General features: G+C 50.1%; 50 protein-coding genes (2 of these 50 running past the window's edge). 32 read left to right on the plus strand and 18 right to left on the minus strand.

Translation table 11 applies throughout. The features are described 5' to 3' along the window. A protein-coding gene (locus ETHHA_RS04260) for an AGE family epimerase/isomerase (RefSeq protein WP_041686643.1) crosses the window boundary here: on the plus strand, positions 1-644 show its 3' portion. Its footprint begins 565 nt before the window's first position; 644 of the gene's 1209 nt are visible here — the last part of the coding sequence; its start codon lies beyond the left edge, outside the window; the stop codon is at positions 642-644. A 278-nt stretch (positions 645-922) separates the two neighbouring features. Here ETHHA_RS04260 and ETHHA_RS14975 read toward each other — a convergent pair whose 3' ends face one another. The 8 genes from ETHHA_RS14975 to ETHHA_RS04305 all read right to left on the minus strand — a co-directional run bounded on the left by ETHHA_RS14975 (position 923) and on the right by ETHHA_RS04305 (position 9829). Then, positions 923-2821, minus strand: a complete 1899-nt coding sequence (locus ETHHA_RS14975; RefSeq protein ID WP_013484775.1) for a type I phosphomannose isomerase catalytic subunit — start codon at positions 2819-2821, stop codon at positions 923-925. Between the two features lie 188 nt (positions 2822-3009). Further along, positions 3010-3831: a Cof-type HAD-IIB family hydrolase gene (locus ETHHA_RS04275; protein ID WP_013484776.1), complete on the minus strand. Its 822-nt coding sequence runs from the start codon at positions 3829-3831 to the stop codon at positions 3010-3012. 108 nt (positions 3832-3939) lie between these two features. Next, positions 3940-5343: a glycoside hydrolase family 1 protein gene (locus ETHHA_RS04280; RefSeq protein ID WP_013484777.1), complete on the minus strand. Its 1404-nt coding sequence runs from the start codon at positions 5341-5343 to the stop codon at positions 3940-3942. A 72-nt stretch (positions 5344-5415) separates the two neighbouring features. Then, positions 5416-6171, minus strand: a complete 756-nt coding sequence (locus ETHHA_RS04285; protein WP_013484778.1) for a GntR family transcriptional regulator — start codon at positions 6169-6171, stop codon at positions 5416-5418. A gap of 22 nt (positions 6172-6193) precedes the next feature. Then, positions 6194-7570, minus strand: coding sequence for a glycoside hydrolase family 1 protein (locus tag ETHHA_RS04290; protein ID WP_013484779.1), 1377 nt, complete (start codon positions 7568-7570; stop codon positions 6194-6196). Between the two features lie 134 nt (positions 7571-7704). Continuing rightward, on the minus strand, positions 7705-8040 hold the full coding sequence (locus ETHHA_RS04295; RefSeq protein WP_013484780.1) for a PTS sugar transporter subunit IIA: 336 nt from the start codon (positions 8038-8040) through the stop codon (positions 7705-7707). Positions 8041-8046: 6 nt separating this feature from the next. Further along, a complete protein-coding gene (locus tag ETHHA_RS04300) occupies positions 8047-8352 on the minus strand; it encodes a PTS sugar transporter subunit IIB (RefSeq protein WP_013484781.1) in 306 nt (101 codons plus the stop codon). A 16-nt stretch (positions 8353-8368) separates the two neighbouring features. Continuing rightward, positions 8369-9829: a PTS sugar transporter subunit IIC gene (locus tag ETHHA_RS04305; RefSeq protein ID WP_242822094.1), complete on the minus strand. Its 1461-nt coding sequence runs from the start codon at positions 9827-9829 to the stop codon at positions 8369-8371. Between the two features lie 662 nt (positions 9830-10491). Between ETHHA_RS04305 and crcB the strand changes: the two genes are divergently transcribed. Together crcB and ETHHA_RS04315 are read left to right on the plus strand one after the other, a co-directional pair. Next, positions 10492-10872 carry a fluoride efflux transporter CrcB gene (gene crcB, locus ETHHA_RS04310; protein ID WP_013484783.1) on the plus strand — a complete coding sequence of 127 codons (381 nt, stop codon included), beginning with the start codon at positions 10492-10494 and terminating at the stop codon, positions 10870-10872. Positions 10873-10897: 25 nt separating this feature from the next. Next, a complete protein-coding gene (locus ETHHA_RS04315) occupies positions 10898-11530 on the plus strand; it encodes a DUF190 domain-containing protein (protein WP_013484784.1) in 633 nt (210 codons plus the stop codon). Between the two features lie 310 nt (positions 11531-11840). On the opposite strand, the gene ETHHA_RS04320 is transcribed toward ETHHA_RS04315, so the two are convergent. The 4 genes from ETHHA_RS04320 to ETHHA_RS04335 form a co-directional block, all read right to left on the minus strand. Further along, positions 11841-12965: an ABC transporter substrate-binding protein gene (locus tag ETHHA_RS04320; protein WP_013484785.1), complete on the minus strand. Its 1125-nt coding sequence runs from the start codon at positions 12963-12965 to the stop codon at positions 11841-11843. Positions 12966-13069: 104 nt separating this feature from the next. After that, positions 13070-13852 (minus strand): ABC transporter ATP-binding protein, encoded by a 783-nt coding sequence (locus ETHHA_RS04325; protein ID WP_013484786.1) that lies wholly within the window; start codon positions 13850-13852, stop codon positions 13070-13072. Then, a complete protein-coding gene (locus ETHHA_RS04330; RefSeq protein ID WP_242822107.1) occupies positions 13849-14829 on the minus strand; it encodes a FecCD family ABC transporter permease in 981 nt (326 codons plus the stop codon). Before ETHHA_RS04330 ends, ETHHA_RS04325 begins: the two co-directional genes overlap by 4 nt. A 44-nt stretch (positions 14830-14873) precedes the next feature. Next, entirely contained in the window at positions 14874-15491 is a 618-nt protein-coding gene (locus tag ETHHA_RS04335) for a class I SAM-dependent methyltransferase (protein ID WP_013484788.1), read from the minus strand. Between the two features lie 406 nt (positions 15492-15897). Here ETHHA_RS04335 and moaA point away from each other — a divergent pair, with 406 nt between their 5' ends. Genes moaA through ETHHA_RS04350 form a run of 3 tightly spaced genes read left to right on the plus strand, consistent with a single transcriptional unit; the run spans position 15898 to position 18659 of the window. After that, positions 15898-16872: a GTP 3',8-cyclase MoaA gene (gene moaA / locus ETHHA_RS04340; protein ID WP_013484789.1), complete on the plus strand. Its 975-nt coding sequence runs from the start codon at positions 15898-15900 to the stop codon at positions 16870-16872. Between the two features lie 33 nt (positions 16873-16905). Next, positions 16906-17397 carry a MogA/MoaB family molybdenum cofactor biosynthesis protein gene (locus ETHHA_RS04345; RefSeq protein WP_013484790.1) on the plus strand — a complete coding sequence of 164 codons (492 nt, stop codon included), beginning with the start codon at positions 16906-16908 and terminating at the stop codon, positions 17395-17397. Positions 17398-17453: 56 nt separating this feature from the next. Further along, positions 17454-18659, plus strand: coding sequence for a molybdopterin molybdotransferase MoeA (locus ETHHA_RS04350; protein ID WP_013484791.1), 1206 nt, complete (start codon positions 17454-17456; stop codon positions 18657-18659). Positions 18660-18853: 194 nt separating this feature from the next. Here the strand turns inward: ETHHA_RS04350 and ETHHA_RS04355 are convergent, their stop codons facing one another. After that, positions 18854-20860, minus strand: a complete 2007-nt coding sequence (locus ETHHA_RS04355) for a glycosyltransferase family 2 protein (RefSeq protein WP_013484792.1) — start codon at positions 20858-20860, stop codon at positions 18854-18856. Positions 20861-21148: 288 nt separating this feature from the next. Here ETHHA_RS04355 and ETHHA_RS16225 point away from each other — a divergent pair, with 288 nt between their 5' ends. Both ETHHA_RS16225 and ETHHA_RS04365 read left to right on the plus strand, forming a co-directional pair. Then, the gene (locus tag ETHHA_RS16225) at positions 21149-21286 is read left to right on the plus strand and encodes a TfoX/Sxy family DNA transformation protein (RefSeq protein ID WP_341349193.1); all 138 of its coding nucleotides are present in this window, start codon (positions 21149-21151) and stop codon (positions 21284-21286) included. 288 nt (positions 21287-21574) lie between these two features. Next, a complete protein-coding gene (locus tag ETHHA_RS04365) occupies positions 21575-21931 on the plus strand; it encodes an arsenate reductase family protein (protein ID WP_013484793.1) in 357 nt (118 codons plus the stop codon). A 246-nt stretch (positions 21932-22177) separates the two neighbouring features. Here the strand turns inward: ETHHA_RS04365 and ETHHA_RS04370 are convergent, their stop codons facing one another. Further along, positions 22178-23092 (minus strand): glycine betaine ABC transporter substrate-binding protein, encoded by a 915-nt coding sequence (locus tag ETHHA_RS04370; RefSeq protein WP_013484794.1) that lies wholly within the window; start codon positions 23090-23092, stop codon positions 22178-22180. Positions 23093-23728: 636 nt separating this feature from the next. On the opposite strand from ETHHA_RS04370, the gene ETHHA_RS04380 reads away from it, so the two are divergent. Continuing rightward, entirely contained in the window at positions 23729-24784 is a 1056-nt protein-coding gene (locus ETHHA_RS04380; RefSeq protein WP_013484795.1) for a BMP family ABC transporter substrate-binding protein, read from the plus strand. A gap of 76 nt (positions 24785-24860) precedes the next feature. After that, complete coding sequence (locus ETHHA_RS04385; protein ID WP_013484796.1) at positions 24861-27458, plus strand: EAL domain-containing protein; 2598 nt, start codon at positions 24861-24863, stop codon at positions 27456-27458. Positions 27459-27581: 123 nt separating this feature from the next. Here the strand turns inward: ETHHA_RS04385 and ETHHA_RS04390 are convergent, their stop codons facing one another. After that, positions 27582-28028: an IS110 family transposase gene (locus tag ETHHA_RS04390; protein WP_159033354.1), complete on the minus strand. Its 447-nt coding sequence runs from the start codon at positions 28026-28028 to the stop codon at positions 27582-27584. A gap of 189 nt (positions 28029-28217) precedes the next feature. Here ETHHA_RS04390 and ETHHA_RS04395 point away from each other — a divergent pair, with 189 nt between their 5' ends. The 12 genes from ETHHA_RS04395 to ETHHA_RS04450 all read left to right on the plus strand — a co-directional run bounded on the left by ETHHA_RS04395 (position 28218) and on the right by ETHHA_RS04450 (position 47017). Next, the gene (locus ETHHA_RS04395; protein ID WP_013484797.1) at positions 28218-29894 is read left to right on the plus strand and encodes a histidine kinase N-terminal 7TM domain-containing protein; all 1677 of its coding nucleotides are present in this window, start codon (positions 28218-28220) and stop codon (positions 29892-29894) included. A 308-nt stretch (positions 29895-30202) separates the two neighbouring features. Continuing rightward, complete coding sequence (locus ETHHA_RS04400; RefSeq protein WP_013484798.1) at positions 30203-34267, plus strand: beta strand repeat-containing protein; 4065 nt, start codon at positions 30203-30205, stop codon at positions 34265-34267. A gap of 258 nt (positions 34268-34525) precedes the next feature. Then, positions 34526-37768, plus strand: a complete 3243-nt coding sequence (locus tag ETHHA_RS14410) for an InlB B-repeat-containing protein (protein WP_013484799.1) — start codon at positions 34526-34528, stop codon at positions 37766-37768. Positions 37769-38335: 567 nt separating this feature from the next. Then, the gene (locus tag ETHHA_RS04415) at positions 38336-39061 is read left to right on the plus strand and encodes a hypothetical protein (protein ID WP_013484802.1); all 726 of its coding nucleotides are present in this window, start codon (positions 38336-38338) and stop codon (positions 39059-39061) included. Next, positions 39058-39321, plus strand: a complete 264-nt coding sequence (locus ETHHA_RS04420; protein ID WP_013484803.1) for a PqqD family protein — start codon at positions 39058-39060, stop codon at positions 39319-39321. Before ETHHA_RS04415 ends, ETHHA_RS04420 begins: the two co-directional genes overlap by 4 nt. A 5-nt stretch (positions 39322-39326) precedes the next feature. Beyond that, positions 39327-39773 carry a S24/S26 family peptidase gene (locus tag ETHHA_RS14980; protein WP_013484804.1) on the plus strand — a complete coding sequence of 149 codons (447 nt, stop codon included), beginning with the start codon at positions 39327-39329 and terminating at the stop codon, positions 39771-39773. Between the two features lie 8 nt (positions 39774-39781). Beyond that, complete coding sequence (locus tag ETHHA_RS04425; RefSeq protein WP_013484805.1) at positions 39782-41536, plus strand: ABC transporter ATP-binding protein; 1755 nt, start codon at positions 39782-39784, stop codon at positions 41534-41536. After that, positions 41454-42653 carry a nucleotidyltransferase domain-containing protein gene (locus ETHHA_RS04430; protein WP_159033355.1) on the plus strand — a complete coding sequence of 400 codons (1200 nt, stop codon included), beginning with the start codon at positions 41454-41456 and terminating at the stop codon, positions 42651-42653. Before ETHHA_RS04425 ends, ETHHA_RS04430 begins: the two co-directional genes overlap by 83 nt. A 386-nt stretch (positions 42654-43039) precedes the next feature. Further along, on the plus strand, positions 43040-44146 hold the full coding sequence (locus tag ETHHA_RS04435; protein WP_013484807.1) for a response regulator: 1107 nt from the start codon (positions 43040-43042) through the stop codon (positions 44144-44146). A 257-nt stretch (positions 44147-44403) separates the two neighbouring features. Further along, the gene (locus ETHHA_RS16300; protein ID WP_083803614.1) at positions 44404-44502 is read left to right on the plus strand and encodes a transposase; all 99 of its coding nucleotides are present in this window, start codon (positions 44404-44406) and stop codon (positions 44500-44502) included. Between the two features lie 91 nt (positions 44503-44593). After that, positions 44594-44854 (plus strand): transposase, encoded by a 261-nt coding sequence (locus tag ETHHA_RS16305; RefSeq protein ID WP_106919269.1) that lies wholly within the window; start codon positions 44594-44596, stop codon positions 44852-44854. Positions 44855-45715: 861 nt separating this feature from the next. Beyond that, positions 45716-47017: a leucine-rich repeat domain-containing protein gene (locus ETHHA_RS04450; protein ID WP_106919194.1), complete on the plus strand. Its 1302-nt coding sequence runs from the start codon at positions 45716-45718 to the stop codon at positions 47015-47017. Positions 47018-47055: 38 nt separating this feature from the next. Here ETHHA_RS04450 and istB read toward each other — a convergent pair whose 3' ends face one another. From istB to istA, 3 genes are read right to left on the minus strand one after another with little or no spacing between them, the layout of a single operon-like run. Then, positions 47056-47853 (minus strand): IS21-like element helper ATPase IstB, encoded by a 798-nt coding sequence (istB, locus tag ETHHA_RS04455; protein WP_013484810.1) that lies wholly within the window; start codon positions 47851-47853, stop codon positions 47056-47058. Further along, positions 47850-48335, minus strand: coding sequence for a Mu transposase domain-containing protein (locus tag ETHHA_RS16025; protein ID WP_242822084.1), 486 nt, complete (start codon positions 48333-48335; stop codon positions 47850-47852). The genes istB and ETHHA_RS16025 overlap by 4 nt, the downstream gene beginning before the upstream one ends. Before the next feature lie 37 nt (positions 48336-48372). Beyond that, on the minus strand, positions 48373-49071 hold the full coding sequence (gene istA / locus ETHHA_RS16030) for an IS21 family transposase (protein ID WP_106919181.1): 699 nt from the start codon (positions 49069-49071) through the stop codon (positions 48373-48375). Between the two features lie 41 nt (positions 49072-49112). Between istA and ETHHA_RS04465 the strand changes: the two genes are divergently transcribed. The 10 genes from ETHHA_RS04465 to ETHHA_RS14415 all read left to right on the plus strand — a co-directional run. Then, entirely contained in the window at positions 49113-50117 is a 1005-nt protein-coding gene (locus ETHHA_RS04465) for an RHS repeat-associated core domain-containing protein (protein ID WP_041686655.1), read from the plus strand. Positions 50118-50294: 177 nt separating this feature from the next. Next, positions 50295-50618, plus strand: a complete 324-nt coding sequence (locus ETHHA_RS04470; protein WP_013484812.1) for a hypothetical protein — start codon at positions 50295-50297, stop codon at positions 50616-50618. A gap of 233 nt (positions 50619-50851) precedes the next feature. Further along, the gene (tnpA, locus tag ETHHA_RS04475; protein WP_013484562.1) at positions 50852-51211 is read left to right on the plus strand and encodes an IS66 family insertion sequence element accessory protein TnpA; all 360 of its coding nucleotides are present in this window, start codon (positions 50852-50854) and stop codon (positions 51209-51211) included. Continuing rightward, entirely contained in the window at positions 51211-51561 is a 351-nt protein-coding gene (gene tnpB / locus ETHHA_RS04480) for an IS66 family insertion sequence element accessory protein TnpB (RefSeq protein WP_013484563.1), read from the plus strand. Before tnpA ends, tnpB begins: the two co-directional genes overlap by 1 nt. A gap of 65 nt (positions 51562-51626) precedes the next feature. Beyond that, entirely contained in the window at positions 51627-53159 is a 1533-nt protein-coding gene (tnpC, locus tag ETHHA_RS04485; RefSeq protein ID WP_013484564.1) for an IS66 family transposase, read from the plus strand. Positions 53160-53175: 16 nt separating this feature from the next. After that, entirely contained in the window at positions 53176-53763 is a 588-nt protein-coding gene (locus tag ETHHA_RS04490; RefSeq protein ID WP_041686657.1) for an RHS repeat-associated core domain-containing protein, read from the plus strand. 97 nt (positions 53764-53860) lie between these two features. Next, positions 53861-54472 (plus strand): hypothetical protein, encoded by a 612-nt coding sequence (locus ETHHA_RS04495; protein ID WP_013484813.1) that lies wholly within the window; start codon positions 53861-53863, stop codon positions 54470-54472. Positions 54473-54878: 406 nt separating this feature from the next. Continuing rightward, complete coding sequence (locus ETHHA_RS15445) at positions 54879-55292, plus strand: hypothetical protein (RefSeq protein WP_120405676.1); 414 nt, start codon at positions 54879-54881, stop codon at positions 55290-55292. Then, positions 55289-56821, plus strand: coding sequence for a glycosyltransferase family 2 protein (locus ETHHA_RS04500; RefSeq protein ID WP_083803616.1), 1533 nt, complete (start codon positions 55289-55291; stop codon positions 56819-56821). Before ETHHA_RS15445 ends, ETHHA_RS04500 begins: the two co-directional genes overlap by 4 nt. 94 nt (positions 56822-56915) lie before the next feature. Then, positions 56916-57671, plus strand: partial view of a family 8 glycosyl hydrolase gene (locus tag ETHHA_RS14415; protein WP_013484814.1) — the 5' portion only. It continues 234 nt past the right edge of the window; the window shows 756 of its 990 coding nt (coding positions 1-756); it begins with the start codon at positions 56916-56918; its stop codon lies off the right edge, out of view.

The raw sequence follows: 57671 nt of genomic DNA on the forward strand, positions 1-57671 counted from the left end.
CCATGATTGCCGCCTATGAAGCGACTGGTGAATCGAAATATCTTGCTCGCGCCCACACCCTTGCGCAGAATGTGACGGTTGGGCTTGCGTCGCAGTCGGACGGTTGGATCTGGGAAAATTTCTACCCGGACTGGAGCATTGACTGGACTTATATTGAGCGGGATCCATTCCTTGTGCAGTTCCGCCCAACAGGGTTCGTGCCGGGTCATCAGATTGAATGGAGCAAGCTTCTGCTGATCCTAGATCGCTATGCGCACGAAAGCTGGATGCGGGAGCGTTCCGATTTTCTTTACCGTGCCGGGTTCAGTCGTGGAGCGGATGAGGAGTACGGCGGCATCTTTTACCTGCTTTCCCCTCAGTGGGATGTGATCGATCCCCGCAAAATGCACTGGGTGCAGGCCGAGGCGATTGGGGCGTCCGCACTGCGGGCCGTCCGTCCGGGCAGCGAGTGCTCTTGGGAAACCTACACGGTGATGTTTTCTTATTGCTGGTCTCATCTGATCGACACGGTATACGGCGGGTGGTACAATATTTTGAGCCGCGAAGGAGTCCGGTTAAGCGATGTGAAAAGCCCATTGACCAAGACCGACTACCACCCCATTTCCAATTGCTACGAAACGTTGCGTGCTCTGGGGGTCGCGTAGTCTTACCGATCCGCGGGCACGGCTTTTGAATGCCAAAGGTACATACGTAAGAAAAAGCGCAGATGCTAAGCACCGGATCGGTGCTCTGGCATCTGCGCTTTTTATAGTATCAGCATCTGCCTGGAACCATCCCGGCAGGAATATGGTCTCCGTGTCGTTTCCTTTGCTGTGCGGCGGGGGGAGCTTCGGTTTTTTTCAAAAGCCGTACGCCGACGCCAATGCGCATGGGACGTGTGCAAGCGGCAATAAGCCGGATGCGGGCGCAGGAATCGCCTGCATTATCTGGTGGTAACAAGCAGTTCCGCATGTCCGGCAATCTTGTATCCGCCCATGTTTGCGGGGAGAAACAGGCTGTCGCCCTTTTCAAACGCGGTGGCTTTGCCGTCATACAGCAACGCACCCTGCCCATTCAGGCAAAGCAGAGAGACAAAACTGTCCGCTGTGACGGTGCCCTCGATGCAGCCCGATACGCGTAAGCGTTTTACCGAAAAATACGGACATGCGGCAAGGGTGGTTTCCTCGCCGTCCGGCAGGGCGACGGGCGGCTCTGTAGGGCCCACGGGATGAGTGGGCGGCGCCAGATGCGCCACATCCAGCGCTTTCTGCACATGAAGGGTACGCGGTTTCCCGTCCGCCCCCAGTCGATTATAGTCAAACATACGGTAGGTCGTGTTGGAGCTCTGCTGGATTTCGGCGGTCAGGATGCCCGCGCCGATGGCGTGCACCGTCCCGCTCTCAATGAAGAAGACGTCGCCCTTGTGTACGGGAGCCGCATTGAGCAGTTCGGTCAGCGTACCGTCGGCGATGCGTCGTTCCACTTCATCCCGGGTAACTTCATGCTTGAAGCCGTAATACAAGAACGCATCCGGTGCGGCGTCCACAATGTACCACATTTCCGTTTTGCCGGGCTCGCCCTCTACCCGTTGTGCATATTCGTCGTTGGGATGCACCTGGATGGAGAGCGCACGTGCTGCGTCGATCAGCTTGATGAGTATGGGGAACGTTCCGCCCGCAGCCTTGCTGCCTGCCGCCGTGGGTTCCGCCTTGAGATATTCGGGCAGTGTTTTACCGGCAAAGGCGCCGTTTTGGATTATAGAGGGGCCGTCCGGATGGGCGCTCAGTTCCCAGCTTTCCGCGAGCGGCGAAAGGCTGGTTTTTTTGTGAAAATCCGTTTTCAGCCGGTTGCCGCCCCAGAGGTAATCCTTGAAAGCAGGGGAGAGCTTCAGCGGTTCCCGGGAACTGCCGTGCAGACGCAGGGCCGCTGCGCCCACAATACCTGCCCGGTTGCCCAGCGCGGCTATTTTTACCGGCGTGACGAAGCTATGGTCACCGCCGAAACAATGCTGACGCACATAATCGCTCAAACGGTCGGCTAACGGCGCGCCTTCTCCGGAGACACCGCCGCCGATGAGAAGCGTTTCCGGCCGGAAGATGTTGACCATATTCACGATGGTCTCGCCCAGATACCGCTCATAGTTTGCCACCACCTCGACGGCGACGGGGTCGCCCGCACGCATGGCGTCATAGACTGTCAGGGCAGAGATCTCTCCCTTTGCCAGCAGGCTTTCCGGGTGGGTCGCCGCTGCTTCCGTTGCCTGGCGGATAAGTGCGGTGGCCGAAGCGTAAGCTTCGGCGCAACCCTCGCGCCCGCAGGTGCAATGCGCGCCACCCATTTCCAATGTGGTATGTCCCAGTTCGGCGCCGGCACTTTGAGTGCCCTCGTAGATATTGCCGTCGATGATGATACCGCCGCCCACGCCGGTTCCCAACGTAATCAGGATAACGTTCCGGCATCCTTTTGCTGCACCGGCCACCACTTCGCCCAATGCGGCGCAGTTGGCGTCATTGCTGATGCTGCACGGCAGTCCGGTGAGCCGGGTCATCTCCGGGGCAAGCGGTATATGCTCCCAGCGAATGTTGTTGGAGTATACAACCTCGCCGGTGTCGCTGTCGCAGGTGCCCGGGCTGCCGATACCCACACCCACACAGTCTGTCGCCGCAAGGCCTGCCTGCTGGATCACCGCGTTGACCAGGTCGGCCATATCGGCCACAATCTCCTGCCATGGCCGCTCGGCGCCGGTGGGAACGCTCTTTTTCTCAAGGATTTCATAGTTTTCGTTGACGATACCTGCGGCGATGTTCGTTCCGCCCAGGTCGATGCCAACCGCGTAAAGCATAGCTTATTCCCTCTTTTCCAATAATCGACTGTATACTTCCAATTTGTTTTGTTTGGCCGCCGCTGCGGCCGCAACAATGCTATTGAGTATTACAGAAAGAAACATCGACGATAAATTGACCGTATCCATACGCGCTGTCTGGATAGAGTTCCACACTTGCCGGAGCCAAGGCCAACCGTGGGCATAACTCAGGAGAGAGCGAACCGCTCGATGGCGTATGCAACCCCGTCCTGATTGTTGCGGAATGTGACAAAATCGGCCGCATCTTTGACCATGGGATCGCCATTCTCAACGGAAACGCCGAGACCGGCCCAATCCAGCATTTCCAGATCGTTGCAGTTGTCGCCCATTGCCATCACCTCTTCCCGTTTGATGGCGAGATGAGTGCAGAGCTGTTCCAGAGCGGCTCCCTTGCTGGTTCCGCTGTTGGTGATCTCAAGGGTGTTCATGCCGGACGTCGTAACCGAAAGTGCATAAGGTTCCAGTTTTTTTTCGAGTTGCCGCTTCAAACTGCTGTTTTCCATCAGCAGTTCAATTTTTTCAATGCTTGCGCCGGTGCCGCACACAAAACGGATCAGGTCATCCACTTTTTCGCGACGCAGAAACAGCGAAAGCAGAGGAAAATACAGTTTGTCTCGAAGAACCGGGGGAGCAGTGCCGCGCTGTGTATAGGCTTTTCCATCACGGTAAACTTCGGTGAATGTGTTGAATTGGCGCGTAACCGCAAGAATTTCCGTTGCCGTTTCCAAAGGAATCAGGTTGGTGTGGATGGGTTTCCCTCCATACAGGTCGGTAACACAGGCGCCGTTTGAGGTGATGGCATAGCGTACTCCCGAGATCGTCCGGATGGAGCGGGGAATACCCTGTAAATAGCGACCGGTAGCCGGCACAACCCAAATCCCTTGTGCAATCGCCCTCTGAATGGCCCGGCGATTTTTGCGTGAAATGGTGAAGTGGTCGTCTTTCAAAGTTGTTCCGTCCATGTCCAGGGCGATTAGCTTGATTGGCATCGTATCTCCCGAATCCTTCCTGCCGGCGTTTGCCCGTTTGGGTGGATCATTTGCCGAGTGGGTTTATTTAAGAAGGTTTACGCAAAAGACGAGTGTGGAAAGGCACGTTTAGTCATGGTCGGAAAAACCGTTGGCATCCGCAAGCTGCTTGAACCAACGACCGCTTTTTTTGATCGTCCGTTTTCCGTCCTGATCCAGATCGACCGATATGAATCCATAGCGGTTTTTGTAAGCGTTCGTCCAGGACCAGTTATCCATGCAGGTCCACATATGATACCCCTGAACGGCGCTGCCTTCTTGAATCGCCTGATGCACATAGCGCAAATGATCTTTTACGAACGCAATGCGATAATCGTCCTCGATTACGCCGTCGGCATTTTTGAATCGCTCTTCGCCTTCGACGCCCATCCCGTTTTCGGAAATGAAGCAACGGATGTTGTCATAGTTATCGCGAAGATTGATCAAGATATCGTAAATCCCTTTTTCATAGATTTCCCAGCCGCGATAAGGGTTCATCTTGCGCCCGGGAAGAATATAATAATCGAAATAGTCGTCCGGCATAGGATGGACAGAACCCTCTTCGGATTCTTTTGCTTTCACACGCCGCGGTTGATAATAGTTGACTCCTAGCAAATCGACCGTGTTTTCAGCGATAATGGCTACGTTCTCTTCGGTAGCGGATTCGGGAACCAAATCAAGCTCCTTGAGGATTTCCACGAGTTCTATAGGAAACGTTCCCTTGACTGCCGGGTCAAGAAAAGAACGGTTAAAAAAGGCGTCGGCCAGGACGGAGGCCTTTTTGTCGTCCGGGTTGCTGGCATCACGCGGATAGCTTGGCGTCAGATTCAGAATAATTCCGATCTCCCCGTCATAGTTCCCGGCGTGATATTTCTGGATGGCCCGCGCGCTGGCCAGAATCTCATGGTAGCCCACAGTTACCGCATGAGCCATGTTTACTTCATTGGGATAATGGAATTGGTACAGGTAACCGCCCTCAACGCAGACGATCGGCTCATTGAATGTAAACCATTTTTTGACGCGGTCGCCAAACAATTCAAAGCATGTCGCCGCATACGCAACATAGGCGTCGACTGTCGCGGGATCAAGCCATCCGCCTTTCTCCTGAAGGGGATAGGGCATATCAAAATGGTAAAGATTGATAAACGGCTCAATGCCGTTTGCAATCAACGTGTCGATTACCTCGTTATAGAAGCGCACGGCATCCGGGTTGACGGCTCCGGTGCCGTTTGGGATCAAGCGGCTCCATTGAATACTCGTTCGGAATGTGTTATGGCCGATTTCCTTCATCAGCCGGACATCGTCCTTGAACATTTTATAAAACTGCGACGTCTTATCGGGACCGACACGATTGAAGAAATGTTCCGGCTCTTTTTGATACCAGTAATCCCAGATGTTCTCGCCTTTTCCGTCTCCATCGAATCGCCCTTCGGTCTGCGGTCCGCTTGCTGCTGATCCCCACCAAAAATGATCTGGAAATGTGTATGTCTGCATGGTATGATTTCCTCCTGACGTGAAATAGATTTCAAATGAAGAAAAAACGTCGGTGTTGTTGATTTTTCGTTATCAAAAATCCTTCTTTTTCCAAGTAAAGGTTTTATCCATTTGTGTGACCTGGTTGTTGACCGAAACCCCGCCCTTATCATAGCGATGACGGGATCGGGAATATTCAAAGGGCATGCCGTTGTCTAAATAGACAACCTGTTCAATTTCCAATACCGGGTCATTGTCGGAACATTCCAGGTATTTTCTGTCATATGCATCGGGGATATTGGCCCGGATAACTCGATAGCTGCTCCCGATTCTCAAACCAAGATCATTCTGAATATACGAATAAATCGAATGTGTTAAGACCTCGGCGTTCAACCCGGGGATGATACCGATCGGCATATGAGTATATTCGAGCGTGTAGGGTTCTCCATCCAAGCAGCGAAGACGTATGATTCGGTAGACGGGATCCGTTTCGTTCAACAGCAGCCTTTTTTGCTGTAAATTATCCGGGAAAACATGCTCAAATGCAATGACTTTACTCGACAGATTTCTTCCTTTTCCCTGCATGGTTGCAGAAAGGCCCAGATAAGACTTACCGCTGAAATCGAGTTCATTTGCAATCGGGTTTGACATCACATATGTACCGGAACCACGAATGCTTACCAGAAGGCCCAAATAGATGAGTGAATCAATCGCCTTTTTTACCGTCATCCGACTTGTGCCGAATTCATCAGCCAATTGCTGCTGGGTTGGAATTTTCATAAAGGGAGGGTATATATGGTTCTTAATTCTTTCCTCTATCACTTTTGCAATTTTTGAATATTGAATCATATATGCTCCCTCCAATTTGACTTTAGCCTAAATTTTGTCCGTTGGTTTGCGCAACCTGCGCAAACCAATAATAGCTCTTTTTGGGGATTCGCTTTAGATCTTTTATGTCTGTTTCATCACGATTCACATAAACGAATCCATACCGCTTTTTCATTTGACCGGCAGAGCTTAAAATGTCAATGGCCGCCCAGGTCAGATACCCCATGCAATCCACACCGTCTTCCGTAACGGCCTTTTGCAATTGTTCAAGATGCTGGCGGTGATATGCGATACGATAATCATCCAGGATCATCTCATCGTCTATTGCTGTTTCGTCAACGCCGATCCCGTTTTCAATGGGGAAAACCGGAAGTCCATAGCGAATGGACATTCTGTCGAGAATCAAGCGGAAACCGACCGGATCGATCTGCCAATTCCATTCTGTCGTACCGGTAAATGGATTATCGACAAGACCAAACTCTTTATAGCGGTAAACCGGCATATTGACGGGTATTTTATTTGCACTGATCGTGGTGCTGCTATAGTAACTGAAAGCGAGAAAGTCCACTTTCCCCATTAGCAAGTCGTCCACATCCGTCGCTTCGAACTTTGGAAGGCAACCATGCTTTTTCAGATATTCTAACATATATTCCGGATATTTTCCATGACTGTATACATTCAGATAAAACTGGTTCAGGCGCTCATCGATCTCCTGGGCGATCAGTTGATCGTTTGGCGAAGCGGATGCCGGATAGACCAGTTGATAAGCGATCATGCCGCCGATCACCGCATTTTTTGCATGTTCATGCAAATAGCGGACAACCCTCGCGTGGGCAACCAGTGCGTTATGGTTTGTCTGGTACAAATTCCGCTCATTGACAGGCAAATAGCTGCCGCCTATGGACGGGTCCGTTCCGAACAAGTTCTGTTCGTTGAATGTCAGCCAATATTTCACTTTGTCCTTATAGCGGTCGATGATCGTTTGGCCATATTTGACAAAGGCGTTTACAACATATCGGGAGGAAAAGCCGTTGTATTCCCTTGCCAGGTGGGCAGGCATGTCAAAATGATAGAGGCAAATCATCGGTTCAATATGGTGCTCAAGAAGCCGGTCAATCAGGCTGTCATAAAAGGCCAGACCCTCCGGGTTGACTTCTCCGTCTCCTTCCGGAAAAACACGGGACCAGGAAATGGAAAAACGGTAGCAATTCATGTGCATGCCGGCCATAAGGGCAATGTCTTCATCATAACGGTGATAGTCGTCGATTGCCACGACCCAATCGGAAGATTTCCCGCGAACGCATAATTCCGGATCATCGTATATGGAAGGACCTTTTCCCCCTTCATGAACAGCGCCTTCCGTTTGCATAGAAGAGACGGAATTTCCCCACAAAAAATCCGGCTTAAAAGCATTTCCCATTGCGATTTGCCTTCCTTTCTTCCATTTGAGTAGAACGGTATGTCGTTTCAGTACGCAAACATAGCAAAAGCATGCAAGAAGAACCACGTTTCAAAGAACGAAACCAGTACAACCCGCATGCTTTATTTGCTATATTATTTGTTTTGAGTTGCAGATTGCCTGAGCGTATTCAGTTCGCTGTATACTGCCATGAACTCTTTCACCATTGTTTTAATTGTTTCTGCACTCATAAATTGATCTTCCGCGTGCACAAGGATCAGAGAAACATCCTGCGCATTACCGGATGCCTCCTCTTGAACCAGGCCGCTGTGAATCTTGTGTCCGTCGACCAGACACTGATCCCCCTCTTTCATCAATTTTTCGGCTTGCTCAACATTGTTCTTTTTATATTCATCGAGTGCCTTCATGTACATGCTCTTGGCTGTGCCGGTTGCACTGATGATTGTAAAAATTTGTTCTTCAGTTGCCATGTTTTTTTATTCCCCCAACAGTTTCAGTGCCTGATCCAGGACCGCTTTGCCATCCATACGCCCGTAATGCAGCATATTGATCACACCTACGGGTATTTGACCTTTGGTGATATTTTTCACTTCTTTTTCCAGGAAGGAAACCTGCGGCCCAAGCAGGATAACGTCGGCTTTGTGCCATTCTTCGTTGAGGCTGACTTCGGGCACGGCCCAGACCTCGGCCTCAATACTCCGGGCATTTGCCTCTTGCTGAATTTTTTTCACCATAATGCTTGTGGACATACCGGCGTTGCAAGTCAATAAAATTTTTATCATGTTTATCGCCCTTTCTTTACGCGTTTTCGGCAGAATGCGCTTCAGCAGTTTTTTCCTTTTCTATCATTTCCATTTCATTTCGCTGAATACGCTCGCTGATTTTCAGGAATGGCAGATAGAGCATTACCTGCAGTGCAATGACAATGACTTGAAGAACAACGGCACGCCAATCGCCTGCGGTGGCCAGGAACGGAGCAATCAGCGGAGGCGTCGTCCATGGCAGGAAAATAACGCAGGGACTGATCAGATGCAACGCTGTTGCAAAATAGGCAATGGTTGTACCCATGACCGGAGCCAGAATGAACGGGATAATCATCGGGATATTAAAGACGATCGGCAAGCCGAAGATAACAGGTTCGTTGATATTGAACAAACCAGGTGCGATGGCCAGTTTGCCAACATCCTTATTGACCTGAGACCGTCCGAATACAAAGACGGCGATGAGCAGGGAAAGCGTGCATCCGGAACCGCCGATCAAACCAAACGTATTATGGAACGACGTGTTAATGATTGTGGGAATGGTGTGGTGCGCCGCATAGGCGGCGGTATTCAGATTCATATTGATGAGCAGAAGAGGATCGAGCAGACTGCCGGACAGAACCGCCTGATGAATCCCGAAGGTGAACAGCAGGTTCGCGCAGGACAAAATCAGCAGATAGCCGGGCAGACTCGTGTTTACGCGCCGCAGGGGTTCCTGGATGATCATGGCGACCAAAGAAACGAAGTCCGTATGAAGAAATGCCTGAATAAGGAATGAGCCGAAAGCAAAAATGGAGATCAACAGCATCGTCGGGATCATCATGTTGAATGATTTTGAAACAGCCGGCGGAATGTTGTCTCCCAAATTGATCCGCAGTTTCTTGGAGCGGGAGAGGGCCATAAACAATTCCGTGCCGACAAGGCCGACGATAATGCCGGTGAACATAGCCTGCGTACCGATTTGCGCATACGCAATCGCACCAGACACCGCAATGGCTTTCGTGGCGCCCAACGGCGTTACATGTGCCGTCAGCGGGAGCATCGCCATCGTGCAGGCGAAGACGCCGATTACTGCCGCGATTGGGTTGTCAAAACGCTTATTCATTGACAAGTGATATGCGATGGCCACTGCGATCAGAGGCGATGAGAGACTCAACGTTGCATTGGTGACGGTGTTGCCCCATCCCTGCCAGGTCGTTAAAACTTCCGGGCTGATGATATGCGACAGGAATCCGGTTGGTAAAAGTACAACGTTGTTGATTAAAACGGCGATACCGGCGAGAATGAAAATTGGAATTGCCGTTGCGAACGCATCGCGCAACGAACGTAGATGAACCTGTGCCCCCAACTTTTGAGCAAAGATCGTGAATTTGTCAATGAATGACATTTTTTCTGCTTTTGCACCAGCATTACCCATACTGATATCTTCCCCTTCCATAAACTCCGTAAAATGGTTCTTGAGCAATTTGTCTGAATAAGGCCCTTTATCCAGTGACATTATTGTACACCTTTTCGAATGTAATGTAAATACTTTTTAGAAAAAATGTATATACTTTTTTCACATAAAGATGACGGTCTGTGCACATCGCGCTATTTGGCTGTACCGCTTTCAAACTCACCGGTATTGGCCGCTGGAGTGCGCCGGGCGTTTGTCCATATCCGGCGCGCGCTCATTGCGCTTCCACCTTACAAGTATGTGGTTCTGCGTTTAGAATATACCCTAAGCGCGCTCGCAGGCCAAGAAAGGCGGCCATGCCGTCCTCTTGTTCGACGATGCAGGCGCGGGATGCTTGCGTCGCGCCCGGAGATCCGCCATAAGTCGGTTGTGGTGCCCGCTCGATCCGGTTTTCCGATCTGCGCGGGATATGGCACAGGTGCCGTCGCCTCGCCTTCCGCCCGCTTGAGCGCATGCCGGTTGCACGTTGCGGACGGATAGGCGGCCGGCTGCTGTTCAAAACGAGAAATACGCGTCTATATTTCAGATGCAGTCAGCCAAAAATATGTTTACAAAATCACCAAGATGGCTTATGATGTAACATATAGGCGAAGGAATTCGCCGCAATGTACGCGGATGTTGATGGCTCCTACTTTATTGTTTAAAGTAGGAGTTGTTTTTTAAGGTTGTGTTGTTGGACTTTAAAGGTGGGGGACAACTGAGATATGGAGATTCAAAGATTGTTGTTTGTGGGAGTGGGAAGCTTTCTTGGCGGCGCTCTGCGGTATGCAATCAGTACATGGACAGCACGCACGTTGGGCGTGTTTCCGGTTGGAACGCTGATCGTCAATGTTGCCGGGGGACTGCTCATTGGCTTTATCATGCAGGCAAGTATGACGTTTTGGCCCATTTCGACGGAAACCAGGCTTTTTCTGACCACCGGCGTTATGGGCGGGTTGACCACCTTTTCCACCTTCAGTTATGAATCGGTGCAATTCTTCGTTGAAGGGAAATTCGGGTGGATGGCTGTGAATGTGTGCCTGAATCTGTTTTTGGCGTTGTTTTTCTGCTGGCTGGGCGGAACAATCGCAAAAGCCGTATCGTGAAGATAGGAAAGGGTGGTTTGATACGATGAGATGCCTGCTTCGAATCGTCGTCGGCGAACAGGATCTTCCTCATTCCCAAGGAGTTTACGACTGGGTGAAAACCTTTTTGTGGAAGGAAGGGCTGCCGGGCTTGACGATCCGCCGCGGTGAAATGAGCCTGGATTATCGGGGCATGGTTCACGCGCCTGTTTTGGCGGATACGGAATGCAACGATCTGCCCGTCATTTTGGAAAGCATCACGGATATGGACACGGTTGATCGAATCAAACCGGAGCTGATGCGGCAGTTGCCTCATGGACAGATCAGTGTGGTACACGGAGTGGAGGAAGCCGGCATGGAAACATCCGATTATTTTGTGGTGAAGATCTATACAAAGCAGCAGAATTCCTGGTTTAAGGAATCCGAGTATGATAAGGTCCTGCGGTTTCTGCAAAACAAAGGGGTCATTTGGGCCACGATAACCAAAGGCGTCGCTGGGTATGGGAAAGATCACGTGATTCATAAGCAATCCTTCTTTTCTCTCAGTGAGCAGCTGCCCGTCGTCGTGGAATGTATCGTGCCTGCCCAATCCATTCAGGGACTGTTGGACCATTTGAAAAAAGTGGTCACGGAAGGCGCCGTTTTTACGAAAACAGTCGATCTGATTCAAAACGCTTGAAAAACGCGCCTGGCTTACAGAGTGGCATCTACATGCCCAAACGCTTTGCGTGGAGAAGCATAAACCGAATCGGGGGCGGTTCTCCCCGCGGATATCCAGTGCAAAAAGGCTGACCGCTTCTGTGTAAAACAGGACGGTCAGCCTTTTGAGGTTGCATGTTGAAGAGCGGTGGAGGAGTGGTCCGGTCAAAGCGTCATCCGCATGAGCGCCATTGCCATTGTCCGCTTGAAACGTTGAAAGGGTCTTGGCGCGTTCATCGCCCTTCCGGCTCCGCGGGAACCGGAAGGGCGATGAACAGGCAGGCTGTACTTTATTGTGGGACGGAATCTTTCAGGAGTGCCTTGACATCCGCCGTGGAGAGATCCACATGATAGAACAGGTGATAGAATTTCTGCGTCACCTGCACAATGTCCACTTTGTAAACATCCGGATAAAGCAGGTTGGCCACCCACTGGATGCCAAGAAAACGGTTGATGGACGGCGGACGGTCCAGCCAGCTGAACGGCGTGTTGGGCATGGCATAGACCTTGCTGTTTTTCACCGCGCTGATGCCGGCCCAGTCCTTGTTCTGGCGGATGCTGCTGAACGCACCGCCGCTGGAGTCGCTCCAGGAGATGATGACCTGCGGGTCCCAGGAGATGACCTGCTCGAGCGAAACAGGGCTGAACCCGCTTCCCGCCTTGGCGTCCACCGCCGCCACGTTGAGGGCGCCGGCATATTTGAGGGCGGCCGCATGGCTGGAGCTGGTAGGCTCGGTGGAAAGGCCGTTGGCCTGTTCGGCATAATAGACCTTCACGCGTTTGCTGTCGAGGATCTTGTTCACCTTGTCCACCACGTTGGTGAACACGCTTTTGCAGTAATCGGAGAGCTCTTTAGCTTTCTGCTGCTCGCCAAAGATCTTGCCCAGCAACGTGTAGCTGTTGGCGATTTTGGTCATATCGCTGTTGAGGACCAGGACGGGGATGTTCAACTGCTGCTGCAATGTGTCCGCATCGCTTGCGGTGGTGTTGGTAATGTTCTCGTTCGCGGAGATGATGAGCTGGGTCCCGGAGGAAACAAGGGCTTCCAGGTTGAGCTTGCCGCCGCCGTCCATGGCGCCCATATACGGCAGGCTTTTGGTGGCGTCCGGCAGGTATTTCAACTGCGCGTCGGAGAATTTCATGGCGGTGCCGGCCATTTTGCTCGGGTCCAGGCTGTAAACGAACAGCATGCCCAGTGGGCTGGTGTAATATACCTTTTTGAGTTTGGACGGCGCCGGGATGGTCACCTTTCTGCCCACGTCGTCCGTGATCTGGACGGTGTCCGCCTGCTGCGATGAGCTGCCGCTCTGCGACTGGGCGGTGGTTTTGGGGGCGCATCCCGTCAAAACCTGCGCCGCTGTCAGCACGCTCAGCGCGAGAAGCAGGCATTTGACTGCCGTGTTGCTTTTTTTCATCTCTCCATCTTCCTTTCAGATTTCCGCTTTTCTTGCAGCTTGCAAGGCAGGGCTGCACGAGCGGTTTTCTGTATCTTTCTATATAATAAAGCTGTGCCGTCCGGTTAACGGTCCGGCACAGGAATACAGACGGAGTAGGTTTTGCCGTCATCCAGCGTGACCCGTGCCACACTGACCCGCTTGCTGTAGATTTGGCCCATCGTGCATTCGGAAACCACTTCTTCCGGCGTGCCGGTCTGGAGCACTTTGCCGGATTTCAGCGCAACCACCCTGTCCGCGCAATAAAACGCGTGGTCGGGGTCGTGGGTGACCATGAGCACGCCCATCCCTTTTTGGGTCAGGCGGGCCACCTGTTCGAGAACGAGGTACTGGTTGCCGAAATCCAGGCTGGAAGTGGGTTCGTCCATCAGCAGGATGGACGGTTGCTGCGCCAGCGCCCGTGCGATGATGACCATCTGGCGCTGTCCGCCGCTCAGTTGGGTATAGCGCAGGTTTTCCATCCAGCCGATGCCCAGATACTCCATGATTTCCCGCGCCAGCTCCACATCCGCCCTGCCTGGTATCTGCATGCCGTTCAGATGCGGCGTGCGTCCCATGAGCACGACGTCCAGCACGGTGTACGGGAACGGGGGCACATGTGTCTGCGGGATATACGCCATTTTTCTGGCAAGTTCCTTTTCGCTCATCCGGTGGACATCCTCGCCGTCCAGCAGCACCTCTCCGGCGGAAGGGCGGATCATGCCGAGCAGGGTTTTGAGCAACGTGGTTTTCCCGCATCCATTGGCGCCCAGCACGCACACAAATTCGCCCTCTTTGATTTGAAAGGAGACGTTTTGGAGCACCTGCTTGTCGCCGTAGCCGGAGGAAAGGTTTTTCACATCGATCATGTTTTCCATCCCCGTGTGTTGTGCCGGAAGATGACCCAGAAAACGGGCACCCCGAGCACAGAGGTCAAAATGCCGATGGGCGGCTCCACCGACCAGGCGCAACGCGCCACATTGTCCACCACCAGCAGGTAGCTGGCGCCCAGCAGCGCACTGGCCGGAATAAGCCGGTTGAAGTTGGGGCCCACCAGCGCCCGCGCCAGATGCGGGATGACCAGTCCCACCCAGCCCACCATCCCGCAGACGGAAACGGCGGATGCGGTGATGAGTGTGGCGCCCACGATGATCCATCTGCGCGCGGCCGCCGTTTTCACGCCCATGGTGCGTGCTTCTTCTTCACCGAACGAGAGCACATTCAGTTTCCAGCGCAGAATAAACAGCAGCGCATATCCCGCTCCCATCGGCAGCAGAATGCTGAGAAGGTTGGCGCGGGTGATGCCCGAAAAACTGCCCATCAGCCAGAACGTGATGGCGGGCAGCTTGTTGCTGGAGTCGGCCAGGATCTTGATGCCGGAGGTGATGGAGTTGAGCAGCGTGCTCACCATGATGCCGCCCAGCACCAGGCCCAGCAGCGGGTCGTAGGAGAGTTTGCGGTTGACTGTCATGGTGAGAAATACCGCCGCCAGGCTTCCGAAAAAAGCAAACAGCTGCACCATTCCGATGGACATCGAAAGCAGAAAAGCCAGCGAGGCGCCCATCCCCGCGCCGGCTGAAGCGCCGAGGATGTCGGGGGAAACCATGGGGTTTTTGAACATGCCCTGATAGGCCGCCCCCGCGATGGAAAGCCCTCCGCCGACGATCAGGGCCGTCAGCACACGCGGCAGGCGGATGTTGAACAGCACGGTCTGTAGATTGGGGTCGTGAATCTGGCTGGGATCTATGTAATAGTAGATCAGCGTGTGCAGAAGCTCGGAAACGGAGATGGGGTATTTGCCGACGGAAAAGGAAACGACGGCCAGGACCAACGGCAAAACGATCATCCCAAGCCAAAGGGCGCGGCGCCACAAACTGCCGGGTGCCTTTTCTATGTGGACGTCTTGCGCAGAATGAACCATCTTCCACTGTCCTCGTTTTCTATGATCTCATAGGCTGCGTGCAGGTTTTCAAAGATTTCGCGGTAGGCCGGGGTGCTCAAAGTCTGCATCTTGCGCTTCATGGAAGCCGGCCATTCCGGGTCCAGCACGTTGAGTTTCTCCCGTATCACCGCCTGTGTCTGCCGGTTGCCGAGGCCGCCGCCCACATAGGCCGTGCCACCGGGCGCCAGAATCCTCCAAATCTCGGAAAAGGCGATCTCGGGGGTTTTCCAGAACCCGAAAGACCCTCTGCTTACCACCAGGTCTGCAAACCCGTCCGGAAACTGCATGTTGTGCACATCCTGCACCATGGTTTTGGCGCGGTCGCTCAAGTTCCACTGTGTCGCCCGTTTGCCGGCAATTTCCACTGCATGTTCGTCCACATCCACCAGATACCCGCGCATGGAGGTCTTTTGGAGCAAGGTGAGGCCTAAATGCCCGCCGCCGCAGCCGATGTCCACCAAAACGCCCTCTGAAATGCCCGCTTTTTGCACAATGTGTTCGGCGATCACGTCATAGATCGGTGAAAAGACCGTGTCCGCCATGCGGTCGTATTCCAAAATATTCATGATGATACCACTTGCCTTTTCACTGCGTTTTGCCATGCTGCTGGCAGATGACTGTATAACGAAACGTGTTAAAATGAAATATATTATGAATCATTATACATATTTAAGGCTCGTTCTGTCAATATATCCACTTTAAAAAGCGACGATGTGATCGTTTTTTTACATGGATTCAACCGAAATATGTCTTTTTCTGTACAAATCAATTCACAAAGATGAGAAAAGCGGTATGATTGCCATTTATAAATGCGTCTTGCGCCTTTTGACAATATATCGTATAATATTTCATATTTAACACGCCGGCCGCCTGCCATTTGCCGCCGCGCGGAAAGCTTCCGCTTTGCGAACCGTGGCCGCAGGTTTGCGCGCCTGTGAGCGGCCTGTATTCTGAAGGAGAAAATGGGAACACATGGAGAACATGGAAAAGCGCGTGGTGGACTATCTGCGTGTGTCCATTACCGATCGGTGCAACCTGCGCTGCCGTTACTGCATGCCCGACAAAGGTATTTCCCTGGTGCCGCACAGCGAAACGCTTCGTTATGAGGAACTGCTCCGGGTGGTGGCATGCGCGGCTCGCGCAGGGATTCAAAAAATCAAGGTTACGGGCGGAGAACCGCTGGTCCGCCGCGGCGTGCTGGGCTTTTTGGAAAAACTGCGTGGGATAAAAGGCATCCGGCAGGTCACGATGACGACCAACGGCATCTTGTTGCCGCAATTTCTGCCGCAGCTTGCGCAGATCGGGGTGGAAGCGGTCAATGTCAGTCTGGATACGCTCAACCCGGAAACATTCCGTGCCATCACCCGCCGCGATGGCCTGGCGGATGTGCTGCGAGGGATAGACGCCGCGCTCACTTTGGGTCTGCGTATCAAGATCAATGCCGTGCCGATTGCCGGGCTCAACGAGGATGAACTGCCCGCATTAGCGGAGCTGGCCAAAGACAAGCCGTTGGATGTGCGGTTTATTGAGCTGATGCCGATCGGCTGCGGCGCGGCATTCACTCCGGTGAAAACCGACGAGGTGCGTCACCGTCTGGAGCAAGCCTTTGGGCCGCTCATGCCCTGGGAGGGTCGGAGAGGGAATGGTCCCGCGCGCTATGTGTCGGTGGAGGGGTTTGCCGGGAAGATTGGGTTTATTAGCCCGCTCAGCCATTCGTTTTGTCGGACGTGCAATCGCCTGCGGTTGACGGCCACCGGTTTGTTGAAACCGTGTCTTGCCAGCGGAAACGCAGTCCCGCTGTGGCCGTTGTTGCGCACGGGTGCAGGCGATGCGCAGTTGACCGCCCTTTTGGAGAAAACGATCACGCAAAAGCCGCTGGCGCAGGATTTTGCGCAGATGAACGCGTCTTGCCCGGAGCAAAAGAAGATGGCGCAAATCGGCGGATGAACGATACCGGGACGAAAGGGAGGAGCATGTGGAATGGGTTATACAGTTGCCATACTCACCGCGAGTGACAAAGGCGCGGCAGGTGAGCGCGAAGACCTCAGCGGCCCGGCCATTGCCGAACTGGTGCGGCAGGCCGGCTATACGGTGGTGGATTATGCGCTGGTTTCGGATGACTACGACGGGCTGGCGGCACAGCTTTGCCGGATGTGCGACCGGAAAAAGGCCGATCTGGTGTTGACTACCGGTGGGACAGGCTTTTCCAAGCGGGACAATATGCCCGAAGCCACCCTGTCTGTTGTAGAAAAGCAGGTTCCGGGCATTCCGGAAGCCATCCGTGCCTACAGCATGCAGTTCACGCCGCGTGCCATGCTCAGTCGGGCGGCGGCAGGCATTCGGGGCGGCACCCTCATCATCAATCTGCCGGGCAGCCCCAAAGCTGTGCGTGAAAGCTTGTCTTTTATCCTGCCGCAGCTTCCGCACGCACTGGGCATCCTCACCGGCTCGGACACGGACTGTGCCCGCTGATGTGTCGATTCATCTTTGTTTCTATCTGAAAATAAAAATGACAAGGGGAGACCGCTATGTATCGTCCGTATCAATCGCATGATTTCACTCCCACCCGTGAGCAGATGATCCGGATCATCCGCGAGAACATCTCCCCAATATCTAAAACGGAGATCGTCTCGTTGGCGGACAGTCTCGGGCGCATCTGCGCGCAGGAAGTGCACTCCCAAAACCGGTTGCCAAACCGTCCGGCCAGCCAGTTGGACGGCATCGGCGTGCGCTTTGCGGATTTTCAGAACGGCATGCCGGACACCGCGCGCTGGAAAGAGGGCGAGGAATATTATTTCAGTAACACCGGCGTAGCCATACGGGACGGATACGACACCGTAGTGGTCATTGAGAAGGTATCGTTCGATGCGGAAGGCCGGCTGCGGATCGCGCAAGTGCCGTCCGCTCCGGGCGAGCATGTGAGCCCTGCCGGTCATTTTCTGGAGATCGGCGAGCTGCTGGCAACACCCGGTATGCGCATGGCCCCCGCCCACCTGGGCTGCTTCGCTTCCGGCGGAATCACCGAGGTGGAAGTGTATAAAAAACCCGTCGTGGCGATCATCCCGACCGGTAACGAGCTGGTCCCGGCCGGGGGGCCGGTGCCTGCCGGTAAAAATGTGGAGTCCAACAGCGTGATGATGGCGGCGTTCCTGCGTGAATGGGGGGCTGAGCCGCTGGTTTTGTCCATCATTCCCGATGAGCCGCAGTTAATCCGCGCAGCGCTGGAAAGCGCGCTGGCCCGGTCGGATATGGTCATCCTTAATGCAGGCTCTTCTAAAGGCAGTATGGATTACAATATTGACGTGCTGGAGCAGATGGGCCGCGTGCTGGTTTATGAATTGGGGCACGGTCCGGGCAAACATGCCAGTTTTTCTATGGTGGGCAGCCAACCGGTCATGGGCATCGCGGGTCCGCCGGTCGGCGCGGAGATCACCACGGATTTTTACGTGCATGCGGCGGTTGACTTCTTTTTGGGGCAGCCGGATGTTGTGCCCCCTCTGCTGGAAGCGGCGCTGCAGGAAGATTTCGGCGGGATGCGGATCGATTTTTGTGCCAGGCTCCATATCTATCTGGAAGACGGGGTCTACAAGGCGGTCACGGTGCCGCGCTCCATGTCGAGAGGTCGGTCGGTTTTGCACGCCAATGCGCGGCTTTACCTGCATGCGGGTGATACATATACTAAAGGCGACCTTGTACGGGCGGAACTGCTGGTTCCCAAAGAATATATCCGTTGACGGGCCGGTGCAGGCCGTGATTCAGCCGGCCCGCACCGGCGCCCGTTCATAAATGGAGATGATCCAGCAAAAGAAACGGAGCCGCCGATTTTTCCAAAATCGACAACTCCGTTCTTTTTGTGCGGCACGGGATGGAAACGTTCCTTCGGACCCCGGCCGCAGCAGCGGCGGGCGGAATGCCTGTGCAATCGGTCTTATTCCGCGTTCCGCTGCAGGGTATAAGAGGGGACTCGGGACGTTTCCAGGTCGCTTGGGGCCTCCGGATGAAAATATCCGTTTGACCATTGGGTGAGGCACCGGATAATGCCCGCATATTGCTTTTCAGACAGCTCGGTGAACCGCAGTGCCATTTCGTCAGACCGGTTTTCCCATACCTTGCGGCGCACCACGGTTGCGCGTACACCGGTCGCATAGGGAAAATCAATCTGTACCCGGTCGCTTTTTTGCAGGTTCACCGTATCACATTCCAGACGCACGCCGGTTTCGGAAAGATCCAAAAGGCTGCAGGAGATCGGCTCTGTCCGTCCGGCTGCTCGGAGCAGTACGGCCGCCCGACCGGGAATCCGTTCGGTGGCACGAAGGTGCGGCTGCTCAAGGCACAGCAGGATGCCCGCCACGATTGCAATCATGTTATAAACAGACCATACCGCATTGATCACGATGGCCTGCAGGACCGTCCCGCTGCAACCGCCGGACTGGATTCTCCAGAAGGTGATGGCCCAGCCGAGCACCGTGAGAGCAGACAGGACAATATGCGGCAGCGCCATGTGCCAGGAAAATGCCGCGCGCTTTGCAGTTCGTTCCTTCGGTGTCACATGAAATGGGACCGGCTTGCCGATCAGCCATTCTGTCAGGAACGCCGCCGCCAGGTAAGGCGCCATCGCCGCTTCGTAAATATGGCTCCACATAATCTTGCGATTTTGATGCCGGAACGACCGGAAAGACAGAACAAGCCCGGCAAACGTAGGGAGCCACAGCATCAGCAGGCTGCAGGGCGTGGCGTTCAGGATGGTGAGCCCGCAGATGAGATACAGAAGAGGGCACAGGATGTAGATCATTTTCTGCACGCCGAAAAGCCAGTAGATCAGTTCATTGAAATAGATCAGCCGCTGCCGAAAGCGGAGGCCGGGCATCTTGAGCACGTTCCATTTTTTTGAAACCTGAATATGCCCTCTGCACCAGCGCTCCCGCTGCTGGATCAGGTCGCTGAATCGGTCCACAGCCAGCCCCACGGCGAGAATTTTATTGACAAAAACGCTTGTGTACCCTTTCGCCTGGATCAACAGACCGGTGGCGATATCTTCCGTGATGGTGCCGGTGGGGATGCCCCCGATTGCATCCACGGCTTTTCGCCTGAAAACCGCATTGGTGCCCACATGAAGCACAGCGTTGTAGCGTGCGCGGCTCTCCTGTATCTCACGCATGAAAAAATCCTGCTCGTTGGGGATGCGGTCGTAGAACTTCAGATTAAACTGGAACGGGTCCGGGCTGTAAAACACCTGCGGCGTCTGCACGAATCCTACGTTTGGGTCTGAAAAATATCCGATTGTTTCTTTGAGAAAATTCGGTTTCGGGATCATGTCCGCGTCAAAAAGCGCAAAAAAGGCGCCGGTGTTCTGCGCGAGCGCGTGGTTAAGATTGCCGGCTTTGGCAAACGAACGTTCTTTTCGTGCAATGTAACACACACCCAGTTCATCGCACAATGCCCAGGCTTCCGGGCGCGCGCCGTCGTCGCACAGGCAGATATGCAGCAGCTTTTCGGGATAGTCCATGTTTTTGCAGGCCACCAGCGTTTTGCGCAGGAGATTAATCGGTTCATTATAGGTCAGCACCAGAATGTCCACCCGGGGTAACGGGACATCCCGGGGCCAGATCACACGGGGCGGCTGATATTTTTTTAATGAAAAAAGGCTTAAGACAGTTGACTGCCATGCGCCCAACAATTCGGCAGATATAAGCGCGAGACCGCAGACCATGCTGAGAAGCCCGGCATGCAGGGGCAGCGTAAAGAAAATCCGCCATACAATATAAACCGCCTGATACGCCATTACCGTAACAAGCAGAATTATTCGGAATCTGGTATGCAGTTTGGTTGCCCCAAATGCCGCCGCCAGCCAAAGCAGCAGCAGACACGAGACGGACAATTCATATCTATGTCGAAAGATTGCTTGCAGCGAAAACGCGGCAGTTCCATATAGCATGGCACTTCTCACCAACCCGCACCGTTACGCATATCATATGACAACTATAAAGCGTGCGTCGAAATATGTCAATCCATTATAGATATTGTCGAAAATCGTGATCCGGCCGTTATGAAATTTTGTGCGCGGGGCGCGGCGACTGGACATAAAAAACGCGGCTGTGTTAATATAGAAGCGACTTCCCGTTATGTAGCCGCGAGTGCATGCAGAGTGCAGGACATGGAATGAAAACCGGTGCGGGGCTTAGGGCCGCCGGGATGAAACGGAAACGGCATGGAGGGCGATCACATGGGAGAGCTTGCAAAACTGGTAAATATCGGCCCCGATTTAGAGCAGCAGCTTGCGCAGGTGGGTGTTACCACTCTGGAAGAACTGAAAACGCTGGGCAGCCGGGAGGCATGGCGGCGCATCCGTGCCATCGTGTGATGCGCCTTTCGGCGCTGGGAGGCGCGATTCAAGGCATCCGATGGCACGATCTCGATGCGGATGTCAAAGAGAAACTGCGCCGCTTTTATTACGCGAACAAATAGAGAAACCATACGGAGCCGCCGTGTCCGCGCGGTGCGGCACCTTTTTGCGGGGCGTGAAGATCCAATGGCGGCAAGATCCGCATGGATGCTCTACGCACGGCGGCAGGCTGATCGTCCGCAATGGGAACGCCATCGAAAAATGGTGCGGCTGATGCGGAAGCGCGGCAGAAAGGACTGTAAAACCATGCTGTTTATCTGTTATCCCAAGTGCGCGACCTGCCGGAAAGCGCGCGGTTGGCTGGATACACACGGTATTGCCTATACGTTCCGCGACATCAAGGCCGAACATCCCACCGAGAATGAACTGCGCAACTGGCAAAAAGCGAGCGCTCTGCCCCTCAGGCGATTTTTTAACACGAGCGGTCTGCAGTACAGGACACTTGGGCTTAAAGAAAAACTTCCTGTTATGCGGGAGGATGAGCAGTTTGCTCTGCTGGGTACCGACGGCATGCTGGTCAAGCGCCCGATCGTTGTCGGGGACCATTTCGTGCTGGTGGGATTCAAAGAAGCGGAATGGGCGGAAAGACTGCTGGGAAAATAAAAGCGCGCACTCATGATCGAGATGCAAAAGCGGATGTCCCGGATCTTCGGGACATCCGCTTTTGTTGAGCGGCTATGTGATTTGTTTGTGTCAGAATCGCTCCGCCGAAAGGTTTTTGCCGGGCCGCGTGGCGGATCGCTGGAAGCTGTGTTTCCGCTCCCGTGTGTTTTTTCCGGTCGATTTGCCGAGCGGAGAAAAGCGCCGTCCTGTTTGTCGTTCCTTCCGGCAGCGGGGCGGGAACGGGGATCAGGCATGCACCTTCGACTTGATGGAGTCGTAAAACGTTTTGGCTACGTCTTCATAGTTCTGTTTGTTCACATCCACTTTCGCGTTGAGCTGCGTCATGGTTTTGGTGTTGATCAAAGCGGAAACCTTGTTGAGTACGGTCGCAATCTTCGCGTTTTTGTCCAGCACCTGCTTGCGCACCACGGGGGCAAGGTTGTATGGTGGCCAGACATGCTTATCATCTTCCAGAACGAGAAATTTTGAGGTGTCCGACAACTGGCCTTCGGTCGCGTAGGCGACGGTTACGTCGGCTTTGTCGTTGGCAAGGATCTGATATTTCAGGCCGTTGTCATAGGTCTGCTCGGATTTGAAATGAAACGGGCCGTACGCCACGGTTAGAGCCGGCATGCCGTCGCTGCGCTGGTCGAATGGGTCCTGCGAAGCGAACCGGATCTGGCTGGCGCCCTTCTGGAGGTCGGAAATGGTCCGGATGTTGTATTTGGCGGAAGCTGCTTGGGTTATGACCAGGCACTGGGAATCGTTCGCGGGGGAATAGTTGAGCCAGACGAGGTTGAATTGCTTGAGGTAATCGACTTTTACCGTATTATACACATTTTGGGGATCGGTGATCAGAGGCAGCTTGAGAACAGCCAGCAGTCCGGTGCTCGTATATTCTGGATAGAGATCAATCTGCCCGCTGGTGAGAGCGCTGTGTATGAGCGTACTGTTGATTTTAAATTTCCGGTTTACATGGAAACCGTTGTCTTTCAGCGCGAGCGCATACACTTCGGCTACGAGCAGATTTTCCGTGGAATCCTTGGAGCCGATGGTTACGGTCGTGCCGGACGAGTTGCCGTTTTTTGTGCAGGCCCCCAGTGTGAACACCGTTGCAGCGGTCAACAGGAGAGAGATTGCCGACCGGATTGTTTTTTTCATCATGCACACACTCCTCTGGTTGAAGTTGCATTGTTATCGCAGGCGCGCACTTGCCGCCCGGCGTGCGGTTCCGTAACAGACGCGCGGGGTCGGCCGGCAGCGAAAGGACGGCGCCTGAAGGGCCGCCGTAAGGAGGCGTATGACGCACTTGCGGTGTGAAAACCCGGCTGTGGATTTTCCGTCCGTATCAGGTGATCCGGTTCCGTTCCTTTCTGGTGCGGCCCTTGTTTATGGAAATAGTAAGGGCTTTTCTATCGGATGTCAATATTTATTTCCGGTTTTTGGATAACCGCTGTCCGGCTTGCAGATACACATGGGTATGCATGCACCGTGAAAAACAACAGGATGCAGAGCGATGCTCCATTGATATGGAAAAATTAAATAAGAATAGAATGAAATATAAAAAGACATGCGAATGAAAGCGCATTTTATGAGTCAACCGGCGTTCCGTCTGTTGATTTTTAGGCGTTTGTGCCGAAATAGTATATAGATCGATCCGATGCGGCAATTCCCGTGGAATCGTATTATACCCGCTGCCCTTTGTGGTGTGAATTTTTTCTGCATCGGTATCAATGAAATGTCCTGTTCTGGGTCGCTCATTGCTCGGATGCCAACATGGAAAGGCGGACAAACCGAATGAAACGAATCGCCGTACTGCTGGCGGCTGCGCTTGGGGTTACTGTTCTTTGCAGTGCATGTTCAAATGGGAAAAGGCCTTCCGCTCCGTCTTCCGCCACGGTCTATAAGGTGGGCATGGTGTGCAATATGGCAGTCAATGACCAATCATTCAACCAGTCTGCATGGTCGGGCCTGCAGGCATTGCATCGGCTTGCTCCTTCCTTTCAGGTGGGGTATCTGATCGGCGGCACAACCTCCGTTGTAGATGACCGGGGTTGTTTCGACCGGTTTGCCCAGTCGGGATATGATCTGGTTTGGGGCATGAGTTTTCTAATGAAAGACAGCATCGTGTCCGCGGCACAGGCCTATCCGTATGTGCATTTTGCCCTTGTGGACGAATCGGTGCCAAATGCGCCGGCCAACCTTACCTGCCTGACCTTTCGCTCGCAGGAGGCGGCGTTTCTTGTCGGGTATATCGCCGCGCTGAAAACGGGAAGCGGAGAGGTCGGGTTTGTCGGGGGCGTCCGGGGGGCGGCGATCGACCAGTTCGAGTATGGTTTCCGCGCGGGGGTGGCTTATGGAGCCAAACAGAAGGGGAAACGTGTAGAGATGGATGTTCAATATGCCGATTCCTTTACCGATTCCGATCTGGGGCGGCGCATCGCAAAGGGGATGTATGACGAAGGCTGTGACATCATCTTTGCTGCGGCCGGCAACGTGGGAAAGGGCGTGATTGACCAGGCGAAACAGTCTGGAAAACTGGCCGAAGGCGTCGATCTGAACCAGTCCTATCTGGCACCCGATAACGTCTTGACCTCGGCGCTGAAAAACGTGGGCGACGCAATGAGCAACCTTTCCCAGAACATCCGCAGCGGGGAAAACGACAGCGGTAAAACCATTGAGTATGGGCTGAAAGAAGACGCAGTTGGCATTCCCTATACCGATCAGGCCGTTCAGATGTGCGGGGAGGACGTGCTGGAGGAAACGAAAGTTGTTCAGAATTCGATTATCCAGGGAACGGTCGTGCCGCCGGCGACCGCGTCGGATTTCAACCACTTCATGAGCAGTATGTGAACCATCGCACGATTGGAGACATATCCGGTGCTCTTGCGCGGCCGCGCTTAAAATAACAACGATATGGGTGGCAACGATGGCAAAACGGGAAAAAAGGCTGTTCACGAGGAATTTGTTCAAAGGGATCCGGTTTCATATTGTATTGCCTGTCACGCTGCTGATGCTGGGTTATGCGGTGGTTGCGATTCTGTTGCAAATCTACAGTCTGAACACGCTTAATATGTACAATCTCCAGAACAGCCTGCGCGGGCAGTCCAATTTTACTATGCAGCTGCTTGACCAGCTGTATCCCGGCGAGTGGGCAAACATTGGAGGAGCTTTGTATAAAGGGGATCACCGCGTTACCGGCGATACGGCCATTGTCGATATGGTGCAACGTGAAACAGGATATGCCGCCACGATCTATGAGGGCGTTTGGAGCGTTTCCACCAATATTGCGAACGGAAACCAGCGTCTGCTGGGATTTCCCATGGACAAAGCGGCGTCGTCGAGCGTGCTGACCCGCGGAAAGCAGTATCTTGGGATCGTGAAGATCGCGGATGTACCCTATATCGGGTATTACGTACCGCTCAAGGATGCGGATGGGAATGTGGTGGGGGCCATTCTGACCGCCAAATCGCAGGAGGAAGAGCGGACGATGATACAAAACCAGGTGACCAGCCTGCTGGTCGTTCTGGTTGCGCTGTTGATGATAGCCATCTTTCTGGTTCTGCTTTCGGCCATGTTTATCACCAACCCGCTGGATTTTATCGTGCGGTCCATGGATATTGCAAAAGACGGCGTGTATTCCTTTCCGTTTCCTGAAAAACTGCGCAGGCGCACGGACGAGATCGGGAAGCTGGTCCGTTCTTTTGAGCGCTTGTTTGACAGGATCGACGGGTACCTGAATGCGCAGAAGCTCATCACGGAAACGTCCACCGATTTCATCTCTGTAAACCGTACGAATTTAAACGCGAAACTGGATAGCGCGGTCATGCGGATTGGAAGCCTGTTGCAGATAGACACCGTGTGCATCTGCCTGGATGGCACGGGGGAAGGAAGCGCGGCAATCCGGAGTGAGTGGCACCGGCCGAATGCATCGGGGGCGCAGCACTTCCCCGTGCGATATGCCGACTTTTTCAGCAAGGACCAGGTTCATATCCTTCCAGACATCCATTCTCTGCCGGAAGAAGAGGCCGTGTTTAAACAACAGTTGCTGGATCTTGGTTTGCGGTGCCTGCTTTCGGTTCCCGTTCTCATCAACAGCGGTCCGGCGGGGCGTCTGATTCTGGCGTCCGGCACGTCCGGCTGTGAATGGGACACCGGCCGGGTCAATGTCATCCGCGCTTTGGCCCAGATCATTGCAGACGGTTTGGCAAAGGTGCGGGCATATGAAAAGATCGAGTTTATGGCCTATTATGATAACCTGACAAAACTGCCGAACCGCTCGATGTTCTACAAAGAAGCAGGGACAGCCATCCGGGCTGCCCAGCAGGGCGCAAGGCAAGTCGGCGTCATGTTCCTGGATCTCGATTCGTTCAAGTCGATCAACGACACCATGGGCCACCAGACCGGGGACAGGCTGATACGGGATGTGGCGCAGACACTTTCCCGGCAGTTATCGGATATGGCCGTGCTGGCCCGTTTTGGCGGAGATGAATTTTTGGTTTTGTGCCCCGCCGGGCAGGGAGAAGCGGAAATCCGCATGATCGCCGACAGGATTATGACGGTTTTTAAGCGCCCGTTCCTTATTAAGGGCAATGAGGTCTTCATAACGGCCAGCATGGGAATCGCTCTCTTCCCACAAGACGGGGAAGACCCCGAATCCCTGATCAAGCATGCCGATATCGCGATGTATCAGGCAAAAGAAAAGGGAAAAAACCAATATGCGATTTGTTCTGCGGAAATGAAAAGGGTCGTGCAGGAGAACGTGCTGCTCGCAAACGACCTTTACCACGCGCTGGACCGTAATGAACTGGAGGTCTATTATCAGCCACAGGTGGACATCCGGTTCGGCAGGATCGTGGGGCTGGAAGCGCTGCTGCGGTGGCACCATCCTTCGCTGGGTATGGTTCCGCCATCGGTCTTCGTCCCTCTTGCGGAACAAACCGGGCTCATCAATCCCATCGGCCGCTGGGTGCTGGAAACGGCGTGCAGGCAGTGCCGGCGTTGGTATGAAGGTGACCAGCCGGTTCATATGGCGGTCAATATTTCTATTGTGCAGCTGCTCAACGCAGATGTGGCGGACCAGATCTCTCGTATTCTCCGGCAAACAGGGCTGGAACCGCATGCCCTGGAGCTGGAAGTTACCGAGAGCGTGACTCTGCGGGAAACGGAGGCTACCATCTACGTCCTCCAACAACTGAAAGCGCTGGGCATCAGCCTGTCCATTGATGATTTCGGTACGAAGTATTCCTCTCTGAACCGATTGAAACAGCTTCCGATTGATAAACTGAAAATGGACATCCAGTTTGTCCGGGGAATCGGCAGGGGAGAGAAGGACAGAGCCATCGTACGAGCAATCATCAATCTGGCAAAGAGTCTGGATCTGCGGCTAATCGCCGAAGGGGTGGAGACCCAGGCTGAATGGGACTTTTTAAAGGAAAATCTATGCAACGAAGTGCAGGGATATTATTATTACAAACCGATGCCGGCAGAACAATGCGGCGCAATCTTGAAGCATCACAATGGGTGAACCGTTATGTTGCCGGTCGTGCGAAAAACACCGCTTCAGCGTAAAGCTACAGCAATATTGCCGTGGAGATACTTGTCCTGCGTTGTGAGGTCGCGTATTTCCTGTTCCAGCCGAGCTTTGCTCTCATTTAACGCTGGCTTTGCGGATGAGCACCGCCAATTCTTCCGGTTCCGCAGCAAGTAGGATCTGTGGCGTCGGATACGCCGCCCAAACGGCGAGTGAACCTGCTCCTCCGACATCTGCAAAAACTTTGTCATAGTCGGGGAATATCTGATCCAGTAGGGCCGTCAGGCGGTTCTTGAAGCGGGTTATATTGCACATCAGCTCCGAACGCTGCCGGCAAAGCAGGCGCAGTCCGCGCATGGCATCCATTGGCACCTGCGAAGGGCGCAGTACCTTGACACGATGCGGCATGGCGAGTTTGTAAGTATCCACTCTGTCAGTTTTGAGCTTTCTGACCTGAATGTTTTTCAACGCATTGCTCTGGAGGGGGGTGATAACAATGACCTCATAACCGTTTTCCTGAAAGAACTGAAACAGTAGTAAATGGTAATGTGATGTCGATTCCACTGTACCTGCACGCAAAGTGAGTGTGCCAAAGGGGTAAGCCCCTTTGGAAACCCGATCGCCTTTTCAGTCAACGGCGCTTAAGCCTCGTGCCGCCATTCCGTTGCAATATGGCTTGAAACAGGCCGTTTCCCTATGGTACTATGAGTATTGAAATCCGCTAATGGATTATTGGGGGAAGGAAACGGACTTATGCAGACAGTCGTTACGGTGTTACTTGGCATATCAGTCATTCTGGGAATTCCTCTCATTATATATTCCAATAAAAGACGTTCCCAACCCGGTGCGGCCGATTTCATCTGGCTTGCCTTTACGATTATGATTGTCAACGGCGGGTATATCGGGGAAATCAATGCCGGCACGATGCAGGCTGCTCTTTTCTGGTCAGGTGTCGAACATCTGGCTCTGCCGCTCAACCCCTATTTTTGGCTGGCGATGTGCCTTGACTACACCCGTGCGAGGCATCGGAAAACCATCCAAAAAATACTGCTGTTTTTTCCGGTATTCTATTATTTCGTATTCTATACCAACGACAGGTTCCACTTGTATATCATAAAATACGATTTTGTCAGCAACGGCTATTTTTCCGTGCTCGTTTCCGAAAAGGGTCCTGCATTTCTGGTAATCATGCTGGTCATCACCGCTATCGGCATCACCTGTATGGCACTCTATTTTCGGGGATACCTGCGGTCGGCGCGGATATACCGAACCAGCTATCTGTTGATGATTCTGGCCTCCGCGCTTCCCTGGGCGGCGGTCTATTTTAATATCTATAACGCAACGTTTTTGCGCATTGATTATTATTCTCTGATGATGGTGGCCACCGCCGTTTTATACCTGTTGGGGCTATTCCGTTACAGCATCTTCAGCACCATGCCGATTGCGACGGAAACGGTTTACCGGCTTTCCGAAGACGCCATCGCGTTGATGGACGGAAACGGGCGCATCACAGATGTAAACGACGCCTTTCTGCGGCAATACCCGGAAATGAGCCGCTTGACCGCCAAAAGCACAGTAGATGCTTTTTGTGCGCACCATAATGAATTTCGCGGCCTGTCGCCGGAAACTCCGGAACTGCATTTTCACCTGTCGTCCGGCGGCAGCACACGGTATTATTCCGCAAAGCTGACCGGCATCTTTTCCGAAAACGGTATCCATGCCGGCAACATCCTGCAAGTGAAGGATATTACCGTTTTTATGGAATACCAGAACCGGCTCCGGCAGTTGGCCGAGCAGGCCACGGAGCGGGCGGATACCAACGAGCTTTCTTTTTTGCAGGCGCAAATCAGTCCGCATTTCATTAACAATACGCTCGGTGCTATCTCCTCCCTGATTACGCGGGATGACGAAGCCGCGAAAAACCTGGTGGTGGATTTGAGCGAATACCTCATCCACTGTTACCGCATTGGAAATGCTTCGCCGATGGATTCGCTGAAACACGAGCTGGAGGCCGTGAACACCTATATCAAAATCATAAAGGTTCGTTTCGGCGGCAGAATCTGCTATGCCGAGCGGGTGGAGGTGCCGATGGACATGATACTGCCGCGTCTGGTGCTCCAGCCGCTGGTGGAAAACGCCGTGCGGCACGGTGTGCAGTCCAAAAAAGACGGCGGCACCGTCCGACTCAGCACCGTAGGAAAAGATGGTTACGCTTGCTTTGAAATCAGCGACGACGGCGTCGGAATCAAGCTGGAAAGAATTCAGAACTTGCTTTCCGGAAAAGACGATAAGCAGGGCGTTGGAATGATCAACATTCACAGGCGGCTGATCAAATATTATGGCGAAGGCCTGCATATTCAAAGCGGAAACGGAACAGTGATCACTTTCCGCATCCCGCTTACCCAAACGGGAAAAAAGGCTTTCACATGATTTGGAAGCGTTACAACGTCTTTTACACGTTTCATCTGCGGATAATGGTTCCAACCGTATTACACCAACGCGTTACACACATAACCAGTTGAGGATGATCCGTTGTTTCTTATCAGAGAGCGCCGATTTCGGCGCTCTCTGCGTTTTGTGAAAGGCGCTTTGTCAGAATCCTGTCAAAATCGGGTGATAAAATGTGTTTAATCGCCTTATACGAAAAGAATCAGCCGTTTTGCGGGTGTAAAATAAAGCCTGCAGGGATGGAAAACGGAGAGCGGGGCGATGATACCGGCAGACAGGAGGAAGTATTGATGGCTAAATTCCAAAACAGGCTGTTAAAAGGAGGTACGGTGTTTCTCTCTGTAGCAATCATCATGTCTATGTCCACGTTTGCTTTATGGGCGAACGCGGATAGCGATACGCAGACCACGCTGGATATCAGCAAGGGTTCGATTTCGATTGGGGACGGTACGGTCAATGGTTACGACAGTGCGGGCGACCATATTACAATTCCGAACCAGAAGGGATATATTCTGACGGGCTCTGCCATCGGTACCGCGGACGGCGTTACGATTGATGGTGCCTCGTGTAACATCACCTTAGACAACCTGACGATTTGTGTCACGGGTGATAATGCCTATGCCGACCGCGCCGGTGCCTTCAAAATTGAGAATGGCGCAAAGGTCAATCTGACCCTTGAGGGCGCAAATCTGCTGGATACCAGCAACAGCAACAGCGATTATGGCGGTATGGAAGTAGACGCGAACTCATCCGTTACCATCAACGGCACGGGAACGCTTATGGCCAAAGGTGATTTTGATTGTCCGGGAATCGGCGGATCTGAAACAGGGACCAACGGCTTGATTCAGATTAACAGCGGTACGGTGACAACAGTCGCGTCCGGTGACGGCGTGACTGGATGCGGCGGCGGCTTTATGGGAAGCAATGTACCGGTCATAATCAACGGAGGCTCCGTCAACTCGTCGGTGGGCGGCGGCGTGCGGGACAGCAATGGGAATGCCGAGTATCTGGATACGATTAAGGTTACCGGCCCCAACGGCACCCCGCTTGCGAACACTCTGGTGCAGTATGCGGTTGACGGCGCGTCGCAATCCATTTCTGCGACAACCGATGCAAACGGGAAACTCTATTTATGGCTGACGCAGGGGCAACACAGCATTTCAATCGCCGACTGTGCCGGGCAGGTTCTTGCGTCTGTATCCGGCATGGTCGCAAATAACGGCAGCACCGCCATGACTGTGCAGATTGCCTCTAATGTAACAAGCTATGCTGTGCAGTGCGATGCATCCATGAAAAACGGTACGGTTGCGGTAGATAGAACATCGTATTATACAGGTCAGCCTGTGACGCTTACGGTGGAACCGTTCGACGGCTACCGGCTGACGACCGGTTCGCTCCAGTGTACCGCGGCGGACGGCAGCAGCGTTCCCTTGACGGAATCCAACGATACATACACTTTTGCTATGCCCGCTTCAAATGTAACTGTATCCGCCGAATTCGAAGCATTGCCGCTTCATACGGTCTCGTTTGACGCAAATATGCAGGACGGCACACTTACCGCAGACCTACAGACGGCACGAGCAGGTACGACTGTGACGGTTACGCCGAAACCGGCTGACGGCTATTTTTACGTCGCCGGCACGCTTTCTTACACATACGGTGGTAAGAGCTATCCGATTTCGTCCGGCAGTTTTATCATGCCGGATGCGGATGTCACGCTTTCGGCGCAATTTGAAAAAAATCTGACAGTGGATACGCAGGGTGGTAGTGTTTCTACAGACGCTTCCGGGGGAAAAACCATTGCGTCAAGTGGCAGCTACAGCATCAGCGGGAACGGTGTGACGGGAGGGATCACCGTCGCGGCAAATCTGGGTACGGTCAACATCACGCTTGATTATTTGAATATCGACATGTCTAATGTAGCCGGCGGCTCACCTTTCACAATCGGGAGAGGTACAACGGTCAATCTGACCGTTGAAGGCACCAATGTGCTAATAGGCGGTCAAAACATGGCGGGCGTAGCCGTACCGGACGGGGCTGCTCTCGTGATTGACCAAACCAGCACCGGCACGCTCAACGCAAACGGAAATGGCACTGCCGCAGGTATCGGCGGAAACAGCAACTCGGGAGCCGGCAGCATTACCATCAACGGCGGCACAGTCAATGCTTCTTCCAATGGTGATGGAGCCGGCATCGGCGGCGGGCGTCTGGGAGGCTGCGGCACAATCACCATCAACGGCGGCAATGTGACCGCACAGGGCGGGGCTTATGGCGAACTGGAATCAACTGGTGGAGTTTACGGTTCCGTTTATGCCGGGGGGACTGGTATCGGCGGTGGAGCGTGGGGAAACGGTGGACAGATTTCTATTAACGGCGGCCATGTCAAAGCCGCTTCTTCCCCCAATTTCGGCGTGTCAATCGGCAACGGTTATGGCGGCAGCGGTGTCACGGTTGCAATTCAGGGCGGAACGGTTCAAACAGGGTCGGCGACATGGGCCAGTGTCATTGATGCCGCGAGTTGTGTTTTGAACGGCGGGTCCATTTATGTCGGTAAAGCAACGGAGGCCGCGCAATTTAGCGCCAACCCCGTCAATGCCGGAAACTCCAAAGTGTATCTCGACACAGTGATGGTATGTAATGCAAACGGAAGTGCTCTGAAAAACACCGATGTCACTTATTCGGTGGACGGCAGTTCTGATGTGGTCGCGTCTACCGATGCTCACGGAATGCTTTACCTTTGGTTGTCTAACGATGATCACATTGTTTCAGTGCACAGTGGTGATGAGGGAGGCAGCGACGAAACCTTTGTGGACAAAAGCGACAGCACGACAGACAGCATTACACTGGTTGCTGATGATTTTACAGTGACGGTTGCAGACACCGCGCACGGCGCGGTTACGGCGAGCAAAACGGTCGCGACGGGCGGAGATACGGTAAAGCTTACGGTCACGCCCGACAACGGCTATTTTCTCAAATCGCTCACGTACAACGACGGTACGGATCACGACATTTCGGAGAACGCGGACGGCAGTTATTCGTTCACCATGCCTGAAGATGATGTGACGATCAGCGCGCAGTTTGAACAGGCACCATGTATTGTAACCGTCAGTTCAGCCAATGCGAATGAGGGCACGGTTGCGGTCAGCGGGGCGTCTTCCATAGGAAACGGGGCCTATCTGGTCAATGGCGGATCGTCGTTTGTCCTATCTGCGATTTCCAAACAGGGTTATACGTTTTCGGGCTGGTATGATGGTAACACAAAAGTGAGCGATGCCCCGACGTTTGCGGTCACACCGTCGGCAGGCGCATGTTATAATGCGGTTTTTACCGCGATTCCAAGTGAAAGTCTGACAGTGGACATCACAGGTTTTGGTTCGGTGAGCGCAAACGGCGTGTCTGTCGGAAGCGGAGTGGCTCAATCGTTCACGCTCGGCAGTTCCGCCACGCTGACGGAGACACCGGCCGACGGTTACCAGTTTCTGTACTGGCAGGATACAACAAGTGGGAAAATCCTTTCGCAGTCGGCTTCCTATACGTTCACGATGGACAGCGATATGTATATGACGGCCGTTTTTGAACAAACGAAGACGGCTACACACATGGTGACCTTTGTGAACGGCATTACGGGAGAAACCATCAAAAGCGTTACGGTTGACAATTCGGTAACGGATATCAGCTCTTACGAACCCGCCGACCCGTACGCATTCGGCTGCACCTTCAAAGATTGGAAAGAAACCAAAGAAGCGGACGGCAGCATCGTCGAAACGGCGGAGTTTACACCGGCGTCTTTAACCGATTCACTGACTGTAACCGGCGGCACCCAGAGCGGAAGCGGCAGCTACGCGCCCAAAAGCGTCGTGACTGTCACCGCGGATGCGGCGCCTTCCGGTAAGCAGTTCTCATGCTGGCAGGACGCAAGCGGAAATATTTTGAGCTACGGCGCAATATACAGTTTTTGCATTACGGGCGATCTGTCGGTCACAGCCGTTTATGTGGACAGCACTTCAACGGTGGAACCCGAGGCGGATACTACTCTGACGGGCGTAACGCCGAATCCCTCGGCGGCAACCATCTCGTTTTCCTCGCAGTGGTATGTTCCCGGCGGCTGCACCATGGTTTCCCATGGCATTCTGGTGACGAAAGGCGCAAACCATACGGCGGATACGTTTGTCATCGGTGCGGAAAGCGTATTAAAGGCAACAGCAAAAAACAATCCGTCCGCCGGCACCTATGTGGTGAACAAGTGCAATGTCACAAAGGGAGACCTGTGGTACGGACGAGCGTATCTTGTGTATCGGGATGCTTTCGGAAATATCGTGACCATTTACGGCAACATTCTGTCAGGGTCATTTTAGAGGGATAGGCCGGAAAAGAGCGGTGTGGCTTCATACGGTATTTTTGCAATATTTATTCAAGAAAAGACGCCTTTGGGCGCCTTTTCTTCTAAAAACCATTGGTTTGTCAGAATCATGTCAGAACCGGATGATATGCTAATCTTGCCGTGTGGATACAGAGAATTCTGTGGGTTGCTTTGCAGGTATAAAAAACGGAATTGCGGGGTCAGAAAGCCGGTCACACGGCATCGCTTGAACATTGGGAGGGATGTCAAAGATATGTTCAAAAGAAAAAGGACGTCAAAAAAATGCCTGATGTCTATATTGGCTTCCGCAGTGGCGGTCACTATGTTGCCGGGGGTGCTTTTACCAGTTTGGGCGGAGGAAAGTGGGAAAACAACGCTCGATATTAGCCAGGAAAGCATCGTTATAAGCGGCAATGCTATTACCGGCAAAGACAGCAGCGGCCATGACATCACGCAGGTCAACTCAAACGGGTATGTCATTACCGGCAAATCGATGTCAAACACGGTCACCGTGAAAAACGGAACCACGGATATCACGCTCAGCAATGCGGATATTGAGGCAAGCGGGGGCTCTGCATTCTCCATTCAGGGGGGAGCAACGGTGGATTTGGAACTCAGCGGAGCAAACACCCTGACAGGCGGAAATGATTGCGCCGGTTTGGAAGTGCCGGAAAGCACTTCCCTTACGATTGATTCCCTGAGTGGGGACAACTGCACTGATACGCTGAATGCCACCTCAACGGGAGATGGCGCCGGAATCGGCGGAAACAGCGGCGCCGATTGCGGAACCATCACCATCAACAGAGGCTCGGTCAACGCAACCTCGACGCAAGACGGCGCCGGAATCGGCAACGGCTGTCAAGCCGATGGGGATACCCGCGGCATGGTCACTGTTAACGGTGGCTCGGTTACAGCGCTTACCAAAGGCTACGGCGCCGGCATCGGCGACGGAAATGGCGGACACGGAATCAACGTCGCCATCAACGGCGGCACAATCGATGCCGAGTCTCGCACTGGCTCCGGAATCGGAGAGGGCGCTTATTGCTTCAGCAGTACATTTGCCATCAAAATCGCCGGCGGAACCATCGTTGCGAAAGGCGAAACGTCCGGGTCCGGAGAAGGGGTTGGTATCGGTAGTATGTACGATACCAACTCTATGAGCATTATTATGGCCGGCGGCTCGGTAAGCGCGTCTCCCTCTTTCGCACAGTTTAATCCAAAGCCCACCAATGGGTTCGCACGTCTTGACCTTTTTACGGTCGTGCTACCCAAAGCCGCCACCGTGACAAGCGTCGATGTCGAACAGAATGATAAGCAGGTTTCCTACAATGGCGCTGGTATGAAAACCGACGCACAAAACGAATTGTACTTATACCTGCCCGAGGACGACAACGGCGTCACCAAGGTGACACTGCAAACGTCCGACGGGAATACTTATGTCAGATGTTCCCCTCCGTTTATCATTGCGGATATTCCGGAGCAAACCTATACCGGAAGTGAAATCAAGCCGGCGGTTACTGTAGAGGATATCCTTACCGGCAACGTCCTAAAGGAAGGAACCGATTACAAGCTGGTCTATAACGACAGCCTGCCGACGGATTCGGAAGGTTACGACGATTATACAAGCGGCGGGGAACATAATTTTCAGGTGGTCGGATTAAATCAGTATCTTGGTGAAACGCAGGAGGTATCATTCAATATTACCTGTCCCGTCACCATTACCGGCATCAGCCCCGACAGCGGCCCGGATTACGGTGGCACGAAGGTCACCATCACGGGGTCCCATTTTGCCGGCGCCACAGAAGTTTCATTCGATTACAACGACTGCGGCAGTTTTACGGTAGTGAATGATTCAACCATCATTGCCTGTGCACCAGAATGGAACAGCGCCATGAACGATGGTGACGTCTATATCGAGGTGAATACCCCGGCCGGTTTCTGCGAGTCGGATGCAACATTCCACTACCAAAAGACCGTTCAAAAAGTCACGTTAACCGGCGGCTCGGCCATCGCGCAAGGCAATTCGGAACAGATGACCGCCACGGTGCTGTGGGGAAATAACACCAGTGAGGATATTACGGATCGGACTTCTACGACATGGAGCAGCAGCGATACCGGCGTTGCAACGGTAGACGCTGACGGTAACGTTTCGGCCGTCAGCCCCGGTACGGCAACCATCACGGCTTCCTATGAGGGTATCAGCGCAAGTCTCACAGTAACGGTGCAGAGCAGCCACAACATTACAATCTTGAACGCATTGGCAGAAAACGGCTCGGTTCTGTTATCCGGTCAAAAACTCACCTCGTGCAATTTTAAGGAGGCCGACGGCTCCACGGTTGTGTTGACCGCCGTTCCGCAAAGCGGCTATACGCTGACCGGATGGTATGACGAGAACGGAAATTTGGTAAGCAGCAACCCGACGTTTGTCTTTACGCCGACCGCCGATGTTACCTATTGCGTGGGATTTGTACGAATTCCTTCGGTCACGCTTACGGCAAATGTCAGTGGAAACGGAAGCGTCAGCATAGGCAGTGCAACCCCGTCCGCTACAGCAACCCAATCATTTACGCTCGGCAGTCCCGCCACGCTGACGGAGACACCGGCCGACGGTTACCAGTTTCTGTACTGGCAGGATACAACAAGTGGGAAAATCCTTTCGCAGTCGGCTTCCTATACGTTCACGATGGACAGCGATATGTATATGACGGCCGTTTTTGAACAAACGAAGACGGCTACACACATGGTGACCTTTGTGAACGGCATTACGGGAGAAACCATCAAAAGCGTTACGGTTGACAATTCGGTAACGGATATCAGCTCTTACGAACCCGCCGACCCGTACGCATTCGGCTGCACCTTCAAAGATTGGAAAGAAACCAAAGAAGCGGACGGCAGCATCGTCGAAACGGCGGAGTTTACACCGGCGTCTTTAACCGATTCACTGACTGTAACCGGCGGCACCCAGAGCGGAAGCGGCAGCTACGCGTCCAAAAGCGTCGTGACTGTCACCGCGGATGCGGCGCCTTCCGGTAAGCAGTTCTCATGCTGGCAGGACGCAAGCGGAAATATTTTGAGCTACGGCGCAATATACAGTTTTTGCATTACGGGCGATCTGTCGGTCACAGCCGTTTATGTGGACAGCACTTCAACGGTGGAACCCGAGGCGGATACTACTCTGACGGGCGTAACGCCGAATCCCTCGGCGGCAACCATCTCGTTTTCCTCGCAGTGGTATGTTCCCGGCGGCTGCACCGTGGTTTCCCATGGTATTCTGGTGACGAAAGGCGCAAACCATACGGCGGATACGTTTGTCATCGGTGCGGACAGCGTATTAAAGGCAACAGCAAAAAACAATCCGTCCGCCGGTACCTATGTGGTGAACAAGTGCAATGTTACAAAGGGAGACCTGTGGTACGGACGAGCGTATCTTGTGTATCGGGATGCTTTCGGAAATATCGTGACCATTTACGGCAACATTCTGTCAGGGTCATTTTAAGGAGGTGAGCCGAATGAAGAGGCACTACGAAACGCCGGAAATCGAAATTCAAGAGTTTGTCGTAGAAGATATCTGCACCACAAGTGCACCATACGAAGAGGGAAATATTTAATTGATTCCGCGCAGATGTTTTCCTACACTTGTCTGTTTATACCGGATTATCCGGGAAAAGACGCCTTTCGGGGCGTTTTTTCCTTACAGAAGAACTGAAGCTAGCTGTTTAAAATATCCATGTACTTTATAAAGGTAATTATAATGAATATAAAGATTGGTGATAGAGTCAGAACAAACGAATATTATAACACATCTCCTTTTTTGGGACGTTCAGTCAAAACGGGGATTGTGGTGGGAGTCTATGAAGATGCTTTCGAAAGAGTGATATCCGTTCGTGAAAAAGATCGGGTTATCAAAATAGACGCCAAATATATCGAAAAATTTTAATTGCAACGGGTTTCAGTATTATCCAAAGAAGCGCTGGAATCCAAAAGTTCTGTCAGAACCTGAACAATAAAATCAAAAATACAAGAACATATTCCGCTCTGATTTTTATAAGAGGGAGCGATGCCGATGGCCAGCTATCAAATTGCAGATCTAAAAGTAGATGTTTCGGGTCAAAACACCATTTTGGAACGGCAGGGCAGCGCCTATCAGGCGAAGTGGTGCGGGCAGCCTGATATCCGTATTGTTGTGGGGGAAAGCGTTTCGGAAAAGGCACGTCTGTATCCAACTATGACACCAGATGAGCAAGGATATTTTTTGAGCGGCGGGCAATTTTACACGCAGCTTCCCGATTTCGACGGCTTTGTACTGCATGCGTCCGCAGTTGAAGTGGATGGTTCGGCCTATCTTTTTTCAGCGGGGAGCGGTACCGGAAAATCAACTCACACGATGCTTTGGCAAAGCTGCCTGGGATCGGACCGTGTTCGAGTGATTAACGACGACAAACCGGCCATTCGGTTAATAAATGGTATCTTTTACTGCTATGGAACACCGTGGAGTGGTAAAAGTGGCCTTAGCCGCAATGTCCGTGTTCCACTGGGAGGTATCGTTTTTCTCGTACAGTCGCCTCAAAATCATATTGCTGGCCTGAACGGGACCAAGGCACTGAAGCTGTTGTTACAAAACACGATCCGGCCAAGAGATCTTAATCGTCTGGAAACACTGCTTATGCTGTTTAACGGGCTGATGGTATCCATTCCCGTTTATGAGTTGCACTGCACCCAAGAACCCCACGCAGCCTTGCTTTGCTGTCAAACGATTTTGCACGCCAAACAGAAAGGAATGTTACGGTGAAGCTTTCAGATGAATTTATTCTTCGAGAAGTAGCAGGCACGTATATCGTCATGCCGTATGGTGAAAAATCGGTTGATTTTAATTCCATGATTACATTAAATGAAACCGGTGCATTTATATGGAAGAAATTAGAGCAAAACCTGCCCAGAAGCGAACTTGTTTTGGCTCTGGTGAGCGAATATGAGGTTACGGAAGAACAAGCCTCTGAAGATGTCTGCCGTTTTTTTTCCAAACTGAAAGATGCCCACATGTTGGATTAAAAAATATGGATAAAAAAACAGTTTATACATCGCTCGACAATCTGTCGCCGATCTTCCTCACTATGCTATCGAAAAAAGTTGATATTTTGTTAGGTATCACCGGAACGAGTATGCTGCCAATGCTGAAACCGGGACGGGATCAGGTAGAACTGACAAACTGCCGCCAATGGAAGTTTGGAATTGGGGATATTCCGCTTTACCGCCGAACAAACGGGCAGTATGTGCTACACCGAATTGTCCGTATGGATCGCAGCGGATATGATCTCTGTGGGGATCATCAGATTCGTGTTGAAAAGGAGGTTCCCCGTGGGAACATGCTGGCCGTGGTAAAACGCTTCCGTCGGAAAGGAAAGTGGCATAGCTGCGGCGAATCCGGTTATCAGGTTTATTGGCACCTGTGGATATTTCTGTCTTCGTTTCGGAGACTTGTTTACAGGGCCTGTAGAAGGTGATCGAACCGATGAAAAGAAAAAAGAAGGGCGCTTTTCGCTGGATATTTCGATATTCCAGAAAGCAGATGCTGCGAATCGTTCTGATCGCCTTGGTCGGCATCGTGTCGGCGTTGTCCTGTATTGTCTTGGCCGTTTTTTCGCGGAAAGTAATCGATATTGCAACAGGCAGGCTGAAAGGCAGCGTTTTCGTTTATTGCATCCTGCTACTCGTTGTCATCGGCGTACAGGCGGTACTGAATATTCTGGAAAGTAACCTGACCGTCAGGGCCGGTTGCAAAATAGAAATCGATATGAAGCAGGGCGTCTTCGGTGCAATTTTGAAAAAGCAGACGTCGCAGACCGCCTCCTATCATTCGGGGGATTTTTTGAACCGATTGACCAGCGACGTAGAGGTAGTCGTAGGCGGATGCGTAGTTTCGTTGCCCCAAAGCTTATCTCTGGCGGTAAAATTGGTCGTAGGGTTCGTCGTGCTTCTGCTGATGAATGCGAAATTCACCTGTTTTCTTGCCATTGTCGGCGCAGTGGCGTTCCTGTTCAGTTTCGTGTTGCGCAACCGCTATAAAAAACTGCACCGGGAGATTCAGCAGAAGGATGGAAAAGCGCGGTCATTCATGCAGGAATGCTTGGAGAATATTTCCATCATCAAATCCTTTGTAAAGGAGAAAACCATCCTTGCCAACCTTTTGAGACTGCAAAATGACACCTACCAAGTCAGGCTAAAACGGAATGCAGCTGCCAATATCGCTAATACAGGCGCTCTGACCCTTTTTTCCGGTGGGTATTATCTGGCACTCGTTTTCGGTGCACTGCAAATTGCCGATGGAAAAATTTCCTATGGGATGCTAACGGAATTTCTGTTAGTTTTCAATCAGGTCATCGACCCGTTCAAGAGCATGTCAGGGATATTGTTACAATTCTTTTCCGTGACTGCGTCGGCGGAACGCCTGATGGAAATCGAAAATCTATGTGACGAACCGGAACCAAAAAGCAAGCAGGCCGATGCTGAAAAACTATATCGGGAAATGAACTGTATTCGAATTGACCGGATCAGCTTTCAGTACGGGACAGAGCAGGTGTTTAAAAACGCTTCCGGCGTGATCAAAAAAAACACGCTGACTGCCATCGTCGGTTGTTCGGGAGTAGGAAAAAGTACGCTGCTGAAGCTAATGCTTGGTCTGGTCGAAGCGGATAGTGGTGAAATTCGTATTGAAATGGCGGACAAAAACCGTAGAATTAATACCGAGACTCGCCGCCTTTTTTCCTATGTGCCGCAGGGAAATATGATCCTGTCGGGAACCATTAAAGAAAACATTACCTTCTTTCGCGATGGTATCGAGGAAAAGACGCTTCGGGCTGCCTGCTGGGCTGCCTGCGTTTCTGATTTTACGAACAACCTTTCGGAAGGTCTTAATACCGTGATCGGAGAGCGCGGCATGGGCCTTTCAGAGGGGCAGAATCAGCGAATCGCCGTTGCGCGCGCTCTATTGTCCGATTCTCCGGTTTTGCTTTTTGATGAAGCTACTTCGGCGCTGGACAATGAAACGGAGAAGAAACTTTTACGCAATCTGAAAACGTTTAAAAACAAAACTTGCATTTTCGTTTCGCACAGGAATTCGACGGTAGAGGACTGTGATGCCGTCCTGAGAATTGAAAATGGAAAGATTCGGGAGGAAATCTGGAATGGACAGGAATGGATTATGTTTTCTGCAGTTGCTGGCAACATTTCTAAACAATACGCTTCCCGTGACTCCGAGAGACGTTGACTGGAATCAGGTGTACGAGCTTTCTAAGATTCATTCTTTAAGTGGCGCTGTCTACACTGCCGTCAGGAAACTTCCCGTCGCGCAAAGACCACCGAGAGAAACGTTCAATCGGTTTGCGTCGGCATTTTACGCCACTGTTTTGCGCGCGGAAAAGCAGAGTGCACTCATTGAAAATATATTGGAAAAGCTTAACGAAAAGAAAATTCCGCATCTTCTTATAAAAGGTGCTGTTTTACGAGCGTTTTATCCTGTTCCAGAAATGAGAACGCTTGGGGATATCGATCTGATGATCCATGAAGAAGACTGGTTTAGAACCGATGCCACGTTGCGGGGGGCTGGCTATGTCTTGAAGGGCAAAAGCGACGGTGAATGGAAGTATTTCAAAAACGGCATGGAAATTGAAGTGCATTCCAAGATTCGTAACGAATATATTGGATATAGGGTTGGATGCAATGACTGCTTTAACAACATGTGGGAATATGCTGCGCCTTTGAACGGAAGTTTTACCTACCGATGGGAGAAAAACTTTCAACTGATCTATCTCATTTCACATACAGCTAAACACTTGTACGGCAGGGGGTGTGGACTGCGTATGCTGGCGGATATTGCTGTTGTTCTTCGCCATGACGGCGATAGACTCCGATTTGATGATGTATTCCAGGAGCTTGAAAAAATCCACCTGGATGTTTTTGCACGGAGTCTTTTTGCGCTGTGCAAACGATGTTTCGGTGTACCTGATGCCGTACCCTGTGCAGATATGCCGGATGCCCGCTGCGACGAGGCGATGGAGTATCTTCTGGTTGGTGGGACGTTCGGTTTCAACAGAGAAATTACTGTGAATCTGGTCAGAAGAGAGTATGGAAATACAGATCGCGTGACAAAGGCATGTTTCATCGCGTTATGGCACAAAATATTTCCAAGCTGGAAAGATATGCGAATTCTGTATCCCCGCTTGGCGCGATATGCCTGCCTGATGCCATTAGCATGGATGGCAAGAGGAATCCGATGCCTTCTTTTCAAACGAGAAAAGACATTTACAATTTTAGAAGGTCTGGTCCATCCTTCGGATGAAGCGAAAAAGGCATACGTGCTTTTGGAAAAATTGGGGTTGGAGTAAAATGCACAGCCACATAGAGTTTTAAAATCCGGCAGGTCGTAGTATACTATAGGAAATTTCCCCAGAAAAAACGGGATTTTCTGTTGGGTTGATGAATGGTACTTGACTCTGCGTAACTTTATTCGCGGTTTCGACGATTGATGGCATGCATCTGATTGCCTGTGCTTTAAAAAGGCTAATGCCTTCGGACAGGTAATGTTTTTCTCTTGCCTCTGCGACTGCTTTTGTCAACGGCATTTGCATTGTAAGTTGAGTCGATTTCTTTGAAAGCGGCACTTCTATGGTTAGAAATTCCCCAATTGGTAGGGCCTACATATTCAAAGTGTTGGCGGAACAACGTGCTCTTTTCGGATTCCGCTCGCACAAACGGGGAAAGGGGTTTTTACATGATTCGGACAATCGTGGTGGACGACGAATGGTACAATCGTGCAGAAATCTGCGATTTTATTGAAAAAACAGGTTTTATGCGAGTGGAAAGTTGCTGCCAAAACGGAGCTGAAGCGCTTCGTGAGGCCGATCGCGTTTTACCACAGGCGGCGTTCATTGACATTGAAATGCCAGAGATGGATGGCCTGACGTTGGCCGAAAAGCTGCTTGAAAAATATCCGGAGATACAGGTTGTCTTTATCACAGGCTGGAACCAGTATGCGGTTGCAGCCTTTGAGCTTAACGCGCTTGATTATATCATGAAGCCGCTGAATAAAGCTCGCTTTCAAAAAATGGTCGAGCGGCTGAAAAGGCGGGTCGAGTTGACTGTGGTCAAACAAGGGAACCGGATTTCCATCCGCTGTTTCGGCGGGTTCGATGTGATGGTCAACGGCCATCCGGTGATATGGAGGCGCAGCAAGGCCGAAGAATTGTTCGCCTTTTTGCTGACGCGCCATGATACGTTCGTAGCGAAAGAGATCATTATTGAGAACCTATGGTCGGGCTATGAAATCACAAAATCACTGCCCATTCTGCAAACCGCCGTGTGCAAAATTCGGAATATTTTTTCAATGTGCAAAAGCGAAGTTAGACTGATTTATGCTAACAATCGGTACGGGATTTTTTTGTCGGATACGGACTGCGATTATCTGAAGCTTGAAAGCATGGTGAACGATTTTCAAGATGGCTATCCCAAATCCTTTGAAGCGCTTGAGAAGGCTTGCGAAACACTACAATGCGGTCTATTTGACGGGCGCGGTTTCCTCTGGAGTGAAAGCTGCCAGGAGTATCTGCACAGGAAACTTTCATTAATGCTGTGTAAAATCGCAGATCATTACCATGCTCAGAACGACGTATTGCTCGAAATTGAAGCGTGTAAACAGCTATCTCGTTTTTCCCCCATAGATGATGAGGCCCAACTGCGTTACATCAGCGTGCTGCGTGCGCGGGGCCGGAAAGACACAATCAATCGCCATGGCGATTGGTTGCGTAAAACGCTACAGGAGGAATATGGATGCGGGCTGCCGGATGTTGTGGAAAAAGCGTTGCAAGAGCGGTCTGAATAAAATATACGTTCGTTTCTTTTCTCAAAAAGCACCTGTTTCCCGATTATATTCTGCCACTACATAAAATAGAACACCGCCCCCAGTGGACGATAATCACTTAGAAGCTGTATGCACAAGCGAAAACATGATAAAATTGGTATATGAAAAAAGATGAGAAACGAAAGCAGGCGTACCCGAGCGACCTGAGCGACGAGCAATGGATGGAGATAGAGCCGCTCTATTCGGGGTTGCGGAAATATAAGTGGTAAAAATGTGAGTTGACGAATGCTGTTTTGTGCTTCGTCAAAACAGGTTGTCAATGGCGTCATTTACCGCATGACTTCCCACCCTACTCGACAGTCCATAGTTTCTATTGACGCGCCCGAATCCGTGGCCTATGAGACAGGATATTGCAGCATTTGGTGGTAAAAACACGCGAAGATGTGGGACGCAAGGCAGAACCGAGCTATGGGATTATTGATTCTCAAAGCGTCAAGACCGTGGCCGCAAGCGAGAAACACGGCATTGACGGAGCGAAAAACGAAAGGGCGAAAGCGGTATATCGCCGTAGACATGATGGGAAATCTGCTTGCAGTGGTTGTCCATGCGGCGAATATTCATGATACGAAGTTGGGTATTGAGCCTGCCAAACTTGCTTTCGAGTGTTCCCCATCCATTCAAAGATTCTGCGCTGATGCAGGATATCGCGGCACTTTTATCTTAATGTAGATGAGCTTCTTGGCCTTGGCGTAGACATTTCAGTGAAAATCAAGCTGTATGAGTGGGAAAAGCTTCCTTGGCGAACGTACCTTCAGGTGGTTGGATAACTCCCGTCGCCTCAGTAAGGATTATGAAATTACTACCGACTCTGCTGAAACGATCGTTAAAATCTCCCATGACATACCCTACTTAAGCACTTGTGAATACGGGTTCTTAACGATCGGGTTTGTTTCTTTCCGGTAGCTGTTGCAAAAAAAAGATCAAAAACACCAAATTGGTGACGTTTGAATCGTGCGGCCACTTTTTGCTTTACGATCAACAAGATCGATTCAATAAAGAATTGACACAGTTTATTGAAAAATAAATTAAAAAATAGGAATCTTTATCATAAAGTATCTTCCACTTTACAGTCCGGATCTCAATCCGATCGAGATGATGTTGCCAAATATCAAGGCCATTTGAGGCATATCAAAGCTCGATCAGTTGAATCACTTTTCCTTACCGCTGCATTTGATATGCGGTTTCAGTTGACGATATCAGCGGTTGGTTCGGAAAATGCGGGTACTCGCTTTTTTAAATGGAATTACTGTAGATGCCGATGGAACACAGGCATATTGCGACGTTCTGGAAGCTATCAGCCGCAGGGACAGGAAGCTGATAATTATGTCGATTGCGCACGACCCGGTCATGAAAGCACGGTTCCTGCAATCTGTGGAAATTGTGAAAGATTCTAGCGGTAGCCATGTGATTGGCGAAGTGGTTTCGGACTGTCAGCGTAAGCTAACTTTAAAATGCCACTCGTAGGACAGGTTGACATAATCGTAAGAAAAAATGTCTCCGCCTGCATGGTTGCCATAACATTGTTAAATATTGGAATATTTTTCAACTAGGGTGATTACAGAATGCTCGCAGGAGGCGAATCCCTGCGGCATCGTTAAAGCACTTTTAGGTGCAGCAATAAAAACTACGATTGACTACTCTTATTCCGTAAATGTCGATGGAACGCTAACCATTACTGGATATGTGGGTAAGGATACTAGTTTAGAAATTCCTTCTGTTATAAACGGAAAGACTGTTACGGAAATTGCAGGCTGGGCCTTTTCCGTAAACACCAATTTAATCAGAATAACAATTCCAGCAACAATTCAGCTTGTTGGATTGGAAGCGTTGACTAATTGTGCTGAAATCGAAGTCGATGCAAATAATCCCAATTATAGTACTCTTAACGGTGTGTTATATGATAAGACACAAAGCAAGTTGATTCAATACCCGGCGTTTGATTCAGACAGTGAGTTTGACGTTCCGGATGGTGTTACGGAAATTGGAGAAAGAGCTGTTGCAGAGCGACAGAAGCCTTTAAATGTGGTACTGTCATCAAGTGTTAAAAATATTGCCGCTTATGCATTTCTTAATTCAAATTTGCCGAATATTTTGTTCCAAAATGGAATAAATACGATTGATTATGGCGCATTTATTAATTCCTCAATTAAGGATCTGAATATTCGTGGCAATGTCGGAGATATAGAAGACGATGCGTTTATTGGCTGCAGCAGTCTGACAAGCATTAGAATAAACGGCAACGTAGGCACCATTAAATCGAATGCCTTTTTATCTCTAGATAAATTGGTATCTGTGGACATTGAGGGTAATATAGACACAATTGGAAGCACGTCATTTACTGATTGCCATGCGCTAAAATCGGTTATAATTCATGGCGGTATACTAAATGTGAATGACAATGCCTTCCTGAGATGTTCGAGCTTAAAGACGGTTACCGTTTATGGGAGCATTGGGACAATTGATACGGTTGCATTTCTTGATTGCTCTTCACTCAAAAATTTCACAGTGTATGGTGGTATTACGACAATCAATAACAGTGCTTTTCAAGATTGTACATCCTTATTTAAGTTATATATTAATGGCGACATTGGTGATATCGGCGAGTGTGCGTTCCTTGGATGCAAAAATCTTAATAGTGTGTATATAGATGGTGATACATATAATATAGCTTCCTGCGTATTTCTTCGATGCGCTAACCTAAAAACTATAACTATAAAAGGTAACGTGAACAATATCGGTCAAACAGCATTTTTATCTTGTGATCGGCTATCACAAATAACCATTGATGGTAATGTCAACGCCGATTTGAATTTGCAGGTTTTCGCCAGTTAAAAAATGCATGAAAACAGCGGTAAGGAAATGTTGAAAAATTAGTTTTGGCCCTGCTCGAAAAGGGTGTTGACGATGTGCTGCTTCTGCTTCATGTACTCCTTTCGCTCTTTAAGGCGATAGCTCTCACCCTTGATATTGACAACGGTGCAGTGGTGCAAAACACGGTCTAGGATTGCAAAGGCGATAGTGACGTCGGCGAAGATCTCATTCCATTGGGAAAAGGTCTTATTGGAGGTAAAGATCGTGGAGACTCTCTCATAACGTCTCGCAATCAGTTGAAAAAACAGATTCGCCCCCTGAATATCCATCGGGAGATAGCCAATTTCGTCAATAATGAGCATTTTGTACTTGCCCAGAGTTTTGAGCTTGTCCGGTAGTCTATTCTCAAAATGAGCCTTTTTGAGCTGCTCAATTAGGGTGTGGCAGTTGATGTAATGGGTGGAGAATCGATGCTTGGCGGCAACCAGCCCCAGTGCTGAGGCCAGATGGGTCTTGCCCACACCGGGCAGGCCGAGGAAGACGATATTCTCTCCGTTTTCAAGGAAACGCATGGTAGCCAGTTCTTCAATCTGGCGCTTGTCAATGGAGGGCTGGAAACTGAAATCAAAATCCTCCAACGTTTTTTTGATGGGAAATCCGGACATTTGCACCTGCTTTTCATAGGCGCGTCGCCGTTTTGACAATGCTTCCTCGGCAAAGATATGGTCGAGCACATCTACAACGTTGAGTTCGTCCTTTACAGCTCTTTCAAGATAATTGTCCAATATCTCCAGCGTGTTTTTCATCTTAAGGCTTTCGAGGTTTTCCCTGAGACGTTCCATCGTCAGTTCCGTCATAGCAGCACCTCGTCATACCGGTTCAAATCGTGTTGTTGGATAGGAAAGTCGATGACACTGTCGCCGTCCAGCAGGGTGTTTTCTGTATCAAAGGATTGCTTGACGGTCAGCCTGCGATAATGATGGGCATTGACGACCATGTCTTTTTTCTGGTAGGATATTCGGTGCAGGGCAATTTGCTTTCCTTCATAGTAGACAGCAAGCACGTTGTCCAATGCTACGACTGCCACATCTTCGCCGGCGTATTCCGATGGCACGGAATACTGATTACCGCCGTACGAGATGAGGCAGTCTTTTTGTACCCGGCGCAGATTGATTTTGTCGATGATATATTCACGTTTAAGAGGGTTAAGGCCCTCTTTTTTTAGTCTCTCGAAGGGAATTTCATTTGTTGTGGCGTGGACTTTCCCATTGACCTTATTACACCATGCGAGGGCCTGGCCATTGAGGTCGTCAAGTGAAGAGTACTTGATGCCAATCATGAAATTATCCCGTACGAACTGTACCGTGCGCTCTATTTTACCCTTTGTCTGGCCTCGGTATGGCCGGCACAGCACATGGCTTGAACCCATAGAATCCGGCGAAATCCTCAAACTGCCGGTTGAGGGTACTGTCTTCCTGCTTCAGCAGCCGTTTGATGACGACCTGCTTCATGTTGTCATACAGAATTTCCTCCGGGTAACCGCCTAAATACCGGAACGCGTTGGCATGGCAGCGGATCAGAGTGTTGGTACTCATGTTGGTCACAAACTCTATGTACCGTGTCCGCGAGTACCCCAAAATGAACAGAAAACAGTACAGCTTTTTCAGCTTCCCATCCTCCGGCACGGTGTGATCCTCAAAAAACGCCCAGTCCATCTGCCCTTGAAGTCCCGGCATCGTTTCAAACCGCACCGTTGCTTTCTCGTCCAACTGTTCCTTCTTGTTTCGCACGTATTCCCGCACGATGCTGTGCCCACCCTCGAAGCCCTGCTCCTGAATTTTCTCCAGTATCCGCTCCGCTGAGTACGGCGCTTCCTCCAGCCATACCGTTATCTGCTCCTTGTAGGGGTCCAGCTTCGACGGCTTCGTTGCGCTCAGGCTGTATACCGGTCGCGCCTCGCTCTCGGCGTATTTCTTCGCCGTCCTCGGGTCAATGTTGTACTTGCGCGCTATCTCTGTGTAGCTCAGTCCTTTTTGCCGGTCGCTTCGGATATCCATCCGGTTTGCTCCTTCCATTTTGACACCCTTTCCGCCTGCTGCTTAACAGACAGATTTGAGTGTACCATATTGCATCCCTTTCCGCTGCAAACCTACATTTTTTGACCGGCGTTTTTCTTCATTTTATCACTGGCGCTGACACCTATGATGCAGAAAACAACCGCATTGCGATGGCCATGAGCGACAGCACCACAAGCTATGTCTACGATACCAATGCGGCCATGAGCCGGATGCTTGTATCCACGGACGAGAACGGGAACAAAACCTATTATATCTATAGCAGCGGGCTGATTGGTTCCTATGACTCAAGCAACAATTATGCCGTCTATCACTACGATTACTGTGGCAGCACCACGGCATTAACAAACAGTAGCGGGCAAGTGCCCGACATCTACACATATGGCACTTATGGTAATCTGACAAGCCACACGGGCGTTTCTCCAACAGCATTTCTTTTCAACGGCCGCGATGGTGTACAGACCGATCCCAACGGCCTGTATTACATGCGGGCAAGATATTATTCGCCCACCCTGCTGCGGTTTGTGAACGCGGATGTGAAGAAGGGCAACATCCAGACCAGTGAAAGCTTAAACCGTTGCGCATATGCAAATGGAAATCCGATTAACGATATTGATCCGTTTGGAACGGACACTTGGTCAATTAGTCTAAGTGGAAGTGCCGAGTTATTCTGGTACGTATCTCTCTCTATTGGATTAGTTGAAGATGGCAATGGTCATGTGGCAATAATCGTTACTAATGCTGGAACATCAACGGATACTGCGTCTGCTGGACTTGTTGGGGCAGGTCTTTCCTTAGGAATACAGCATACAAATGCACCTGATATAAAAAACATATATGGAAAATCGTTGGATTTTGGAGGAGGTATAAAAGCTTTTGGTGGTGATTTTGTAATAATGAATGATGGAAATGGCGGTTATTATTATGGAGAACAGGGTTCACTTGGATTCGGTGCGGGATTCGACTTTCATGTTGTAAATAGTTACACTACTCCATTATATACATTTCAAGATCCTAATGTTGGGCAAGGGAAGGCGCTAAAATGAAGTTCTTACCAGCTTTAGAATTGGTGTTTGTTTTCATTGCTTTAATTAATCCAAATTCAGTAAATTATTCTAAAAACGTATTTCCAAAGTACAATTTGGGTAATTATAAATATAACGGCATATGGGTTGATATACAAGATGATATATATCTTGGAAATCTTACAAAGGAGAGAGTTGATGAATATGATTCAAATGGTAATTATAAAAAATCATTTGCCTGTCAAACAGATGGATTTTTTGATTTTTACATATCCTCATTATGGAGTAGTTCTTCCGATAATTGCTCAATCTGCTTTTCAAAAAAACGAGAGCATTTATCAACTGGAAACAAATATTTGGTCAACTAAAATAGCACGGTTAGTCAATAGGCAAAAAACAACAATGCTTGCAACTCCAGTTGCGTTTACCATTTGGAATGTGACAAAAGTAGTTCTGATCTTGGTTTTCATTGCGGTTATCGTTGCTTTGTTTATAAAGAAAAAATCTATCAGAAATGAATAGCAATGCGAATGGTTATACTTTCATATAGGATTTCGACTAGCCACACCGGCAGCAGCAGTACAATTTTCCTGTTCAATGGCTGGGATGGTGTGCAGACCGACAGCAACGACCTATATTAGTAACCGTCAAGACCGCGCGCACCTTGTAAGCATGGTGTCGGGGAAGGTACAATGAACTTCAAAAGGGTTCAAAACATGTAATGGAGTGTTTTGGACCAAATTGGAGTGAATAAAATGGATACGCAAAAAATCGCGAGGGAGTTCCGGCTATCAGAGTGGGGCGAGGCGGTAAAGGAGCGAATAGCTGGCGGGCAGAGCGTGGACGCATTTTGCGAAGAAAAAAACATCAGCAAGGCCACCTATTACTACAGGCAGAAAAAAGTACGGGAAGCTGCCTGCATGGAGCTTATGGAGAAACAAAAGCGCGGAACCGGGCTTGTGCCGGACGGCTGGACGCAGCTTACGGAAGCAAAATCTGTTACTGCCGGCGAAGGCACCCTAGACATTGAAATCGCCGGCTGCCATATCCTTGCAAATGCCCAAACCGACCTGGAATTGCTGGCGAGAGTCTGCCGCATCCTGAGATCGCTGTGATGCAGTTCGGAGAAAAACCTGTGTATCTTTGCTGTGGGTGCACGGATATGAGGAAATCGATCAACGGGCTAATGACGCTTGTGCAGCACAGTTTTTCTCTCGACCCTTTTGTCGACGCGCTGTTCGTGTTCTGCAACCGAAGCCGTGACCGCCTGAAAATACTGGAGTGGGACGGCGATGGCTTTTGGCTGTATTTCAAACGGCTGGAACGCGGACATTTCCGCTGGCCGTCGTCAGACGAGGAAACCACAATGACGCTGAACAGTGAGGAACTGTCTTGTCTGATCGATGGCGCAAGGCTGGAGAAAAAGCTTCGCCGCAGCGAAGTTCTTGAACACAATATTTCGTAACACATCGGGATACGAAAATGCCGTTTTTTCTTGATTCTATGCGGTTTTTCCGGTATAATTAGAGAATGGAAAAACAAGAAAAAACAATTGAAATACCGCTTTCTGTTTACGAGAATTTTCTCAAACAGGCGGAGCAGATTGCCGAGCTAAAACAGCAGATTCAGTGGCTGATGGAGCAATTCCGCCTGGCCAAACGTAAGCAATTCGGCGCGTCCAGTGAACAGACGGACAACGAACAATTATGTCTGTTTAACGAAGCAGAGCAAACCGCCGATTTGACCGTGCCAGAGCCGGAAACCACCGAGGTCAAGGCGCATTACCGCAGAAAGACGCGCCTGACCACCGACAAGTTGCCGGAAGATTTACCTGTTGAGACCATTGAACACGAGCTGCCGATCGAGGCGCGTATCTGTCCGGACTGCGGTTGTCCTCTGCACAAAATGGGGGAAGACATCCGTGAGGAACTGAAAATCATCCCGGCAAAAGCCGTGATTGTACGCCATGTACGGCACGTCTATGCCTGCCGCCACTGCGAGGAGTCCTCTGATCGTGTGCCGATTGTCAAGGCGGAGATGCCAAAACCCGTCATCAAGGGAGGGTTCGCATCACCCGAATCCGTCGCCCATATCGCCGTGCAAAAATTTGTGATGGGCAGCCCGCTTTATCGGCAAGAGCAGGAGTGGGCGCAAAGCGGCATTCTGCTCTCACGTCAAACCATGTCCAACTGGCTCATCAGAGCCTGTGAAGATTGGCTGGAGCCAATTTATCAGGAAATGAAGCGACAGCTATGCAATCATCAAGTCCTTCACGCAGACGAAACCACCCTTCAGGTGCTGCATGAGGACGGCAAGCCCGCCCAGAGTAAAAGTTACATGTGGCTTTATCGTACAAGCGGCGAGGCTAAGCGCCAGATTGTGCTGTATGACTACCAGCGGGATCGAAAGCATATCCGTCCGAAAGACTTCTTAGAGGATTTTTCAGGTTTTCTCCATGCAGATGGTTATGACGGATACCACAAGCTGCCTGACCGAATCACCGTGGTGGGCTGTTGGGCGCATCTGCGTCGGAAATTTGACGAAGCGCTGCAAACACTGCCGAAGGATAAACGGAAATCGTCTGACGCCGCAAAGGGGATTGCTTACTGTGACAGGCTGTTTCATTTGGAGAAACAGTTCACTTTGCTGACCCCGGAAGATCGTTTGAAGGAACGCGAACAGCAAAGTAAACCGGTGGTTGAGGCGTTCTACGCCTGGGTCGGATCGCTCCGGGAACTGCCTAAAACCCTGATGGGTAAAGCAATCCATTATGCACAGTCACAGCGCATGTATCTTGTGCGGTATCTGTTGGACGGACGGCTGGAAATCAGTAACAATCGCGCGGAAAACGCCATTCGACCTTTTGTAATGGGACGGAAGAACTGGCTGTTTTCCAACACGCCAAACGGTGCAAAAGCCAGCGCAATCTATTACAGCTTGATCGTCTCTGCCAGGGAGAATGGTCTTGTGCCTTTTGAGTACCTCACAAAGATTTTCACCGAAGCGCCCAATGGCGCGGATGTTGAAAACCTCATGCCTTGGGGGGCGTGCCCGTTGATTTGACGGTTACCTATATTACATGCTGGCGCGGTATTATTCCACTACGCTGAAACGGTTTGTGAATGCGGATGTGAAGAAGGGTAACATCCAGACCAGTGAAAGCTTAAACCGTTATGCCTATGTGAACGGAAATCCGGTAAACCTGATCGACCCGTTTGGAAGAAGCTCGGAGCCTGGAATAGACTACAATGCCATAGCGCAAAATGCCATCCAAAATATTTCAGTCCCACGACTCTATATGGATAGTTTGTCCCAAACCATCGATAATAGCTTGAACGATGCTTTTAATCAAGCTAATGAATTAAAGGCGGCATGGGCAAATACAACATTTACAATGACGCAAGTCAATTTCATGCTCATGTTCACCACTCCTGATTTGGCACAGGGACTCGGTGAGGAAAATGAAATTGAAGTTGCTGCTGAGAGGGCATGCAGTGTTTCAAAATACAAAGATATTACTGCATCAGGCAGTCGCTATACTAATATATTAACTGATGTTACAAAATCAGATTTTGAAAATAATCTATCGGAAAATGGTTGGTCAAAATCAATAAGCCAAGACGGAAAAACAACAATCATGCAAAAAACGGCTCAAAATACGTTTTAAGAGATAATGCAAAATCCACTGGGGGCCAACTGCCGATTATTATCCCAAAGGAAGTTCAAGAATCAAAATAAAAATTCGACCGGGGAATTAATGACAAATGAATCTGGAAGAATTGTTTTTAAAGGGAATGCGAGAATATTCCAAAATGATTGACTTGTTAGGTAAAATATTTTACTTAGAACGTGAATTACCCGAACAAGTATTTCAATCTGGTTACCAGAGATACTTTTTTGAGGAGTTTGATTGGGCCACAAGCAGTGAGTTTTGGGGATTTATTCAGACATTGTCAAAAGAAACAAGCGATAATTATATTTTCACAGCAGTATTAAATCTTGATTCGATTAGTTATCAATTTGAAGAGTTCGGACACTTCGGCTCTGAAATTTTGCCGGTTGATTTGACTGGTAATGATTATTTTGAATTTCTTGATTTAGGTCCGAAGGGGAATAATGCTGATTCAATTTTAAGTAATTCGAACATTATCGTTTGGGCGTCTCCATCAATGAAATGGGGCATATTTGGTGAAAGAGCATACGGGACTTGTATATTGGCATTCAGTAACGATTTTAAAGCTACTCAATCAATTAGGTGCTTGAAATCATGGAAATCGGTCAATCAGGCAATTGATATGTGGATTCCACTTAATTTCAGAAATTGTATAGTGCCAAATGAAATCATCAATTCATTCAGAAAAAATTATTCGTTTTAACATTCTACTCACTCGGACGAGAAGGAAATGAATTATACATTCGATGCTTTTATCCATATGTAGGGCACTGTGGATTATAGAATGATCATATTGTTTTAACCAAGTTCGACCCAAATGGGTACTGCCGAGAATTTTTCACAAATAGACAAGATTATCTACTTGACTTCTTTGACTTGTTTTAATTGCATAAGAGGTGATAACATTGAAAACCTATGATTTTAAGGATGTTAATGAAATCGTCAAAAAGTAATATTGAAGATATATAAATTGTCAAATATGAGTGCGTTTTTATCTAAGGAACATATTTGGCCTGAATACCGCAGGAAACATTTCAAGCGCAAGCTACAGCGCCTACTACACGGACTATTGTGAAGCGCCTTGATTATCAAGCTTTGAGATGATTGCAATGAACTATTCAATTTATACATTTGTTTTATGCCAATTCGGAAATGAAAATTTGAAACTTTATGTAATGTGTGCCTCTGTTTTGTGGCTTTTTTTTGCTTCTTTTCTTGCAAGAAAGCTTGGCTGCTTAAAGAAAGTATTGATTTGCACAATTATTACCTATCAAATTATTTATATTGTTTGGCGGGCTATATTTACTCTCCCAATTCACTATGGCATTCCCAATGCTATTTGTGGTATCGTTCTTTTAATTGCAGAAGTACTGGACATGTGGAAACTAGTGATCTTTAACTTGCTTTTTTATGAACCTTACAGTAATTCTTTGGCCCCAATTAGCAAGCCCAAAAGACTACCTTCAGTAGATGTTTTTGTGCTGACTTACGATGAGCCAATAGACATAATAAAAAAACCTTGACTGCTTGTAAAAACCTTAGCTATCCACGCCAGTTATTAAATATTTATCTCTGTGATGATGGAAAACGAGAAGAGATGCGGTTGCTGTGTGTGAGATTAAATGTACATTATGTGACACGAAAAAATCTTTCATTTGCAAAAGCCGGAAATCTTAACAATGCGTTGAGACAAGGAAGCGGTGAGCTGGTAGCCATTTTTGATGCCGATATGATACCGAAGTCCAACTTTTTAGAAGAAATGGTTGGATATTTTGTTGATGTGAAAATGGGATTTGTACAGGCGCCGCAAGCGTTTTACAATCCGGATCCGTTTCAGTATAATTTCAAATTTTACAATCAGATTCCCAATGAATTGGATTTTTTTATGCGAGACATTCAGAGGGGTCGTGGTTGCCACAACGCCGTACTGCATGTAGGACCAAATGCCGTTTTTAGACGTTGCGCGATTGATGAAATTGGTGGAATTCCTACCGACTCTCTTACCGAAGATACGGCCACAGGAATGCTTATTCAAGCTAAGGGATATAAAAGTGTCTTTGTTACCAAGGTATTGGCCACTGGGCTGTCAGCTGAAAGTTTTAAAAATCTTCTCAAGCAACGTGAGCGTTGGTGCAGAGGAAATATTCAGGTACTTAAAAAGTGGAACCCTCTGACCATTAAGGGGTTAAATACTCTACAACGGATTCTATATTTTGATGGACTGATTTATTGGTTTTTTGGGATACAAAAGATGATATTCATCATTTGCCCATTGCTTTACTTGTTTTTTGGATTTACAATTCTAAACACCAACCTTATAGATTTATTGCTTCTATGGATTCCGTCGTTTACTGCCAGTGTATTATCTTTTCACACATTAGGCTCCAAGAATCGAAATTTTATATGGTCCCATATTTATGAAGTGGCACTGGCCCCATATCTATCGGCAATTTCTCTATTTGAACTTATCAGTAGTGAATCTATTCCGTTTCGGGTTACTCCCAAAAAAGTGAACTTGGAAAAGGTCAAATTTTCTTGGGGAGCCGCGCTCCCACATATTATACTACTCTCCCTTACAATTATGGGATGGTGCAATGTATTTTTTCAGCTTCGGAATGGCATAGAGCCCTATGCAATTTGTACATCTATAATAATTAATTTAGTATGGTCATTATATAACGCGTTTGCATTCACAGTCACTATTTTGGCTTGTTTTGAAAGGCCGCGTTTTAGGAAAAGTGAACGAATATCTACGAATGCGGATGTTGTCCTTTTTAATTCGAAGTATTCTTCTTCCACCTGCGGTACGTTGATCGATATATCTGAATGCGGTATGCTAATACAATATGGATTGCAAGATTTAGGAAAAGGGGATGAGGTCCTGATTGATTTCCGAGGTATAAAAAAAATTCCTGCACAAGTTGTACGGTTGAAGATGCTCACAAGTGGAGAAAGCGAGTTGGGAGTCAAATTCAATGGATTGTCTGAGTGTCAATACGAAGATATTGTAAAATATATGGCAAATCAGGCGCAAGGATATCATGTGGTTTAGGGCAAAAAATGCTTTCTCATGATAATGGATTTGAAATAAGTTGTGGTAACTATTTGAATATTGTTTGAGAAGAATATTTTATAGGAGAAATTCGATGTATATGAGTACTTGTTTTAGATACAACAAAAGAAAATTATTGGCTGTGTTAAGTGTTGTTTTTGCAACAATTGCCATTTTTACTGCCGGTTATTTTGGCGGAGAGCACCATGTGTGTAATATCCAACAGATCACGTCCACATATCGAAACTGGAAAATGGCTTATCTACGCGCTGCGAACAGCCAAATGTCTCGCGTGATTGATCCAGAAATGGGCAACGTTACTGTCAGTGAGGGGATTGGATATGGAATGTTGTTTAGTGTCGCTCAGGATGATCCCTCCGTATTTAAATGTCTGTGGAAATATGCACAATATTATATGGATGATAATGGCTTAATGAACTGGAAAATAGATGCTGATGGAAATGTAATAGGTACTGGAGCAGCATCAGATGCCGACGAAGACATGGCTTATGCTTTGCTGCTAGCATCAAAAAAGTGGAAAAACCCTAGTTATCTAAAGAATGCACAGACTTTAGTAAAAAGCATACAGATGCACGAAATAGATAGCAGGTATGTCCTTCTTCCTGGTGACAAATGGAGAGTAAATCCTCCTCTCAATCCGTCTTACATTTCTCCCCAATATTATAAAGTGTTTGAAAAATTTGACTATACATTCTGGGATAAAGTATATAACGTTAATTTCGAAATTTTAATAAGCTCAGCCGACAGGCAAACTGGCTTGTTTCCAGACTGGATTAACTATGATAGATCTTTAAATTCTGATAATTCTAATTATGGCTATGACGCTATC

This window comes from Ethanoligenens harbinense YUAN-3 (genome assembly GCF_000178115.2).
GTDB classification, from domain to species: domain Bacteria; phylum Bacillota; class Clostridia; order Oscillospirales; family Ethanoligenentaceae; genus Ethanoligenens; species Ethanoligenens harbinense.

Coding starts and splice junctions, on each gene's coding strand:
- ETHHA_RS14975 (WP_013484775.1), bottom strand. CDS start 2,821: ATGCTTTACGCGGTTGGCATCGACCTGGGCGGAACGAACATCGCCGCA.
- ETHHA_RS04275 (WP_013484776.1), bottom strand. CDS start 3,831: ATGCCAATCAAGCTAATCGCCCTGGACATGGACGGAACAACTTTGAAA.
- ETHHA_RS04280 (WP_013484777.1), bottom strand. CDS start 5,343: ATGCAGACATACACATTTCCAGATCATTTTTGGTGGGGATCAGCAGCA.
- ETHHA_RS04285 (WP_013484778.1), bottom strand. CDS start 6,171: ATGATTCAATATTCAAAAATTGCAAAAGTGATAGAGGAAAGAATTAAG.
- ETHHA_RS04290 (WP_013484779.1), bottom strand. CDS start 7,570: ATGGGAAATGCTTTTAAGCCGGATTTTTTGTGGGGAAATTCCGTCTCT.
- ETHHA_RS04295 (WP_013484780.1), bottom strand. CDS start 8,040: ATGGCAACTGAAGAACAAATTTTTACAATCATCAGTGCAACCGGCACA.
- ETHHA_RS04300 (WP_013484781.1), bottom strand. CDS start 8,352: ATGATAAAAATTTTATTGACTTGCAACGCCGGTATGTCCACAAGCATT.
- ETHHA_RS04305 (WP_242822094.1), bottom strand. CDS start 9,829: ATGTCACTGGATAAAGGGCCTTATTCAGACAAATTGCTCAAGAACCAT.
- crcB (WP_013484783.1), top strand. CDS start 10,492: ATGGAGATTCAAAGATTGTTGTTTGTGGGAGTGGGAAGCTTTCTTGGC.
- ETHHA_RS04315 (WP_013484784.1), top strand. CDS start 10,898: ATGAGATGCCTGCTTCGAATCGTCGTCGGCGAACAGGATCTTCCTCAT.
- ETHHA_RS04320 (WP_013484785.1), bottom strand. CDS start 12,965: ATGAAAAAAAGCAACACGGCAGTCAAATGCCTGCTTCTCGCGCTGAGC.
- ETHHA_RS04325 (WP_013484786.1), bottom strand. CDS start 13,852: ATGATCGATGTGAAAAACCTTTCCTCCGGCTACGGCGACAAGCAGGTG.
- ETHHA_RS04330 (WP_242822107.1), bottom strand. CDS start 14,829: ATGATCGTTTTGCCGTTGGTCCTGGCCGTCGTTTCCTTTTCCGTCGGC.
- ETHHA_RS04335 (WP_013484788.1), bottom strand. CDS start 15,491: ATGAATATTTTGGAATACGACCGCATGGCGGACACGGTCTTTTCACCG.
- moaA (WP_013484789.1), top strand. CDS start 15,898: ATGGAGAACATGGAAAAGCGCGTGGTGGACTATCTGCGTGTGTCCATT.
- ETHHA_RS04345 (WP_013484790.1), top strand. CDS start 16,906: ATGGGTTATACAGTTGCCATACTCACCGCGAGTGACAAAGGCGCGGCA.
- ETHHA_RS04350 (WP_013484791.1), top strand. CDS start 17,454: ATGTATCGTCCGTATCAATCGCATGATTTCACTCCCACCCGTGAGCAG.
- ETHHA_RS04355 (WP_013484792.1), bottom strand. CDS start 20,860: ATGCTATATGGAACTGCCGCGTTTTCGCTGCAAGCAATCTTTCGACAT.
- ETHHA_RS16225 (WP_341349193.1), top strand. CDS start 21,149: ATGGGAGAGCTTGCAAAACTGGTAAATATCGGCCCCGATTTAGAGCAG.
- ETHHA_RS04365 (WP_013484793.1), top strand. CDS start 21,575: ATGCTGTTTATCTGTTATCCCAAGTGCGCGACCTGCCGGAAAGCGCGC.
- ETHHA_RS04370 (WP_013484794.1), bottom strand. CDS start 23,092: ATGAAAAAAACAATCCGGTCGGCAATCTCTCTCCTGTTGACCGCTGCA.
- ETHHA_RS04380 (WP_013484795.1), top strand. CDS start 23,729: ATGAAACGAATCGCCGTACTGCTGGCGGCTGCGCTTGGGGTTACTGTT.
- ETHHA_RS04385 (WP_013484796.1), top strand. CDS start 24,861: ATGGCAAAACGGGAAAAAAGGCTGTTCACGAGGAATTTGTTCAAAGGG.
- ETHHA_RS04395 (WP_013484797.1), top strand. CDS start 28,218: ATGCAGACAGTCGTTACGGTGTTACTTGGCATATCAGTCATTCTGGGA.
- ETHHA_RS04400 (WP_013484798.1), top strand. CDS start 30,203: ATGGCTAAATTCCAAAACAGGCTGTTAAAAGGAGGTACGGTGTTTCTC.
- ETHHA_RS14410 (WP_013484799.1), top strand. CDS start 34,526: ATGTTCAAAAGAAAAAGGACGTCAAAAAAATGCCTGATGTCTATATTG.
- ETHHA_RS04415 (WP_013484802.1), top strand. CDS start 38,336: ATGGCCAGCTATCAAATTGCAGATCTAAAAGTAGATGTTTCGGGTCAA.
- ETHHA_RS14980 (WP_013484804.1), top strand. CDS start 39,327: ATGGATAAAAAAACAGTTTATACATCGCTCGACAATCTGTCGCCGATC.
- ETHHA_RS04425 (WP_013484805.1), top strand. CDS start 39,782: ATGAAAAGAAAAAAGAAGGGCGCTTTTCGCTGGATATTTCGATATTCC.
- ETHHA_RS04430 (WP_159033355.1), top strand. CDS start 41,454: ATGGACAGGAATGGATTATGTTTTCTGCAGTTGCTGGCAACATTTCTA.
- ETHHA_RS04435 (WP_013484807.1), top strand. CDS start 43,040: ATGATTCGGACAATCGTGGTGGACGACGAATGGTACAATCGTGCAGAA.
- ETHHA_RS16305 (WP_106919269.1), top strand. CDS start 44,594: ATGGGATTATTGATTCTCAAAGCGTCAAGACCGTGGCCGCAAGCGAGA.
- istB (WP_013484810.1), bottom strand. CDS start 47,853: ATGACGGAACTGACGATGGAACGTCTCAGGGAAAACCTCGAAAGCCTT.
- ETHHA_RS16025 (WP_242822084.1), bottom strand. CDS start 48,335: ATGATTGGCATCAAGTACTCTTCACTTGACGACCTCAATGGCCAGGCC.
- istA (WP_106919181.1), bottom strand. CDS start 49,071: ATGGAAGGAGCAAACCGGATGGATATCCGAAGCGACCGGCAAAAAGGA.
- ETHHA_RS04470 (WP_013484812.1), top strand. CDS start 50,295: ATGAATATGATTCAAATGGTAATTATAAAAAATCATTTGCCTGTCAAA.
- tnpA (WP_013484562.1), top strand. CDS start 50,852: ATGGATACGCAAAAAATCGCGAGGGAGTTCCGGCTATCAGAGTGGGGC.
- tnpB (WP_013484563.1), top strand. CDS start 51,211: ATGCAGTTCGGAGAAAAACCTGTGTATCTTTGCTGTGGGTGCACGGAT.
- tnpC (WP_013484564.1), top strand. CDS start 51,627: ATGGAAAAACAAGAAAAAACAATTGAAATACCGCTTTCTGTTTACGAG.
- ETHHA_RS04490 (WP_041686657.1), top strand. CDS start 53,176: ATGCTGGCGCGGTATTATTCCACTACGCTGAAACGGTTTGTGAATGCG.
- ETHHA_RS04495 (WP_013484813.1), top strand. CDS start 53,861: ATGAATCTGGAAGAATTGTTTTTAAAGGGAATGCGAGAATATTCCAAA.
- ETHHA_RS15445 (WP_120405676.1), top strand. CDS start 54,879: ATGAACTATTCAATTTATACATTTGTTTTATGCCAATTCGGAAATGAA.